42 protein-coding genes, 2 other RNA genes and 1 riboswitch (1 of these 45 running past the window's edge) are annotated in these 57,671 nt (G+C 64.7%); of the genes, 21 read left to right on the forward strand and 23 right to left on the reverse strand.

The window, feature by feature from the left end; translation table 11 throughout:
• From XdyCFBP7245_RS17045 to XdyCFBP7245_RS17060, 4 genes are all read right to left on the reverse strand, one after another.
• Window positions 1-1,215, reverse strand: a 1,215-nt coding sequence (locus tag XdyCFBP7245_RS17045; RefSeq protein ID WP_244907838.1) for an APC family permease, incomplete at its 3' end; no start/stop codon positions are given.
• On the reverse strand, window positions 1,209-3,134 hold the full coding sequence (locus tag XdyCFBP7245_RS17050; RefSeq protein ID WP_104616712.1) for a beta-galactosidase: 1,926 nt from the start codon (window positions 3,132-3,134) through the stop codon (window positions 1,209-1,211). The genes XdyCFBP7245_RS17050 and XdyCFBP7245_RS17045, both read right to left, overlap by 7 nt.
• Window positions 3,135-3,203: 69 nt before the next feature.
• Window positions 3,204-6,101 carry a TonB-dependent receptor gene (locus XdyCFBP7245_RS17055; RefSeq protein ID WP_244907839.1) on the reverse strand — a complete coding sequence of 966 codons (2,898 nt, stop codon included), beginning with the start codon at window positions 6,099-6,101 and terminating at the stop codon, window positions 3,204-3,206.
• Between the two features lie 684 nt (window positions 6,102-6,785).
• Complete coding sequence (locus XdyCFBP7245_RS17060) at window positions 6,786-9,446, reverse strand: glycoside hydrolase family 3 protein (protein ID WP_104616714.1); 2,661 nt, start codon at window positions 9,444-9,446, stop codon at window positions 6,786-6,788.
• 152 nt (window positions 9,447-9,598) lie between these two features.
• Here XdyCFBP7245_RS17060 and XdyCFBP7245_RS24060 point away from each other — a divergent pair, with 152 nt between their 5' ends.
• Complete coding sequence (locus tag XdyCFBP7245_RS24060; protein WP_158255520.1) at window positions 9,599-9,766, forward strand: hypothetical protein; 168 nt, start codon at window positions 9,599-9,601, stop codon at window positions 9,764-9,766.
• 89 nt (window positions 9,767-9,855) lie between these two features.
• On the opposite strand, the gene XdyCFBP7245_RS24210 is transcribed toward XdyCFBP7245_RS24060, so the two are convergent.
• The 5 genes from XdyCFBP7245_RS24210 to XdyCFBP7245_RS17085 form a co-directional block, all read right to left on the reverse strand.
• Window positions 9,856-12,549: a beta-mannosidase gene (locus XdyCFBP7245_RS24210; protein ID WP_104616715.1), complete on the reverse strand. Its 2,694-nt coding sequence runs from the start codon at window positions 12,547-12,549 to the stop codon at window positions 9,856-9,858.
• 21 nt (window positions 12,550-12,570) lie between these two features.
• Window positions 12,571-15,060 (reverse strand): family 20 glycosylhydrolase, encoded by a 2,490-nt coding sequence (locus XdyCFBP7245_RS17070; RefSeq protein WP_386261633.1) that lies wholly within the window; start codon window positions 15,058-15,060, stop codon window positions 12,571-12,573.
• A gap of 208 nt (window positions 15,061-15,268) precedes the next feature.
• On the reverse strand, window positions 15,269-16,336 hold the full coding sequence (locus XdyCFBP7245_RS17075) for a glycosyl hydrolase family 18 protein (protein ID WP_170068692.1): 1,068 nt from the start codon (window positions 16,334-16,336) through the stop codon (window positions 15,269-15,271).
• A 3-nt stretch (window positions 16,337-16,339) separates the two neighbouring features.
• Window positions 16,340-18,022, reverse strand: a complete 1,683-nt coding sequence (locus tag XdyCFBP7245_RS17080) for an alpha-L-fucosidase (RefSeq protein WP_104616716.1) — start codon at window positions 18,020-18,022, stop codon at window positions 16,340-16,342.
• A gap of 207 nt (window positions 18,023-18,229) precedes the next feature.
• Window positions 18,230-20,911 (reverse strand): TonB-dependent receptor, encoded by a 2,682-nt coding sequence (locus XdyCFBP7245_RS17085; RefSeq protein WP_104616717.1) that lies wholly within the window; start codon window positions 20,909-20,911, stop codon window positions 18,230-18,232.
• A 716-nt stretch (window positions 20,912-21,627) separates the two neighbouring features.
• Between XdyCFBP7245_RS17085 and XdyCFBP7245_RS17090 the strand changes: the two genes are divergently transcribed.
• A complete protein-coding gene (locus XdyCFBP7245_RS17090) occupies window positions 21,628-22,626 on the forward strand; it encodes a glucokinase family protein (RefSeq protein WP_211287728.1) in 999 nt (332 codons plus the stop codon).
• A gap of 338 nt (window positions 22,627-22,964) precedes the next feature.
• On the opposite strand, the gene XdyCFBP7245_RS17095 is transcribed toward XdyCFBP7245_RS17090, so the two are convergent.
• A complete protein-coding gene (locus XdyCFBP7245_RS17095) occupies window positions 22,965-23,699 on the reverse strand; it encodes a 16S rRNA (uracil(1498)-N(3))-methyltransferase (protein WP_104616719.1) in 735 nt (244 codons plus the stop codon).
• Window positions 23,690-25,108 carry an adenosylmethionine--8-amino-7-oxononanoate transaminase gene (gene bioA / locus XdyCFBP7245_RS17100; RefSeq protein WP_104616720.1) on the reverse strand — a complete coding sequence of 473 codons (1,419 nt, stop codon included), beginning with the start codon at window positions 25,106-25,108 and terminating at the stop codon, window positions 23,690-23,692. The genes XdyCFBP7245_RS17095 and bioA overlap by 10 nt, the downstream gene beginning before the upstream one ends.
• Window positions 25,109-25,149: 41 nt before the next feature.
• On the opposite strand from bioA, the gene nudE reads away from it, so the two are divergent.
• From nudE to gcvH, 8 genes are all read left to right on the forward strand, one after another.
• Window positions 25,150-25,698, forward strand: a complete 549-nt coding sequence (gene nudE / locus XdyCFBP7245_RS17105; protein ID WP_055849296.1) for an ADP compounds hydrolase NudE — start codon at window positions 25,150-25,152, stop codon at window positions 25,696-25,698.
• On the forward strand, window positions 25,695-26,495 hold the full coding sequence (gene cysQ, locus XdyCFBP7245_RS17110) for a 3'(2'),5'-bisphosphate nucleotidase CysQ (RefSeq protein WP_104616722.1): 801 nt from the start codon (window positions 25,695-25,697) through the stop codon (window positions 26,493-26,495). Before nudE ends, cysQ begins: the two co-directional genes overlap by 4 nt.
• A gap of 193 nt (window positions 26,496-26,688) precedes the next feature.
• Window positions 26,689-27,543, forward strand: a complete 855-nt coding sequence (mazG, locus tag XdyCFBP7245_RS17115) for a nucleoside triphosphate pyrophosphohydrolase (RefSeq protein ID WP_104616723.1) — start codon at window positions 26,689-26,691, stop codon at window positions 27,541-27,543.
• A complete protein-coding gene (locus XdyCFBP7245_RS17120) occupies window positions 27,540-27,875 on the forward strand; it encodes a YnfA family protein (RefSeq protein WP_104616724.1) in 336 nt (111 codons plus the stop codon). The genes mazG and XdyCFBP7245_RS17120 overlap by 4 nt, the downstream gene beginning before the upstream one ends.
• A gap of 157 nt (window positions 27,876-28,032) precedes the next feature.
• Window positions 28,033-28,998: an SPFH domain-containing protein gene (locus XdyCFBP7245_RS17125; RefSeq protein WP_104616749.1), complete on the forward strand. Its 966-nt coding sequence runs from the start codon at window positions 28,033-28,035 to the stop codon at window positions 28,996-28,998.
• Between the two features lie 3 nt (window positions 28,999-29,001).
• Window positions 29,002-29,436: an NfeD family protein gene (locus tag XdyCFBP7245_RS17130; RefSeq protein WP_104616725.1), complete on the forward strand. Its 435-nt coding sequence runs from the start codon at window positions 29,002-29,004 to the stop codon at window positions 29,434-29,436.
• Window positions 29,437-29,597: 161 nt separating this feature from the next.
• Complete coding sequence (gcvT, locus tag XdyCFBP7245_RS17135) at window positions 29,598-30,707, forward strand: glycine cleavage system aminomethyltransferase GcvT (protein ID WP_104616726.1); 1,110 nt, start codon at window positions 29,598-29,600, stop codon at window positions 30,705-30,707.
• Between the two features lie 137 nt (window positions 30,708-30,844).
• Entirely contained in the window at window positions 30,845-31,240 is a 396-nt protein-coding gene (gene gcvH, locus XdyCFBP7245_RS17140) for a glycine cleavage system protein GcvH (RefSeq protein ID WP_104616727.1), read from the forward strand.
• Window positions 31,241-31,767: 527 nt separating this feature from the next.
• On the opposite strand, the gene XdyCFBP7245_RS24065 is transcribed toward gcvH, so the two are convergent.
• A complete protein-coding gene (locus tag XdyCFBP7245_RS24065) occupies window positions 31,768-32,025 on the reverse strand; it encodes a hypothetical protein (protein ID WP_158255521.1) in 258 nt (85 codons plus the stop codon).
• Between the two features lie 223 nt (window positions 32,026-32,248).
• On the opposite strand from XdyCFBP7245_RS24065, the gene XdyCFBP7245_RS17150 reads away from it, so the two are divergent.
• Both XdyCFBP7245_RS17150 and XdyCFBP7245_RS17155 read left to right on the forward strand, forming a co-directional pair.
• A complete protein-coding gene (locus tag XdyCFBP7245_RS17150) occupies window positions 32,249-32,716 on the forward strand; it encodes a histidine biosynthesis protein HisIE (RefSeq protein WP_104616729.1) in 468 nt (155 codons plus the stop codon).
• Window positions 32,717-33,221: 505 nt separating this feature from the next.
• Window positions 33,222-33,298: non-coding RNA, sX9 sRNA (locus XdyCFBP7245_RS17155), on the forward strand.
• Window positions 33,299-33,625: 327 nt separating this feature from the next.
• Here the strand turns inward: XdyCFBP7245_RS17155 and XdyCFBP7245_RS17160 are convergent.
• Entirely contained in the window at window positions 33,626-35,005 is a 1,380-nt protein-coding gene (locus tag XdyCFBP7245_RS17160; RefSeq protein ID WP_104616730.1) for a serine hydrolase domain-containing protein, read from the reverse strand.
• 334 nt (window positions 35,006-35,339) lie between these two features.
• Here XdyCFBP7245_RS17160 and XdyCFBP7245_RS17165 point away from each other — a divergent pair, with 334 nt between their 5' ends.
• The gene (locus XdyCFBP7245_RS17165) at window positions 35,340-36,713 is read left to right on the forward strand and encodes an NTP/NDP exchange transporter (protein ID WP_104616731.1); all 1,374 of its coding nucleotides are present in this window, start codon (window positions 35,340-35,342) and stop codon (window positions 36,711-36,713) included.
• 320 nt (window positions 36,714-37,033) lie between these two features.
• Window positions 37,034-37,384 carry a DUF1304 domain-containing protein gene (locus tag XdyCFBP7245_RS17170; protein ID WP_104616750.1) on the forward strand — a complete coding sequence of 117 codons (351 nt, stop codon included), beginning with the start codon at window positions 37,034-37,036 and terminating at the stop codon, window positions 37,382-37,384.
• A gap of 234 nt (window positions 37,385-37,618) precedes the next feature.
• Here XdyCFBP7245_RS17170 and XdyCFBP7245_RS17175 read toward each other — a convergent pair whose 3' ends face one another.
• Window positions 37,619-40,093, reverse strand: a complete 2,475-nt coding sequence (locus XdyCFBP7245_RS17175; RefSeq protein ID WP_104616732.1) for an acyl-CoA dehydrogenase — start codon at window positions 40,091-40,093, stop codon at window positions 37,619-37,621.
• Window positions 40,090-41,013 (reverse strand): alpha/beta fold hydrolase, encoded by a 924-nt coding sequence (locus XdyCFBP7245_RS17180; RefSeq protein ID WP_170068693.1) that lies wholly within the window; start codon window positions 41,011-41,013, stop codon window positions 40,090-40,092. Before XdyCFBP7245_RS17180 ends, XdyCFBP7245_RS17175 begins: the two co-directional genes overlap by 4 nt.
• A gap of 136 nt (window positions 41,014-41,149) precedes the next feature.
• On the opposite strand from XdyCFBP7245_RS17180, the gene XdyCFBP7245_RS17185 reads away from it, so the two are divergent.
• Complete coding sequence (locus tag XdyCFBP7245_RS17185; protein ID WP_104616733.1) at window positions 41,150-41,758, forward strand: TetR/AcrR family transcriptional regulator; 609 nt, start codon at window positions 41,150-41,152, stop codon at window positions 41,756-41,758.
• Between the two features lie 104 nt (window positions 41,759-41,862).
• Here the strand turns inward: XdyCFBP7245_RS17185 and XdyCFBP7245_RS17190 are convergent, their stop codons facing one another.
• From XdyCFBP7245_RS17190 to hslO, 3 genes are all read right to left on the reverse strand, one after another.
• A complete protein-coding gene (locus XdyCFBP7245_RS17190) occupies window positions 41,863-44,715 on the reverse strand; it encodes a TonB-dependent receptor domain-containing protein (protein WP_104616734.1) in 2,853 nt (950 codons plus the stop codon).
• A 242-nt stretch (window positions 44,716-44,957) separates the two neighbouring features.
• On the reverse strand, window positions 44,958-45,794 hold the full coding sequence (locus XdyCFBP7245_RS17195) for an XOO1806 family protein (RefSeq protein ID WP_046964878.1): 837 nt from the start codon (window positions 45,792-45,794) through the stop codon (window positions 44,958-44,960).
• Window positions 45,795-45,946: 152 nt separating this feature from the next.
• Window positions 45,947-46,837, reverse strand: coding sequence for an Hsp33 family molecular chaperone HslO (hslO, locus tag XdyCFBP7245_RS17200; RefSeq protein ID WP_104616735.1), 891 nt, complete (start codon window positions 46,835-46,837; stop codon window positions 45,947-45,949).
• A 75-nt stretch (window positions 46,838-46,912) separates the two neighbouring features.
• Between hslO and mtgA the strand changes: the two genes are divergently transcribed.
• The 3 genes from mtgA to XdyCFBP7245_RS17215 are packed head-to-tail and all read left to right on the forward strand — an operon-like array spanning window position 46,913 to window position 49,086.
• Window positions 46,913-47,650, forward strand: coding sequence for a monofunctional biosynthetic peptidoglycan transglycosylase (gene mtgA, locus XdyCFBP7245_RS17205; protein WP_104616736.1), 738 nt, complete (start codon window positions 46,913-46,915; stop codon window positions 47,648-47,650).
• 1 nt (window position 47,651) lies between these two features.
• The gene (locus XdyCFBP7245_RS17210; RefSeq protein ID WP_104616737.1) at window positions 47,652-48,698 is read left to right on the forward strand and encodes a glycosyltransferase family 2 protein; all 1,047 of its coding nucleotides are present in this window, start codon (window positions 47,652-47,654) and stop codon (window positions 48,696-48,698) included.
• Window positions 48,658-49,086: a CBS domain-containing protein gene (locus XdyCFBP7245_RS17215; protein WP_104616738.1), complete on the forward strand. Its 429-nt coding sequence runs from the start codon at window positions 48,658-48,660 to the stop codon at window positions 49,084-49,086. Before XdyCFBP7245_RS17210 ends, XdyCFBP7245_RS17215 begins: the two co-directional genes overlap by 41 nt.
• 72 nt (window positions 49,087-49,158) lie before the next feature.
• Here the strand turns inward: XdyCFBP7245_RS17215 and XdyCFBP7245_RS17220 are convergent.
• From XdyCFBP7245_RS17220 to XdyCFBP7245_RS17240, 5 genes are all read right to left on the reverse strand, one after another.
• Window positions 49,159-49,235: non-coding RNA, sX9 sRNA (locus XdyCFBP7245_RS17220), on the reverse strand.
• An 86-nt stretch (window positions 49,236-49,321) separates the two neighbouring features.
• A complete protein-coding gene (locus XdyCFBP7245_RS17225) occupies window positions 49,322-51,286 on the reverse strand; it encodes an AsmA family protein (RefSeq protein WP_104616739.1) in 1,965 nt (654 codons plus the stop codon).
• 42 nt (window positions 51,287-51,328) lie between these two features.
• Complete coding sequence (trhA, locus tag XdyCFBP7245_RS17230; protein ID WP_104616740.1) at window positions 51,329-51,973, reverse strand: PAQR family membrane homeostasis protein TrhA; 645 nt, start codon at window positions 51,971-51,973, stop codon at window positions 51,329-51,331.
• A gap of 73 nt (window positions 51,974-52,046) precedes the next feature.
• A complete protein-coding gene (locus XdyCFBP7245_RS17235; protein WP_104616741.1) occupies window positions 52,047-53,651 on the reverse strand; it encodes a peptide chain release factor 3 in 1,605 nt (534 codons plus the stop codon).
• A 128-nt stretch (window positions 53,652-53,779) separates the two neighbouring features.
• On the reverse strand, window positions 53,780-54,691 hold the full coding sequence (locus tag XdyCFBP7245_RS17240; RefSeq protein ID WP_386261643.1) for a M23 family metallopeptidase: 912 nt from the start codon (window positions 54,689-54,691) through the stop codon (window positions 53,780-53,782).
• A gap of 129 nt (window positions 54,692-54,820) precedes the next feature.
• Window positions 54,821-54,940, forward strand: a riboswitch (SAM riboswitch).
• Window positions 54,941-55,011: 71 nt separating this feature from the next.
• Between XdyCFBP7245_RS17240 and metX the strand changes: the two genes are divergently transcribed.
• The 3 genes in view from metX to XdyCFBP7245_RS17255 are tightly spaced (each overlapping or abutting the next) and all read left to right on the forward strand, a layout consistent with a single transcriptional unit that may run on beyond the window.
• Window positions 55,012-56,043 carry a homoserine O-succinyltransferase MetX gene (gene metX, locus XdyCFBP7245_RS17245; RefSeq protein WP_104616743.1) on the forward strand — a complete coding sequence of 344 codons (1,032 nt, stop codon included), beginning with the start codon at window positions 55,012-55,014 and terminating at the stop codon, window positions 56,041-56,043.
• Window positions 56,040-57,257, forward strand: coding sequence for an O-succinylhomoserine (thiol)-lyase (locus XdyCFBP7245_RS17250; protein WP_104616744.1), 1,218 nt, complete (start codon window positions 56,040-56,042; stop codon window positions 57,255-57,257). Before metX ends, XdyCFBP7245_RS17250 begins: the two co-directional genes overlap by 4 nt.
• A protein-coding gene (locus tag XdyCFBP7245_RS17255) for a homoserine dehydrogenase family protein (RefSeq protein ID WP_104616745.1) crosses the window boundary here: on the forward strand, window positions 57,254-57,671 show its 5' end (the start). It continues 671 nt past the right edge of the window; 418 of the gene's 1,089 nt are visible here — the first part of the coding sequence; it begins with the start codon at window positions 57,254-57,256; the stop codon falls past the right edge of the window. The genes XdyCFBP7245_RS17250 and XdyCFBP7245_RS17255 overlap by 4 nt, the downstream gene beginning before the upstream one ends.

The following is a 57,671-nucleotide window of genomic DNA, read 5'->3' on the forward strand; positions in this document are numbered from 1 at the left end:
CCTTGAAGCGTGCACCATGCGCGCACCTTCTTCCACACCCTGGCCCAGCAAGCACTTGATCTCGCAGAAAAAAATGTGGGGAAACCTCAGGATCTGGATGATCATCAAGGTGGCGATCAGATCCTCCAGCGACAGCAGGCAGGCCAGTGTCGAGGTTGCGCCGACGAACAGCAGCGATACGGTGGGAAATCCACCACGCGGATGCAGCCGCGCGAACACCGCGAAGAACTGCCCGGCCGCAGCGGCCGCATACGGCACCCGCGAATAGCCCAATAGCACCACCAGCGCCGAGCCCCACGCGGCCAGCGCGATCAGTGCCACCGCCACCGTGGCGCCGATGGGGCCGTAGATGGTCTGCATGAAGTCGGCCATCACCGCCTTCGACTGCGCGGCCTGTTGCCACGGCAGCACGCCGAGCAGGGTGATGTTGAGGCCCAGATACAGCAGCGCCACGATCGGGATCGAGAGCAGCACCGCGCGCGGAATCGTGCGCCGCGGCCTGCGGATTTCGCCGCCGAGCATGCACACGTTGTTGTAGCCGCCATAGTCGTAGACCGCGATCAGCGCCACCGCGCCGAAGCCCAACCAGAACCCATGCGGCGAGGCCGGACGTGCGTGCAGAAACTCTGCCGCGATGCCGGCATCGAAATGCAGCACGCCGCTGCCGATGATCCACACGCAAGCGCCGATCACCACCGCGCTGACCAGCAGCGACAGCACCTGCACCGAGCGCACCTTGCGATACAGCAGCAGCGTGTTGAACGCGCACAGCGTCATCGCGATCGCGGTGAGCTGGGCATGGCCCAACCCCGGCATCAGGAAGGCCAGGTACTGCGCGCAGCCCACCGCTGCCGAGCCCACCGACAGCGGGGCGGTCAACAGCGTTTGCCACAGATACAGAAAGCCGAACAGCCGCCCCCAGCGTTCGCGCCCATAGGCCTCGCGCAAATAGTGATACGGCCCGCCCGAGCGCGGAATCGCCGCGCCCAGTTCGGCCCACACCAGTCCATCGCACAGGCACAGCAGCGCACCGGCGACCCAGCCCAGCAACACCGCCGGCCCAGCCAGCGCCGACAACGCCAGCGGAATGGTGATGAACGGGCCGATGCCGATCATGTTGAGCAGGTTGGCCGACAGCGCGCTCCACACGCCGAGCGTGCGCGGCGGTGCAGCGACGGGCGCGGCCGAAAGTGGCGCGATGGGGGCGGTCAACATGCGCAGCGCTCTGGGTGTGCGAGTGCCGCGACAGGGGGCGCGTTGTGTGCCGAGGTCAGCCCATCGGCGCAGTGAATGGCGGCGGGTTCCAGTTGATGCAGATCCAGCACCAGCACTGCGTTGTTGCCCGGCTGCAGCCACGCGCCAGGGCAGAACAGACCCTGCTGCGGGCCGATGTTCCAGTAACGCCCGAGCAGGCGGCCGTTGATCCACAGATAGCCTTTGCGCCACTGACCCATGTCCAGGTAGATGTCGCCGACCGTCTCCAACGCGATGTCGGCAGCGAAGAACAGGCCGGGCCGCGTGGGTGCTGCGTGCAGCGGGCGGAGCGTCGGCGCGTGGTCGCCGTCCAGCGGCAGGCCAAATGCCTGCCAATCGTGCAGCTCCTTGCCATCCAGCTGCACCGGGCCCAGCAAGCCTTTTGCATCGCCCAACGCCGGGCCGAAATTGATATGCCCGAAGCTGTCGACCAACACCTCCAAGGTGCGCTCGGTCGCGGTGGACGGCGGCAATGCCAGCTGCGGGTCGCTGTGCAGGCGTGCGTGCTGCATGCGCGACACATGCCCAAGTTCGGCACCGTCCAGCTGCGCCACCGCGTAGTCGTGCACGTGCCCCAGGTGCAGGTGCGCGCCGGCCGCGATGCGGCGCCGGTACACCACCAATCCAAGGTTCTGCTTGAGCAGGGTCTGGTTGTCGGTGGGCCGCTCGGTGTGTACGGGGTCGACACGCAAGTTGTCCCAGAGCGCGGCCACCGGGCGGGCAATGACTGATGCAAAACGCGCGCGCGGCGGCGCAGCCGGTATTGGCGGCAGCGATGTGCCGAGATGCGTTGCGATGATCCCGCGCAGCGTCATGTAAGCGGGTGTGGCACGTCCACCTTCGTCGATGGGAGCGCTGTAGTCGTAGCTGGTCAGCGCCGGCTGGAATTGCGAGCCGTCGTCTTCGGCATTGGCACCGGCGCTGAGGCCGAAGTTGCTGCCGCCGTGCACTACATACAGATTGAACGATTCGCCGGCGGCCATCAGTTGCCGCAGCATCGGCGCGTAATCGCGCCGCGCAACGTCGTCGTCGCCCCAATGCGTCAACCAGCCCGGATAGCCTTCGGCCACCCAGACCGGCGCGTTGCCTGCGAACTGCTTGGCGGCCTGCAGGTCTGCCATGTCCGCACCATCCAGGCCCAGCGCAGCACCAGGCAGATACGCCTTGCGGCGACGCAGATCCTTCAGACCCTCGGCCAGGGAGAATGGGCCGGCGATGCCGTGCGCGCGCCAGAGCGCTGCCAAGGCCTGCAGATAGCCCACATCGGCGCCGTGCATGTTGTATTCGTTTTCGATCTGCAGCATCAGCACCGGGCCGCCGGCGCTAGCCATCAGCGGTGCGATCCGTGGCGCCACTGTGTCGATGTAGCGCTGCACCGCCGCCATGTAGTGCGCGTCGGTGGCATCGCGCAGGCGCATGCCCGGCTCGCGCAGCAGATACGGCGGCAGCCCGCCCAGCGTCCACTCGGCGCAGACGTACGGGCCGGGCCGTAGATACACCCACATCCCTTCCTGCTGGCATAGCCGGATGAAGGCGACGAAGTCGCGCTCGCCGGTGTGCAGATCGAACTGCCCCGGTTCGCGTTCCAGCGCGTTCCACATCAGGTACAGCGCGATGGTGTTCAACCCCATCGCCTTGGCCATGCGGATGCGGTGTAGCCAATCGGCGCGCGCGATGCGCAGCGGATGCATTTCGCCGCTGCGCAGCTGCCAGGGCTGCCCGTCCAGGGTGAAGCGGCCGTGCGCGAATCCGAACGCATGCGGCTGCCCATCCGGTAGCGGCGCCGGCAGCGCGGTGCGCGCCGGCGATCGCAGCGCTGGTGTGGCCGCCAAGCCCAACGGGGCGAACAGGCCGAACGTGCACAAGGTCCTGCGCTTCATCGTCTCTCCAGCCGAAAGGGAAGGCGTCGCCACGCCGGCAGCGGCGACACGGCGTCATGCACCGCTGCGCTAGAACGCGTACTTCACCGTCAACAGCGCTGTGCTGCCGGCATCGACGATGTCGGAGATCGCCAGATTCCTGCGGCCCACATGCGCCCAGTAGCTGTATTCCTTGGTCAGGTTGGAGATCGATACGTCCATGCTCACGCCGTTGTCGAAACGGTAGCCGGTGTGCAGATCCACGCGCCGGGTCGGGCGTGCCCACAGGTCGTTCCACGGTGCGCCTTCATGCAGGAAGTCGTAGCCCAGCAGGTACGAGCTGCTGAAGTGATAGCTCAGGTTCAACGAAAAACCGCTGTGTTCGTAGAACAGTTCCAGGTTGGCCATCGCCGACGGCGCCGATTGCATGTGTTCGTTGTCGAAGCCGTCCAGCCCGAGGTCGGCGCGCGCGTGTTGGCGGGTGGCATTGGCACTTATGCCCAGGCCGTCGAACGGCGCCGGCAGGTCCTGGAACTTTTGCCGCGCACTGAGTTCCACCCCGTAGATTTTGCCGTCGCCGCCATTGGTGGGCATGTGGTACAGCACCGTGCCGCTGCCGGTGGTGCTGCTATTGGCCTGGGCCGAGCCGGCGTCGTAGATGTAGTTGCGCAGCTGCTTGTAGAAGCCGGCCAGCGAAAAGAACCCACCGCGTTCGGTAGACCATTCGCCGGATAGATCCAGGTTGGTCGATTCGATCGGCTTCAGATCCGGATTGCCTTGCGTGATGGTGGTGACGCCATTGGAGATGTCGATCTGGCTGCCGCCGCCCAATTGCACGAACGCCGGGCGCGTATAGCTGGTCCACAGCGACGCACGGTACGCGGTGCGCAGATTCGGCCGCCAGGTCAGGAACACGCTGGGCAGCGGTTCGTTGTAGGAGGTGCTGTTGTGGTCGAAGTAACCGACGATCTGGTTACCGTCCGCATCCACTGGGCTCACCCAGAACGTGTTGTCGATGCCGGTGTGTTCGAAGCGCACGCCCGGCACGATATCCAGGTTGCCCACAGTGAAGGTGGCGGTGGCATAGGCGGCGCTGACCGCCTCGGTGCCGCGCATGGTGTTGCAGTTGAAGTTGTTGACGTAGAACGCGCTGCCGCAGGTGTCCAGGTCGTCGTCGGTGAGGTGCTGGGCGATCACGCCGGCCACCGCCGCTTCGCTCACGCGCGGGGTATTCCAGGCGTATTTACCGGGAAAGATCGATGCATAGGTGCCGGTGAAGATGCCCAGATCGCCCAGCGTGGTGGTGCCGTCCACGCCGCCGGTATACCAGTCGCGATTGGTGTAGCGGCGGCTGCTCTTGCTGTACTTCACCCCGAGCTGCACCGACCGCAGCGCGCCATCTTCAAAGTCGTAGCGGGTATCGAAACGCGCGCCGCCTTTCTTCTGGCCGGAGTAGATCTTGGTCTGCTCGCCATAGCTGCTGGCAAACAACGCCGGGATATTGTTGACCTGCGCCAGCAGTGCGGGTGTGAGCTGCGGGTAGGGGAATGCACCGCCGCCGTAGCGCACGAACGTGTTGCCGGAATAGGCGTAGTTGTCCTGAGTGAACTTGTCTTGCCGCCCGTCGATTTCGACATGGTCGGGGCGGTCGTTGTCACCGAAGCTATAGAACAGGTTGGGCATGAAGGTCCAGCCGCCTGCCGTTTTTTTTGCGCCGATCTGGAAGGTCGCCAGGTCGGCGATTTCCGGATTGGTTTCGTACCAGAAGCGCGCCGCGATGCGGCCGATGTCGGGCGTGAAACCTCCCGGCGTGCCGCTCGGTACGTAGCGCACATCCTGCGGTAGCAACTGGACGAAGGTGGTGCCTTGCTCGGTCTTGGCGTAGGCGTAAGTCATGCGCGCGTACAGCGACAGACTGTCGTCCACATGCCAGTCGAACGAGGCATTGCCGCCGTAACGGCGCTCCCATCCCGCGGCGATACCGACATTCATGCCGGTGCTGGTGAGGTTGTGTTGCTGATCGAAACCGGCCGCGTTGCCGCCGCCGGCATCGGTGTTCAAGTACTCCCACGAGCCATCGTTGAGCGCGCTGGTGGCGGCGGCCACTTCGCTGTTGGTGGTGGTGCGGTAGTCGTAGTAGGCGCTGGCATACACGCCGAACTGCTGCGCGTCGCCGAACTTGTGCTGGAACTCGCCGCCCAATCCATCGCCGCCGTAATCGCGCGCACGGCTTTCCACCCGGCCGCTACCGGTAACGCTGCCGCTGCTCACATCCTTGAAGTCGTAGGCGGTGGGGGTGCGGAAATCCAGCGTTCCGCCGATCGCATCGCCGTCCATGTCGGCGGTGGAGGTCTTGTTGGCCACGATGGTCTGCAGGCCGGTGGGCGGCAACAAACTCAGTTGCACGCTGCGGCTATACGGCATGCCTTGCGCCACGGTGACGCCGTCGATCATGTTGACGTTGTATTCGGACGGCAGCCCGCGCACCGAGGCGAACATGCCCTCGCCGCGTGCGGCGCCATCGATGCCGCCGAAGTATCCCGAGCCGGTACTGGTGATGTTGATGCCGGCGATCAGGCCCAGCGCTTCGGCCACGTTGTGCACGGCGGTGCGCTGCAGATCGTTGGCGGACAGCACATCGACGGTATTGGCTGCATTGATCTTCAGATCGCTGGCGTCGTAGCGGTTGCTCACCACGCTGACCGCTTTGAGTTGCTTGACCTCGTCCAGTGCGATAGTGACTGCAGCGGTGCCGCTGTCGCCGACCTTGATGCTGGTCTCTACCGCGCTGAAACCGGGGTAGTCCAGATTCAGTGCGTACTGCCCGGCCGGTACGTCGTGGATGACAAAGTGCCCGCGTGCATCGGCTACCGCGCTGTACGCGGTGCCGGCGATGCGCACCTTCGCATTGGCGGCTGGCTTGCCGCTGCTGCGTTCCTTGAGGGTTCCCTCCACCGTGCCTGCCAACGCAGTTGCGGCCGAGGCCATGCCGGTCACGGCCAGGACCGCCACGATCAATTGCTTGCGGGTCAAACGCTCACGCTTGTGCACATGCCACCTCGCCAGATGCTGGGCCGCGTTACCAGGGGTAACGGCCTTGCGATGCCTTGTGTCAGGGCAGACGATCTGCACGGCGATACACGCGCACGGCAATAAACGCCACGCGCGATGCGTGTGCGAAAGGCCGAACGGAAAATACGCCGGAGCGTCTGCCAGCTAAAACAGCGTTGCAGGCGTCAGTGGCGTGGCGGCGAGTAGCCGGCGATGCATTTGGAACGCGAGCGCATGGCGCTCAATTTGTAGTGCTTGGTCATGCGCGCTGCACCCGCATGGCAGCGATCACGGCAACACGGATACGCGGGTGGATACGACGCTGCTGCATACAATCCTCTCCCAGTGTGCGTGCCGCGTGGAAACGCTGTTGCCGTCGAAGTGAGTCGTACCGATCGCCGATGGCGTGGATTGCCGACCGCAGCCAGTGATAGACCTCATGCTTGGGTCTGTCAAGCAGGTGTGAAGTCTGTGCGGACATCATCGCGTTGCTTGCCGATTGCACGCCAATTCGGCTGCGCACCGCCGCGATATGGCGGTCGTGCGATGCACCGCAACACGCGTGCATGACGCACCCGGCGACGGCTGTGGCCGCCGCCGGGTGCGTATCAGCCGTGCCGATTACTTCGGCAACGGCGAGCGCCCCGTAATCGACAATGCCGCCGTTTCGCCCGCGGCGCCGGTGCCGGGCTGGCCACCGCCGACAAACACGCGGTAATCGCCGGCCTCCACCGCGCGCTGGCCGCTGCGGTCCACATCGCTCAGTGCACGCGCATCCAGCGTAAAAGTGAGTTCGCGTTGTTCGCCGGGCGCGAGGTGGACGCGTTGAAAACCGACCAGGCTGCGCAGCGGCGATTGCGGGCGGTCCGGATACTGCAGATATACCTGCGCCACTTCATCGCCGGCGCGGCTGCCGGTATTGCGCACGGTGGTGGTCACCTGCAGCGTGCTGCCGGCTTGCAGCGTGCTGGTGGACAGGCGCGGTGCGTCGTAGGCAAAACTCGTATAGCTCAGCCCATAGCCGAACGGAAACAGCGGCTCGCCCTTGAAGTAGCGATAGGTGCGGCCCTTCATGTCGTAGCTGACATACGGCGGCAGGTCCTTGGTGGAGCGGTAGAACGTCACCGGCAGGCGTCCGCCGGGGTTGTCGTCGCCGGCGAGTGCGCGCGCGATGGCAGTGCCACCGGACTGGCCCGGATACCACGCCGCCACGATGGCGTCGGCGTTGGCCTTGGCCCAGTTCAGCGCCACCGCGCTGCCGCTCATCAACACCACCACCAGCGGCTTGCCGGAGGCTTTGGCGCGTTCCAGCAAGGCTTGCTGCGGGGCGGGCAGGGCGATGTCGTTGCGGTCGCCACCGTCGAAGCCGGGCACGTCGATGCGCAGTTCCTCGCCTTCCACATCCGGCGATAAACCGACGAAGGCCACGACCGCATCGGACTGCGCCACCGCCTGTTCGGCCTCGGCCAGTTGCGCGGCGGCCGGTGCCAGCCACTCCAGGCGCAGGCCCTGGTCCTGGCCGCGATGCTCCATTTCCAGACGGATCTTGCGCGGGCGGGTGTCGTCGAAATGCAGCACGGTCTCCACACTGCGGCCATCGGCGTTGTGCATGCCGGCCGGCACGTGCTTGTCTTCGGCGTTGCCGGCCACCACCAGCTTGTCGTCGATGTAGAGCCGCACCGGGTCATGCCCGGCGCAATCGAAGCAGCGCGCCACGCGCACCGCCAAGGTGTAATCGCCGGTGCCCGGCGGCAACAGCTCGCCGCTCCAGCGCACCGCGTAGCGATCGGCCGGCACGCCCTTGGCCGGGCTGACCTGATCCCAGTTGAAGCTGATGGTGCGGTCCTGCCGCACCACGCGCGGGCTACCGTCCAGATCGACATTGTCGAAGTATTCGCCGCGCAATCCCGGCTTGCCATCGCTGCGCAATGCGGTTTCCGGAATCATGCCCGGCACGCCGGCGGCCAGCGGCGCGCCTTGCGCGTAGCGCACCTGCTGCGCACCGAAGTGCTGGCGCAGGCCGAGCAGCGGGGTGATCGGTGTAGAGGAGGTGCCCTGATAGTTGGCTTCCAGTGCGGCCAGCGCATCGGCATTGGGGCCGATCACCGCCAGCCGCGTGCCTGCTTTCAACGGTAGGGTATTGGCGTTGTTTTTCAGCAGTACGATCGATTCGGCAGCGGCCTGCAAGGCCAGTGTGCGGTTGGCGGTGTTGTCGATGTCCTTGGCGCCCAGGCGCGCATACGGGTCCTTGCGCGGTGCCTCAAGCTCGCCCAGCCGATAGCGCGCGGCAAACAGGCGCACCAGCGATTGATCCAGCAGCGCTTCGTCGACTTCGCCACGTTCGATGGCAGTGCCGAGGTCGCGATAGGCATGCCCACAATTGAGGTCGTGGCCGGCCTTGAGCGCTGCGGCGGACGCGCCGGCATTGTCCGGGCGGAAGTAATGGAACTGGGTCATATCGTCCACCGCATCGCAGTCGGACACCACAAAGCCCTTGAAGCCCCAATCGCCACGCACGCGGCCATTGAGCAACCAGTCGGCCGCGCAGGCCGGTGTGCCATGCAGAGAGTTGTAGGCGCACATCACCGACCAGGCCTGTCCATCGACCAGTGCCGCGCGGAAGGCGGGGGTATAGGTCGCTTCGACATCGCGCGGCGACACGTCCACATCGAAACCATGCCGGCCCGGTTCCGGGCCGCTGTGCACGGCGATGTGCTTGGGCGTGGCGATGGTGCGCGGATGATTCAGATCATCGCCTTGCAGGCCGCGAATGAAGCCCACTGCCAGCTGTCCGGTGAGGAAGGGATCCTCGCCATAGGTTTCCATGCCGCGGCCCCAGCGCGGGTCGCGGAAGATGTTGATATTGGGCGACCAGATGGTCAGCCCGGCGTAGCGCGTGTGGTCCTTGCCGGGGCCGCCGGCCAGATTGAACTTGGCGCGCGCCTCGGTGGACACCACCGTGCCCACCTGCTGCATCAGCGTAGTGTTCCAGCTGGCGGCTAGGCCGATCGCCTGCGGAAATACCGTGGCATAGCCATTGCGCGCGATGCCGTGCAGTCCTTCGCTCCACCATTCGTAGGCGGGGATGCCCAGGCGCGGAATGGCTGGCGCATCGTTCATGGCCTGCGCCACTTTTTCGTCGCGGCTCATCTGCGCCACCAGTGCGGCGGCGCGTTGTTCGGGGCTGGCGCTGCGGTCGGCGGTGGCGGCGTGCGCGATGCACGGCAGCCCAAGGCTCAGGCCCAGGGCAATGGCAAGACGCGATACAAACACGGGTGACATCGATGCACTCCTGCGCAGTGGTGTTGCCGCCACCACGCGCTGTTTTGATGTTGTTGTTGATGAGGGACTAAAAAGGGGAATCATTTTTCTACGGACAGCGTTGCCCTCATCCGCCCCTACGGGGCACCTTCTCCCGCAGGCGGGAGAAGGAGATGCTCGCGGTCTCCCGCAGGCGGGAGAAGGAGATGCTCGCGGTCTCCCGCAGGCGGGAGAAGGAGATGCTCGCGGTCTCCCGCAGGTGGGAGAAGGAGATGCTTGCGGTGCTCGGGTGGCAAGGTGTTCGGGTGTCAATGGGAAACGTGATCCACTCGTTCTGTTAATCGTCCTGCAGTTGATCGCCCTGCAATCGCCAGAGATTCCTTCTCCCGCCCTGCGGGAGAAGGTGCCCGCAGGGCGGATGAGGGCCGCATCACTTCGCTTCGGCCGGCTCCGGCGGCGCACCGGCCAGCGTGCTGGCCAGGTCGCGCACCTGCAGCGCGGCCTGCACCTGCGCCAGCGGCAGCTTGCTGGAGACGTGCACCGTCAGCGGCTCGCCCGGCAACAGGTCGAAGGCGTTGTCGGCCACGTTCACTTCCAGATCGCCGAACGACAACCACACCTCGCGCGCCAGCGTGTCGCTGCGCACGGTCAGCGCGTAGCCATCGCCATCGGCGCGCCATTGGCTGTCGATCTTGGCGGTCGGCAACGCCAGCTGCTTGGCCGGCGCGAAGAACACCACTTCGCGCGACAACAGCTTCTCGCCATCGAACAACTCGAACACCGCATAGCTGCGCTTCGGGTCTGACTTGCCCAGCAATTGCGCATCGCTGAAGTTGCCCACCTGCAGGCTGCTCAGTGGTTTGACGCTGGCCTTTTGCTCGCGCTTGCTCAGCACCTTGCCGTCCATGCTCATCACCCGCATGCGCCAACGCGCATCAAGCGGCGTGGTGCGGTCCGACACCAGCGACACCTGGGTCTGGCCCTTGTCATTACGCAGCGCAGCGATCATCTCCGGCGCATAGAAGCGGCGCGCGTGGTATTGCAGCGCCTTCCAGCGGCCGTAGTAATCCACGCTGGACCACGACGCACCCGGCCACACATCGTTGAGCTGCCAATACAGCGAGCCCATCGATTGCGGACGCGAGGCACGCAGGTGCGAGGCAGCCAGATTGATGCCTTCGGCCTGCATCAACTGGCTCAGATACACGAAGCTTTCGAAGTCCTTGGGTTCGCCGAACTCGCGGCGGATGTACAGCATCAGCCGCTTGTTGCCATTGCCCTTGTCGAACTTCTGATGCGCGCGCATCACCGGCGATTCCGGGTCCATGTCGGCGGCATCGGCAAACACACGCACGGTGCGCATGTCCGGGAACGACTGCAGGCCGTATTCGGACATGAAACGCGGGGTGACGTTGAGGTATTCGGTCACCGGCAGGGCCGGGCCGCCCCACACTTTCCAGTAATGCATGTCGCCATCGTTGGCCTGGTCGGCGCCACCGTCGAAATCGGTGCCCGGCGAGGTGGCCCAATACGGCACATCGCGATCGTAGGTGGCCACCACTTCGCGGAACACGGTGCCGAACAGCGTGGTCATGCCACGCTCGATGCGGGTGCGTTCTTCCGGGTCCACCGACTGCTTGAACTTGACTCGATCGCCCCAGTTTTCCCAGCCGGTCTGCACTTCGTTGTTGCCGCACCACAACACGATGCTGGGGTGGTCGCGCAGGCGCTTGACCTGTTCGATCGCCTCCTGCCGCGTGTTCTCGCGGAACTCCACGTCGTACGGCGGCACTGCGCCACCGAACATGAAGTCCTGCCAGATCATGATGCCCAGCTCGTCGGCCACCTCGTAGAAGTGATCGTCCTGGTAATGCCCGCCGCCCCACATGCGCAGCATGTTCATGTTGGCATCGCGCGCATCCTGCAAGGTGCTGCGCATGCGCTCCTGGCTGACGCGCGAGGGAAACGCATCCAGCGGGATCAGGTTGGCGCCCTTGGCGAAGATCGGGATACCGTTGATCACGATCTCCATGCTCTTGCCCCACGTGTCCTTTTCGCGGCGCAGCTCCACCGAACGCAGGCCGGTGACGCGCTTGATCTGCTGGCTGTCGCCATCGGCATCGCGCACGCTGGCCACGAAGGTGTAGCGGTCCTGTGCGCCGTAGCCGGCCGGGAACCAACGCTTGGGCTTGGCAATCCGCACTGCGAGATCGATGCGGTTCTGGCCCGGGTCGACCACCGCGTCCTGGGTGAACTGGCCGACTTTTTGTCCATCCGGACCCAGCACATCCAGCGTCACCTGCACCGGGCCGCTGCGGCCGGCCTGCAGTTCCAGCTGCGCCTGCAATTGCGCGCTGTCGGCGTCCACGCGCTGCTGGTCGATATGCAAGCCGTCCACGCGCACGGCATCCCACGCTTCCACGCGCACGTCTTTCCAGATGCCGGCATTGACCATGCGCGGGCCCCAGTCCCAGCCGTAGCTATACGGCGCCTTGCGCACGTAGGTGGAACTGTGGCGTCCATCCGGCTCATCGCCGAACGCCGAATCGTAGGCGCCCGGCAGCGCATATGGCTGCTTGGCCAGCCACGGCTGGATCTTCTTGATCGGCGAGAAGAAGGTGATTTCCAGCACGTTGTCGCCGCGCTTGAGCAGCGATTTGGCGTCCACGCGCCACTGCCGGAACATGTTGTCGGCGCTGAGCAGCTTCTTGCCGTTGAGGGTGACCTCGGCCAGCGTGTCCAGGCCATCGAACACCAGTTCCACATGCGCGCGCTTGAGCGTGGCCGCATCCACGTTGAAGCGGGTCTGGTACTGCCAATCGCTTAAGCCCGCCCACTGGATCTTGCCCTCGTTGTCGCGCAGGAACGGGTCCGGCACCACCTTGGCGGCGATCAGGTCGGTCTGCACCACTCCCGGCACCTGCGCCGGCATCCAGCTGGCCGCCTTGGGGTAGCTCTTGGCCTGTTCCTGCCCCGGCACCAGGCGCACCTGCCAGCCGCTGTCCAGGGTCACTGCCGTGGGCGGTGCCGCCCAGGCCTGCGAAAGTGCAAAGGTCAGGGCAAGCCCGAGCCGGGCGGGAATGAGCGGGGACAGTGCGGGGGCAGTGCGGTGCGACAGGGGCATGGGTGAGTCTCCTTGGATGGATCAGCGCGTGGCGGCGGGGGGCGCCTGCGCGGTGGTTTCAATCAGTTGGACGGCGCCGATGGCATACAACGGGCCGCGAATCGGCGCAGTGAAGCGCAGGCACAGATCGTGGGTGCCGGTGCGTGCAGGCAGCGGCGTTTCCAGGGTGAACTGTTCGCCCAGGATGTCGCTCTTGGGCAGTTGCACGCTGGCGATCAGTTCGCCGTCGCAGCCCTGGCGCACTTCCAGCTCGCCGCCGCGGGTCTTGGCCGGGTACTGCACCACCTTGGATTGCTCGTGCGCCAGGCCGAAGTTGTTGGGCAGGCGCGCGGCCTCGATGCGGATCGCGCCGATGCCATCCAGGCGTGCCTGCGGATACAGCCGGCAGGCATGAAACAGATCGACGTTGTAAACCGGCGTATCGGCGCCGGTCATCTCCGGCAGCAACGGCAGGCGCAGGCCGAGCGCGCCGGTCTCCACGCAATCGCGCAGGCCTTGCGTGTCCACGCGCAACAGCGATGCACGGTCGAAGGTGCGGCTGCGCGTGGCCGCCAGCGGCGCGCCGTCGGCGGTGAAAGCGGTGGCCTTGACCGTGGTCGGCAGGTTGATCGTAAACGGCGCCTCATAGCGCGGCGATGCGGGGCTAGGGTCGCTGCCGTCCACGGTGTAGTGCAGTGCGCCTGCGCCAGTCTGCGTGCTCAGCGCTACCTTGGCCGGGCTGCCGGCGAGCACCGGGTTGGGGCCGTTTTCCAGCGCGATATCGGCAGCAAATGCGCCGTCGCTGTAGGCGATGTCCAGTGCCTTGTAGCGCTGCAATTGCGCCGGCAACCGCACCAGAAAGTTTTTCCACTCGCGTGCGTTCGGCGGCGACCAGGTCATCTCCGCTACCGCCGACAGACGCGGGAACAGCGCGTGATCCACGTGCCAGCGCGAGGGGAGGTATTCGGACCACAACGCGCCTTGCGCGCCCAACACATGCCTGGCCTGCTCGGCGGTGAGGTCGCTCGGGACCGGATCGAACGCGTACACCTTCGACAATGGCAACACCGTCAGACGGCCATTGGGCTCGTCGCTACGCGTGGTCTGCAGGTTATCCAGATACAGCCAGTTGCCGGGCGCAAGCACCACATCGTGTCCCTGTCTGGCGGCGGTGACCGCACCTTCGACGCCACGCCACGACATCACCGACGCACTGGCCGGCACGCCGCCTTCCAGAATCTCGTCCCAGCCGATCATGCGCCGGCCGTGCGCAGTTAAATATTGCGCCAGCTGTTCGTTGAACCAGCCTTGCATGGCATGGGCATCCTTGACGCCCAGCTTGCGCATCTGCGCGCGCACCGCCGGCGAGGCCTCCCATTGATCCTTGACCGCCTCATCGCCACCGATGTGGATGTAGCTGGACGGGAACAACGTCAGCACTTCATCCAGCACATTGGTGATGAAACTCAGGCTGCGTTCGCTGGTGTTGAACAGATACGGGTTGACGCCCCAGTCCACGCCCACCTGGGTGCGCACGCCGGGGACGCCCACCTCTTCCGGGTAGGCGGCAACCGCCGCCTGCGCATGGCCGGGCATGTCCAGCTCGGGCAGCACGGTGATGTGCAGGCGCGCCGCATACGCGACGATTTCGCTGATCTGCTCTTGCGTGTAAAAGCCGCCGGAACGCTCCGGTGTGCCGTGTCTGCCGGCACCCGGTGGCGTGCGCCAAGCACCGACCTCGGTGAGTTTGGGGTAACGCTTGATTTCGATGCGCCAGCCCTGGTCATCGGTGAGATGCCAATGCAGCACATTGAGCTTGTGCACCGCCATCGCATCGAGCACATGCTTGACGGTATCCACGTCGTGGAAGTGGCGCGCCACGTCCAGATGTTGACCACGCCAGCCAAAGCGCGGCCAGTCGCGGATACTGACGCCGGGCACCGCCACCGCGCCCTTGCGCGCATCCGGGGTCATCAATTGCCAGGCGCTGATTGCGCCATAAAACAGGCCGGCGCCATCGCGCGCGGCAATGCGGATACCGGTGGCGTCCACATCCAGGCGATAGCCTTCTTTCTGCGTCACCGCTGCCTGCGCATTGCGTTCCAGGCGGATGCTGGCCGGCGAGGGCGTGGCTTCTGCACGCACTTCCAGTGCAAGCCCACGTGTGCGCTTGAGCAGGCCGGCAAGATACTCGGCGCTGCGACGCGCATCGGCGTCGCCTGCAACGATCGAGATCACCGTGCCGGTGCCCACGCTGAAACTGCCGGCGTTGCGCTTGGCCTCCACCGGAGCGGGAATCAGCGGCAGCGGCGCAGTTGTGGAAGGTGATGCCGCATTAGCGCCTGCACTGACCGCTGCCGCTGCCGTGCCTAAGTCGCGTTTGCCGCAACCGGTGAGCGCCAGTGCGGCCAACGACAGTGCAAGCAACCGCGACGGCAACTGCATCGATAACGGCTTCTCGCCTGACGGCATGTCCAACAACAGCGCCCTCGACAACAACATGCGTGGCGTACGGCTGGTGTTGGACATCATGCAATCACATCCCGAAATAGCGGAGAGCGTGTCGCTGCGCGGTTGCATGCGCGCAGCCAAATGGAACACCACCATATCGCATCGACACCATCGCTCGGTCATACCGATGAGCGCGATGCGCGGCAGCCACGCACAGTAGCAAAGCCGCAGCGACTCACACAGGCACTGGCGCACGCTTCATCGGCGTGCGCCAGGCATGCAACAGGGATCAGCGCTGCGCGGTCGGCAGCTCGTCCCACACCTTCGGGTCTTCGGCGCCCAGCACCCAGCAGCTGAAGCCTTCCAGACCGTATTGCTTGGCCATCTCGTAGCGTGCCTTGAAGCTACGCGCGTCCGGGCGGAACACCCACTCGCGCATATCGTCGCGGTAGAAGTAGAACCACGATTCCTGTTCGACCGGATCCCATTGCACGGTGGCGTTCTGTTCGATCGCCAGCGGGAAGGATTCGTCGGCATCGATATAGGTCGCGGAAATGTTCGACGCCTCGGTGCCGTCTTCCTTCACCGGGTTGCCGGTGAACCAGCGGTAGCCATAGGTGGCGATGCCCAGCGAGAGCTTTTCTTTCGGTACCTGGGTGGTTGCGTAATCCAGATGCTTCTTCATCCACACCATGCCATCGACCGGGCCGGGCGTGGTCCAGCGGGTGTGCTGGTCGTAGGTCATGATGCTGATCAGATCCGCCGCCTGGCCCAGCGCCTTCAGGTCATACGCACCGCGCCAGTATTCCCACATCCACTTGGAAAACTGGCCGCCTTCGGCGTGGCCCGGTGCATTGGGCACCACCGCCACCGACATTTTGAAACCGGCCTTGTGCAGCGCATCGGCGGTCTGCTTCACCATCAAGGTGTAGGCGTCGCGATCGGTCCAGGCGATGTTCTCGAAATCGAACTGGAAGCCGTAGTACTTGTGCTGCTTGCCGTGGATCAGCAGCGATTCGATCATGCGCTTCTTGGCCGCCTCGTCGTGCATCAGCTTGTGGAAGCCGTCGCGGCCGGTGGTCATCGACAGGATCGGCATCACCCGCAGCTTGTTCTGCTTGGCGATGTCGTACAGGTACATATTGGGCGTGCCGTTGACCAGGCCATTCTGATCCACGCCATACCAGGTCGGCACCACCACATCGATTTTGTCGACGTTGGCAATGAACGAGTTGGTCGATTTCTGCGTGTTCATCAGATAGAACAACGCCGTGGGGTTCTTGGCCAGGGCCGGGGCGCAGGCCAGTGCCAGCGAAAGCAACATCCAGGTCAATCGTTTGCTCATGGAGGACAACATCCGTCAGGGAGTAGGGGAAGAAAGGTCGATGCGGAACACGTACGCGCTCTCGCCAACCGGCTTTACGGGGAGACGCAGATGCAGGCCATCGGCGCGTTGTTCGAACGGGATCTTCTTGCCGTTGGCCAGCAAAGTGACCCCGCGCACGCCATCGGCCGGCGTGAGCGAGCGGATCACCGCCTCGCCATCGGTCGGCCAACCCAGCTCGATCGCATACAGCGCGCCAGCGCGGGTGGTGAAGCGGAAATCGTCGGACGTATACGGCTTGGTCTTGACGTCCTGGAAGGTGCCGCCCACCACTTCGGTCGGGCCTTCGCCATATACGCGCCACGGCTTGCTGTCGTAGATCGCGCCGCCGTTGGTCTTGAGCCACTTGCCGATCGCCAGCAGGATGCCGCGCTCGGTGTCGGGGATCGAGCCATCGGCACGCGGGCCGATGTTGAGCATCAGGTTGCCGTTCTTGGCCACCACATCGGCCAGCATGTGGATGATGAAAGTGGGCGATTTATAGGTGTCGTTTTCGATGTAGCCCCACGATGCATTGCTGACCGAGGTATCGGTCTGCCAATGGGTGGGGTGGATGCCGGTGAGCTGGCCGCGTTCGATATCCAGCGTGCCGGCGCCTTCGGGGAAGGCGCCCAGCTTGTAGTTGACCACCACGCCACGATCGGCCTCGGTGCGTGCCGCGCCCTGGTTGTAGTAGTACGCCAGCATCGTTGGCAGGCTGCGCCGGAACGTTGGGTGGGCAATCCACCAATCGAAATAGATCAGGTCCGGTTGATAGGTATCGATTAACTCGGTGGTGCGCGCCAGCCAGTCGTCCAGCCAGGCCTGCGACACCGGCGTCCAGTCGTTGGCGACATCGCCGTCGTCCTTGCCCGGCAGGCGCACCTGCGCCGGGCCGTACAGCGCCGCATAACGCGGGTCGTTGACGTCGGAATCGAAGGTGCGCCCGCCATCGAAGAACCAGTTGTGTTCGGCGCGGTGCGACGACAAACCGAAGTGCAGGCCTTGCGCACGGATTGCGGTGGACAGCTCGCCCAGCAGGTCGCGCTTGGGCCCCATCTTCATCGCGGTCCAGTCCGACAACTTGGAGTCGTACAGCGCAAAGCCGTCGTGGTGTTCGGCCACCGGCACCACGTAGCGCGCGCCGGATTGCCGGAACAGCTTGGCCCAGCCAGTGGGGTCGAACTTGGGTGCGGTGAACTTGGGAATCAGATCCTTGTAGCCGCTGGTCGCTTGCGGGCCGTAGGTCGCCACGTGATGGGCGAATTCCTTCGAGCCTTGCAGATACATGTTGCGCGAATACCACTCGCTGCCGAACGCCGGCACCGAGAACACGCCCCAATGGATGAAGATGCCGAACTTGGCATTGTCGTACCACGCAGGCGATTGATACGCCTTCAGCGCAGCCCAATCGGGGCGGAACGGGCCCTTGCGCGCGCCGGCTTCGGCTTCGCGCACCAGCCGCTCGCGTTCGGGCGCGTACTTGGCGGTGGCATCGAGCCACTGCTGGTCGATGACCTCGGGGCTGAGTGTGGTGGCCGTGGCCGCAGTGGGCGATTGCGCGCTGAGCGTGGCAGCAGGCAACGCCAGCAGCAGACCGAGCGCGAGCAGTCGCGTTCTGGGTGCAGCTCCGGTGTGGCGGCGGGATGGAGCCGCATGGATGCGGCTATCGGTCGTCATGGGAACTGCACTCCTTCAAGCGAGACATGCCGGTTGCAGCGCAGCCGGCACGTGGATGGCAAAAGCGGGCCTGGCCATGCTCCCTCAACCGCGAAGGGGCGTGGCCAGTACCACTCCCTGGTACAACATCGAGCTGTGTATTGCATGCAACGCACAGGTCAAAAAAAGCGCGCCACCGTGGAGGGTCGGTGGCGCGCCGGTGCTACATCAGAACTTGAAGTTGAGCTGGGCCTGATAGCCGCGGCCGTTCTTGTAGAACGCCGTTGGGGTATCGCGGGTGTTGCTGAAGACCCGGTAGGTGGAATCCAGCAGGTTGGTCGCGCCGAAAGTGATGCCCATGTAGTCGGTGATCTGGTACGAGGCGTTCAAATCCAGCTGCTTGTAGGCATCTGCAAAGTCACGCGACTCCAGCCGACCGATCTGGGTGAAGTACTTCGAGCGGTAGCTGTAGTTCACACGCACCGTCCAGTCGCCGTGTTCCCAGTACGGGATCACGTTGTAGGTATCGCGCGACAGATACGGCAGATTCAGACCGGAGCTGGAATCGGACTCGGCAAACGTGTAGTTGGCCTGCAAACCGAAGCCCAGCCCGAAGCTCTGCTGGTAATTGACCGACACACCCTTGACCTTGGCATCGGACACATTGACCGGTGTGGTCACCTGGTACAGGCCAGCGATGGCCGGCGGTGCCGGATTCAGCTGCTGGGTGACCGTGGTGTTGACGATGTAGGAACTGATGTCGCGGTAGAACACTTCCCCGGACAGCATGCTGGACGGCGCGAAGTACCATTCGGCCGCCAGATCGTAGTTGGTGGACTCGTACGGCTTCAGATCCGGGTTGCCGCCGTTGGCGGTCAGGTTGCCGTTACCGCTGTTGACAGTGAACGTACCTGCCAGATCGGCGTAACGCGGACGGGCGATGACCTTGGCGGCCGAGAAGCGCAGCACGGTGTCGTCGGTGATGTCGTAGGCTAGGTTGAAGCTCGGCAGCGCCTTGCGGTAGTCATTGGTTTCGGCCACGCGCTGGAAGCTGGTGCCGCCGTCATTGCTCTGCCAGAACTGCGACTTGTCGGTGGTGTCGACCAAGCGCACGCCGACGTTACCGCGCCACTTGCCGGTCTCGTAGTTCAACTGCGTGTAGACGTTCTGAGTGATTTCCTTGACGTCGAACGACGCGCCAAAATCGGTGCGGTACGGGCCCTGCGGCTGCGACAGCAAGTAGCTGCGCACGGCGCCCAGGTTGGCGGTTGGCCAGGTGGTCAAGTCGCCGCTGGCACCCAGGCCGTCGTACAGGCTGCTGGGTGTGGTGCCTGGGTTGAACTGCGTCAGCGACACCGGGTCGGTGGTGTTGATGCGGTTACCGCGCGCGTCGACGCCGTTGTTGTGGTTGATGTACTTGTAGCCGAACTGCAGCTTGGTGAACGGGCCCCATTCCAGGTCGCGCGCGGCATCCCACTGGAAGTACTTTTCGTCGTCCTTGCTCTTCTGGTAAGCGATACCGCCGGCCTGCATGATGCCGGTGGTGGTGCCCGGGATATTGCCTTCCTGGCCCGGCGCCAGACCGGCGGGGTTGCCCGGCAGTGCCCAGTTGGAGGCGCCGCCGTTGTCGTAGTTGACCGACGTATTGCGGCCGTCGAACGCGTAGTTGTAGCCACCGTCCTGCATCAGGTACTTCATCAGGTATTCGGGGTTCTTGCCGCCGGTGGCCTCGGTGTAGCCGGCCTGGGTGGTGAACACCCACTTCTCGCCGGACCAGTCGTGACGCAGGTTCAGGCTCTTGGTGGTAACGGTGCTCTCGCGGTAGTTGGCATCCAGCTGCGCGTACGGCTGACCGGCTGCGCCATCGCTGACCGTGGCCGAGGTCACCACGCCGTTCTGCACATTGGCCTGGGTGATCTTCTGGCGGTCGTCGTTACAGGCCGGGCACACATAACGCGCCTGGCTGAAGTTGTTGTACTTGCCCTTGATGTACAGACCGGTCAGGTTGAACTCGTTCTGCTCGTTGGGCTTCCACTGCAACGCACCCTGCAGGCCGCTGCGCTCGCGGGTCTGCTGGAAGAACGCGCTGCTGATACCGGCCGGCACACGTGCGGTGGCCACATCGCTGCCGTCGCCGGTGATGGTGGCCGTCGGCGGAATGCCGGCGCCGGTGGTGTAGCCGAAGTACTCGATACCGGCACGTGCCAGGTCCTGCTTGTCGTGCGTGGCGGAGATCAACGCGCCGAAGGTTTCGTCGTCGTTCTTCCAGCTCCACAGCGCCGAACCGCGCGGATTGCCTTCTTCGGACCGGTCGTTGTAGTTGTAGCCGACCGAACCGCGAATGGTGTTCTTGGGCAGGTCCAGTGGCTTGCGGGTGTGCACGATCACGGTGCCGCCGATCGAGCCTTCGTCGATGCGCGCTTCAGGGGTCTTGTAGACCTCCATCAGGCCGATGATTTCCGGCGACAGCAGGGTGTAGTTGAAGGTACGGCCGCTGGTGTCGGTGGGGTTGCCGCCCCAGTCGCCCGACGCGATGGTCTGGCCGTTGAGCAGCACGCGGTTCAACGCCGGGTCGGTGCCGTTGATGCTGACCTTTTCGCCTTCGCCGAACTGGCGGTCGACGCTGATGCCCGGCAGGTGCGACAGCGATTCGGCCGCATTGATGTCCGGGAACTTGCCGATGTCTTCGGCGCTGATCGCATCGACGATGGAGTTGGCCGAGCGCTTGACCGCCTGGCTCTTTTCCAGCGAGGCGCGGTAACCGGTGACGGTGATCGTATCCAACTCGGTGGTGGCCGACGGCGTGCTGCCAGCCGGGGCTTGTTGTTCTTGTCCGGCAGCCATTGCAGAGCCGGAGCAGTACAGAGCGGCGGTGATACAGAGTGCTAACGTCGTGGTGCGGCTGTGCATGGCTAAACCTCATTGGTTAGTGCTGTGAGCGCGCCGCCATCAATGGCGTCACGCGCTCGGCGTGGCCGGCAAAACAACACGCCCTGACCGATCGCGGTGATCGCACTCCGTCGCTCCGCAATGGCAGCAGGTGGCGTCGATTCGCGTGGTAGAGGAGGTGTCCCCCGTGTGGTGAAGCGGTGAAGCGAATGCGACATCGGCGAGTCGAACGTCTGGCGACGGACGACTCGCGAATCTGGGCCGACAGGCGAGGGAAGCGCCGTTCTTCAGTACCGAACAGTTGCTGGCCCCTCCTGCCAGAACCTCGATTTGGATCGAGTCTCGCGTAGCGCTGACAGCGTTGTCAACACATCGTCACAGATCTCTGATGTGGCTGCGATTGCGTTGCAATGCAGCATTTCTGCGACGTGGTTGCGGAAGTAATTGCGAGCATGCGCACACATGGGGGTGTGCTACGCATCCGCAATTGGCGCCCTCAATGGCTGAGCGGCGTTTCGCCAGCGGGCGCTCGGATTTTGTGCGGAAATCTCCGTGATGCGTGCGGATTTTTCGTGGATGATGGGTAGTGCGGGAGAATGCCCTGAGCGTCGTCGCCACGGTTGCGTTACAGGGCGATTACTGACAACGTTGTCTACCCGCTGCCGTTCGTCGGACAACGGGACATGACGCCAGCCCGCTGCCACTTATCAGGAGAATGCGTGAGCGCAAGCAGCCCAATGGAAGCGGTGGCCTTTCCGCGCCCCGACACCTTCGTTGCCGCAGACGTGGGAGGGACGCATGTGCGCCTGGCGCTGGTCTGCGCAAGCACCGATACGCGCAAGCCGGTCACGGTGCTGGACTATCGCAAGTACCGCTGCGCCGATTACCCGGGCCTGGCCGAGATCATGTCCGCGTTCTTTGCCGAGATGGGATGCGCGCCAGTGCGGCGCGGCGTGATCGCCAGTGCCGGTTATGCGCTGGAAGACGGTAGCGTGATCACCGCGAACCTGCCGTGGGTGCTGGCGCCGGAACAGATTCGCCGCCAGCTCGGCATGCAGGCGCTGCATCTGGTCAACGATTTCGAAGCGGTCGCTTACGCGGCCAATTACATGACCGGCAATCAGGTCATGCAGCTGTCCGGCCCCGCTCAGGGCGCGCCCGGCCCGGCCTTGGTCCTCGGTCCGGGAACCGGGCTGGGTGCGGCGGTGTGGATTCCCAACGGCGCCCACCCGATGGTGCTGCCGACCGAAGCCGGCCACGCCGCGCTTGCCGCCGCCAGCGATCTGGAAGTGGCCTTGCTGCAGGAACTGCGTCGCACGCGCACGCATGTGGGCACCGAAACCTTGTTGTCCGGTCCGGGGCTGTTGAACCTCTACACCGCGTTGGCCGCGCTGCGTGGCGAGCCGGCTGTGCATCACGGCCCGGCCGATGTCACCGCCGCCGCATTGGCCGGCAACGACGTGCTCGCGCGCGACGCGTTGCGGGCGTTCTGCGGGTTCATGGGCAGCGTGGTCGGCGACATGATGCTGCTCTACGGCATCCGTAGCGGTGTCTATCTGGCTGGCGGATTCCTGCCGCAGATTGCCGAATTCGTTGCCGCCAGCGACTTCACCGCCCGCCTGCTCGACAAGGGCACGCTGCGTCCTGCCTTGGAGCAGGTGCCGGTCAGCATCGTCGAACACGGCCAGCTTGGCGTCATCGGCGCAGCCAGCTGGTTTCTGCAACACGGTCGCTGACGCACGACACACCGTAGGAGCGCACCTGGGCGCGACAGGGCTTTACCGGTAAGGCACCCTCGCGCCCGGGTGCGCTCCTACGCCTTGGTCGGGCGTCGTGCGTTTTTGCAGTAACTCCAATCGTGCTGTCTCGGGCCTCTATCGGCAATCGCATCGCCGCAAACCGTAGGAGCGCACCTGGGCGCGACAGGGCGTTACCGGTAACGCTTCTCGCGCCCGGGTGCGCTCCTACGTGGGTTGCCCGCCATCGTGCGGAGTCGCCAATCGTTCGGTCACACGAGGCGCGACACTACCTGCACTGCGCATCAGCGACCGCGATGTCCTGCAAGTCCTCGAGCCTATAGGTCCCCGAACCGCGCCTGCAATGCCGCGATGGCGGCCAGGCCGGCGGTCTCGGTGCGCAGGATGCGTGGGCCTAATTGCAGGCCGGTGAAACCGGCAGCGGCCAGCGTGGCGCGGTCGCGTGGCGACCAGCCGCCTTCCGGCCCGATCGCCACGATGAGCCCCTGCTCGATATCGGCACTCAGGGTGGACAGGCGATGCTCGCCCTGCGGGTCCAGGGTCAGCCGTCGCGCCTGCGGGTCGCTGGCCTGCGCGGCCTCTTGCAAGCCCTGCGGCGCGGCGACGGTCGGCACGCGTGCGCGGCCGGATTGTTCGCAGGCCGACACCACCACACTGCGCCAATGCGCGATGCGTTTTTCCGTGCGCGCTGCATCGAGCTTGACCTCGGTGCGCTCGGCATTGACCGGTACGATGGCGGTCACGCCCAACTCGGTGGCTTTCTGCAGGATCAAGTCCATTTTTTCGCCGCGTGCGATGCCCTGGAGCAGCGTGATGCGTAAGGGCGATTCGTTGGACAGCGCTTCCGCACGCTCGACCAGCGCACGCGCTTCGCGCTTGCCAGCCACGGTGATCCGCGCGTGGTAGTCGCTGCCATCGCCGTTGAACAGGATGCAGGCATCGCCCTCGCGCAGGCGCAACACGCGCAGTAGATGATTGGCGGACTCTTCGGGCAGGGTCACTTCCTGGTCGCACTGCAGCGGCAACGCAACATGGGACCGGGTCAGGCGCATGCGACGGCCTCGTCGATGGCGTGACGGGTGGTCGCGGCAAGCAAGGCCAGTTGCGCCTCATCCACACAATACGGCGGCATCCAGTACAGCACGTCGCCCAGCGGGCGTAGCACCACGCCGCGTTCCAGCGCCGCGCGATACGCCTTCAATCCAACCCGTGCCGCAGCAGGGAAGGGAGTGCGTTTGTCGCCGCCCTGGGTCAGCTCGAAGGCCACGATCATGCCGGCCTGGCGCACGTCCGCCACCGCGCTGTGCTCGCCGATCTGCGCAGCGAGGGTGTTCATGCGCGCGGCGGTGTGCTGGTTGCGCGCAATCACGTCGTCGTCCGCGAAGATCTGCAACGTCGCCAATGCCGCCGCGCACGCCAGCGGGTTGCCGGTATAGCTGTGCGAATGCAGAAACGCACGCTCGCGCGAATCGTCCAGAAACGCGTCGTACAACTGCTGCGTGGCCAGCACCGCCGACAGCGGCAGGAAGCCGCCAGTCAGTCCCTTGGACAGGCACAGTAGATCGGGCATCACGCCAGCTTGTTCGCACGCAAACAACGTGCCGGTGCGTCCGAAGCCGGTGGCGATCTCGTCGGCGATCAGAAACGCGCCATGCGCATCGCACAATGCGCGTGCGCGGCGCAGATACGCCGGGTGATACATGCGCATGCCGCCGGCGCATTGCACACGTGGCTCCAGAATCAAGGCGCAGATTTCGCCGGGCGATTGTTCGAACAATGCCTGCAGCGCGTCGGCCGCCTGCAGTGCGTAGTCCTCCGCACTTTGGCCCGGCTCGGCCAGGTAGGCGTCGGGCGACGGTGCAAACAGCGATTGCAACAACAGCGGTGCATACACGCGCCGATACAACGGAATGTCGCCCACCGACAGCGCGCCGATGGTTTCGCCGTGATACCCGTTTTCCAATGCGATGAAGCGCGTGCGGCGATGCTCGCCACGGTTGTGGAAATAATGGAAGGCCATCTTCAAGGCCACTTCGACGCCGGCCGAGCCGTTGTCGGCATAGAACACCTTGGACAGCGGTGCGCGGTCGGGCTGGCGCGGCGCAATGGCCAGCAGGCGCTCGGCCAGTTGCACCGCCGGCGCGTGGGTGAAGCCGGCCAGCATCACCTGCTCCAGGGTGCCGGCCTGTTGCGCGATGGCCGCGCCGATGCGCGGCTCGGCATGGCCGAACAGGTTGGTCCACCAACTGCTGACCGCGTCCAGATAGCGACGGCCATCGTGACCGATCAGCCACGCACCCTGGCCACCGGCGATGGGGACCAGCGGAAGCGTGTGCGGATGCTCGCGCATCTGCGTGCACGGGTGCCACAGCACCGCAAGATCGCGTTGCCGCCAATGTTCGGCAGCTTCGGAGGCTGCAGGGTCTGCTAGGATTTCGGGCTCATGAACATGTCGATGCATCTGCCTATTCTATCGGTCCGCTCCGCGGCTGCGTGCTACGCATGAGCCCGCGTCTGCCGACCATCCACAAGATCACCGATCTGGGCGACGGGCCGTTCCGTCGCCAGCAACTGGATCTGGAGTTTTCCAACGGGCAGCGCCGTCTCTACGAACGGCAACTCAGCCAGGGCCACGGTGCCGTGGTCGTGGTGCCGATGCTCGACGCGACCACCGTTCTGCTGGTGCGCGAGTACGCAGCCGGCGTGCACCGCTACGAGCTGGGTCTGGTCAAGGGGCGCATCGATGCCGGCGAGACGCCGGAGCAGGCGGCCGACCGCGAGCTCAAGGAAGAAGCCGGCTACGGCGCGCGCCAGGTTCAGGTGCTGCGCGCGATGACGCTCGCTCCTACTTATATGAGTCACCAATCCTGGTTGGTGCTGGCGCGCGACCTCTACCCCGAGCGCCTGGTCGGCGATGAGCCGGAAGAGATGGAAGTGGTGCCCTGGCCAATCGCCCGTCTGGACGAATTGATGTTGCGCGACGATTTCTCCGAAGGCCGCTCGCTGGCCGCCTTGTTCATTGCGCGCGAGTGGCTGGAGCGCAACCCATGATCCGTATCCCGATGGAACTGCGCGAAACCGTGATCGCTATTGCTCGCGAAGCGGGTGAGGCCATCATGCAGGTGTACGCGCAGGACTTCGCGGTGGAGATCAAGGACGACGCCAGTCCGTTGACCCAGGCCGACCTTGCCGCCAATCGCGTCATCGTCGACGGCCTGCGCCGGGTCACGCCCGACGTGCCGGTGCTGTCGGAAGAATCTGCGCACGTGGCCTGGGAGGAGCGGCAATACTGGACCAGCTACTGGCTGGTCGATCCGCTGGACGGCACCCGCGAGTTCGTCAAACGCAACGGCGAGTTCAGCGTCAACATCGCCCTCATCCACATGGGCGCGCCGGTGCTGGGCGTGGTGCAGGCGCCGGTCGATGGCCGGGTCTGGTACGCCGCACGCGGCGAGAACGCATTCCGCCGCGACGGCGACCGCGACGAGATGCTGCACACCCGCACACCGGCCGCCACACCCTTGCGGGTCGCTGCCAGCCGCTCGCATCGCGACGCGCGCACGGCGGCCGCGCTGGAGCGCATGGGGGAGATCGACGTGGTGGCGCAAGGCTCGTCGTTGAAGTTCTGCCGCATCGCCGAAGGCGACCTGGATGTCTATCCGCGCTTCGGCCCCACCTCCGAATGGGACACCGCGGCCGGCCAGTGCGTGCTGCACGCCGCCGGCGGTGTGCTGCTGGCCGGCGGTTCCGGCAAGCCGTTCCGCTACAACCGCCGCGACACCTTGCTCAATGGCGATTTCATCGCGCTGGGCGATCCCAGCCTGCCTTGGCGCGATTGGCTGGCCTGAGCATGCCCGCCTGCCGTGTGCTGCCTGCCGTTTGCGTGTCGCACGCCGGGCAACGCGGATGCGCAAGGTCGTGATTGGCTGACCGGTACACTGCAGCGGCATCGCGTGCGTTGTCTGCTGCCATGCGCAATGCCGCCATGCGTCAGCGCTCTCGCCGGGGATGCGCCTTCCAACATCGCTCCAGGAACACACCATGCTCCAGACTCCGCCCACCGGCGATATCCACCGCCTGCTGCAGTTGATGGCGCGCCTGCGCGACCGTGAGCACGGTTGCCCCTGGGATGTGGAGCAGAGCTTCGCCACCATCGCGCCGTACACCATCGAAGAAGCCTACGAGGTCGCCGACGCGATCGATCGCAATGACCTGCCCGGGCTGCGCGACGAGTTGGGCGACCTGCTGCTGCAGGTGGTCTTCCATGCGCAGATGGCGTCCGAACAGGGTGCGTTCGACTTCGCCGACGTGGTCGCCACACTCAGCGACAAGCTGGTGCGTCGGCACCCGCATGTGTTCGCGGCGCAAACCGCGGACGATGCGCAGGCGGTGAGCGCCAACTGGGACCAGATCAAACGCGAAGAACGCCGCGCCGCGGGACACCAGGACGACTCTGCACTGGCCGGCATCGCGCGCGGGCTGCCCGAGTGGCAGCGCTCCACCAAGTTGCAGTCGCGCGCGGCGCGGGTGGGCTTCGATTGGCCTGGTCCGGCGCCGGTGCTGGAAAAATTGCAGGAAGAAATCGAAGAGCTGCGGGCGGAATTCGCCCGCGGCCCGGTAGCCGACAATCAGGCGCGCCTCGAAGACGAACTGGGCGATGTACTGTTCGTCTGCGCCAATCTCGCCCGACACGCCAAGGTCGATGTGGGCGCCGCGCTCCGGCATGCCAATCTGAAATTCGAACGGCGCTTCCGTGCGATGGAAGCCCATGCGCACGCGCAGGGCACCACCCTGGATGCGTTGTCGCTGAGCGCCCAGGAAGCGCTGTGGCAACAGGTCAAGCGCGACGAATCCGCCGCCGCGGTGCCGGATGCCGGCGCCGTGCCCGGCGCATGAGCGCCGCGCTGACCACACTGTTGCTGTTCGTCGCCACCGCCGTGGCCGAACTGGTCGGCTGCTACCTTCCTTATCTATGGCTACGCAAAGGGGGCAGCGCGTGGCTGCTGCTGCCCAGCGCACTGAGCCTTGCGATCTTCGTGTGGCTGTTGAGTCTGCATCCGGCTGCCAGCGGACGCGTGTATGCCGCCTATGGCGGGGTCTATATCGCCAGCGCCTTACTGTGGTTGTGGTGGGTGGACCGCATCACTCCGACGCGATGGGATCTGCTCGGCGCCGCCTGCTGTCTGCTCGGCATGGCCGTCATCATGTTCGCGCCGCGCAACGTCTGAGCCTGGCGGTCGTGTGATCCGAGCGCGTCGAGGCGCTTGCTGCCCGACGCGGTAATGGGCGCGAGCGCATTCCTGCACAGCATCCCCAAGCCGGTGACGGGCAGCGCGGGTGCATACTGCTGCAAGGATCGACTCGTCATATGCAAGGGGGATGCACGTGTTTCCGACTTCGTTTTTGGCCATGGCCGTTCTGGTCGCTGGCGTCATCGTGTTGTTCAAGACCGTGCGCATGGTGCCGCAGGGATTTCAGTGGACGGTGGAGCGCTTCGGCCGCTACACCCACACCCTGAGTCCGGGTCTGCACTTTCTGGTGCCGGTGGTCTACGGCGTGGGCCGCAAGATCAACATGATGGAACAGGTACTGGACGTGCCCAGCCAGGACGTCATCACCAAGGACAACGCGGTGGTACGCGTGGACGGTGTGGTGTTCTTCCAGGTGCTGGATGCCGCCAAGGCCGCCTATGAAGTCTCCAATCTAGAGATCGCCAGCATCGCGCTGGTGCAAACCAATATCCGTACCGTGATCGGTTCGATGGATCTGGACGAATCACTGAGCCAGCGCGAAACCATCAATGCGCAGTTGCTGAGCGTGGTGGACCAGGCCACCAACCCATGGGGCATCAAGGTCACGCGAATCGAAATTCGCGACATCCAGCCGCCACGCGATCTGATCGACTCGATGGCGCGGCAGATGAAGGCCGAGCGCGAAAAGCGCGCGCAGATCCTGGAAGCCGAAGGCTCGCGTCAATCGGAGATCCTGCGTGCCGAGGGCGAAAAGCAGGCGGCCGTGCTCGAAGCCGAAGGCCGCAAGGAAGCCGCCTTCCGCGACGCCGAGGCGCGCGAGCGTCTGGCCGAGGCCGAAGCCCGCGCCACCCAGGTGGTGTCCGATGCGATCGCCAACGGCAGCGTGCAGGCAATCAATTACTTCGTCGCACAAAAGTATGTGGAGGCGTTCAAGGCACTGGCCACCGCGCCCAACCAGAAGTTCGTGCTGATGCCGATGGAGTCCAGCGGCATCATCGGCTCGCTCGCCGGCATCGCCGAACTGGCCAAGGAAGCGATGGGCAAGCCCGACGCGCCAGCCGTACGCGTGCCGCCGATGCCGCCGCGCGCGGGGGGCTGAGCCATGCGCTGGGACGTTGTGATCTGGGCGGTGCTCGCGCTGCTATTGATCGCCGCAGAGACGCTGGCGCCCGGTGCGTTCCTGCTGTGGATGGGGATTGCCGCCGCCGCCGTCTGCGTGCTCGTGCTGGCGTTGCCGGGCATGTCGCTGCTGGTACAGATCGTGGCGTTCGTCGTGCTCAGCTTTGTGTCGGTGCAGGTCTATCGCACCTGGTTCCGCGGCAAGGGGCGGCAGAGCGATCGCCCCTTGCTCAACAGACGTGCCGAGCAATTGATCGGCCGTCGCGTGCTGCTCGATCAAGCCATCCATGACGGCCGAGGTCGTGCCAAGGTCGACGATGCGTTCTGGGTGGTCAGCGGTCCGGATCTGCCCGCCGGTGCACCGGTGCGCATCGTCGGCGTCGATGGCATGACCTTGCTGGTGCAAGCCAGCAGCTGATCGGCAGGGCAGGGCGTGTGATTCGGTCGCTCATTGCTGCAGCGCGGCGTGCGTTGGCCGGTGCGCGTCGTTCGGTCAGCGCTGTGTCTGCGCAGCGATGCGGTTACCCGCAACGACGGCCGGGCAGCGATAATGGGCATCTTTCCATTGGACCGGCGCCCATGACCCAGAAGACCATCCTCAACGACACCCATCGTGCGCTCGGCGCCAAGATGGTCGACTTCGGCGGTTGGGACATGCCGATCCACTATGGCTCGCAGCTGGACGAACACCATCAGGTGCGTCGCGACGCCGGCATGTTCGACGTCAGCCACATGACCGTGGTCGACCTGCACGGCGCGCGCGTGCGCGAGTTCCTGCGCTACCTGCTCGCCAACTCGGTGGACAAGCTCAAGGTGTCCGGCAAGGCGCTGTACACCTGCATGCTCAATCCGCAGGGCGGGGTGATCGACGACCTCATCGTCTATTTCATGACTGAAGACTTCTTCCGTCTGGTGGTCAACGCCGCCACCCGCGAAAAGGATCTGCAGTGGATCGGCGAACAGGCCGCACGCTTCGAGGTGCGCGTGGAAGAGCGCGCCGACTTCGCGATGATCGCCGTGCAGGGCCCCAACGCGCGCGCCAAGGTCATCGAACTGCTGGATCCGGCCGACGTCACGGCAGCGAGCAAGCTCGGCCGTTTCGCCGCGCTGCAGACGCGCTCGCGCGATGGCATCGACCTGTTTGTTGCGCGCACCGGTTACACCGGCGAAGACGGTTTCGAAATCGTGTTGCCGCAGGACGCGGCGGTCGCGTTCTGGAGTGCGTTGCTCGCGCAGGGCGTCAAGCCAGCCGGTCTGGGCGCGCGCGACACGCTGCGTCTGGAAGCGGGCATGAATCTCTATGGGCAGGACATGGACGACGCGGTCACTCCTTATGAAGCGGCGTTGGCGTGGACGATCACCCTGGACGAAGGCCGCGACTTCATCGGCCGTGCCGTGCTCGAAGCGCAAAAGGCGCAGGGCGCGCCGCGTCAACTGATCGGCGTGGTGATGGACGAGAAGGGCGTGCTGCGCCACGGCCAGCGCGTGTTCACCGCCAGCGGCGAAGGCGAGATTCTGTCCGGCACCTTCTCGCCGACGCTGGGCAAGGCGATCGCATTCGCACGCGTGCCGGCCGGCAGCATCGACGACCTGCGCGTGGATATTCGCGGCAAGCAGGTGCCGTTGCGCGCGGTGAAGTTTCCGTTCGTGCGCGACGGCCAGGCGCAGCCCGGCGTCCTTGGCGAATGAATCGCAGTATGCCGGTCGTAGTGGCCGGCATCCTGTCACCGCGTGCAACCCAGCCATACCGACACGCGTGCACCTGTCTTGTCGCGCGGTCTAAACTAACCACCTGTCCCCAACCCCAGTTTCCCCGGAGCACACCCATGAGCGAGATTCCTGGCGACCTCAAGTTCCTCAAATCCCACGAGTGGGCCCGCGTCGAAAGCAGCGGCCGCGTGACTGTCGGTATTTCCGACCACGCGCAGGGCTTGCTGGGCGACCTGGTCTACGTCGAGCTGCCGAGCGTCGGCGACACCGTGCAGGTCGGCAACGGCGCGGCGGTGGTCGAGTCGGTCAAGGCCGCGTCCGATGTCTATAGCCCGGTCAGCGGCACCGTGGTCGAGGTCAACAGCGCGTTGAGCGACAAGCCGGAGACCATCAACGAAGACGCCTACGGCGAGGGCTGGATCTTCGTTGTCGAACTCGACGACAAGGAACAGCTCAACGATCTACTGTCGCCCGACGACTACGCCGAGCTGCTGGAAGACGACGACCACTGAGTCCGTCGTCCCTGCTGCGCACCGATGGCCGCTCTCAGAGCGGCCATTTTTTTGCTGCGCTGCCGGCGACGCGGTTTGGTGTGCGCAGGAGATTGTGATCGGATGGGCGAGGGCAGTCGCTTGCACCTGCTGACGATCTCACGCCTGCAAGGTGGTTGGCGGTGACGTGATGCGATGCGCGCGGTGGCGTCCGTGTCCGGCTGATCGCCACGCGACACCACCTGCATGCCGGTGCGTCGGATTTCTGACGTGAGTCGCTCGTGAGGGTCTGGCGCGTGCTCGGTGAGAAAAATCGACGCGCGCAACGTGCGCCGACGACCGATCGACGTCGTGCGACATGCGCTCGGCGATGCGCAAGCGCACGTGCATGGCGATCAAAGAGCGCAATAAGTTTGCGCATTTCTGCTTGTGCGACGCCGGAAGTGGAGTTGCCGGATAAAAAATTTTCAGCTGGCGGACAGGCGGCAGACGATGCCGCAACGCGTAGCGCCTCGTCTCAGCGTGATCGCAATCGTCGGCTTGCGGATCTAGAGTGTTTTAAAAAAACAGCGGAAAAGAAGTGCTTTTTCGAAAACGCTGTTGCGCGCGCGTGCGTGACGAGCCCGCGCAACTGCCCTCGCGCGGTGTGCTTGCCGGACCTCGACGGCGAACATGGCGATGGTCGACTGAAAAAAAATTGCAAAAGAGTGTTGACAGTAAAAAAAAGCGTGATTAGGTTTCGCCCAGCAGACATCGCTGCGAAAGAGAGTGAGCAGAATCGACATCGAGCCGACACGCTTGTTCAAGACGTCCACCGAAGTACGCTCAATGGTGGAGTCGGGTTCGCTTCTCTCCAGAAAAGCAGTTGTCGTTTCGACTACGCACCCGTGTCGCCGTTCGATGCGGGTGTTTCTGTATCCGTCCCGTCGCGCATTACCTGCGGACGGTACCCGACGACGGCATGCCGGCGCGGGGTTTGGTTCAACTGGGCGTTTCACCTCCATAGTTCACTGACGAGGAGCCAATTACATGGCCACTAAAAAAGCTGCGAAAAAGAAACCCACCGCCAAAAAGGCAGTGAAGAAGACCGCCGCCAAGAAGGCGACCAAGAAGGTCGCTAAGAAGGCAACGGCCAAGAAGGCAGTGAAGAAGACTGCTGCCAAGAAGGCCGTCAAGAAGACCGCAAAGAAGGCAACCGCCAAGAAAGCAGTGAAGAAGACTGCCAAGAAGGCAACCAAGAAGACTGCCGCCAAGAAGGCAGTGAAGAAGACCGCAAAGAAGGCGACCAAGAAGACTGCCGCCAAAAAGGCCGTCAAGAAGGCCGCCAAGAAAGTTGCCAAAAAGGCAGTAGCCAAGAAGGCGACCAAAAAGTCGGCCACCAAGAAGTCCGCTACCAAGAAGACTGCTGTGAAGAAGGTCGCCAAGAAGAAGCCGGCCGCTCGCAAGAAGAAGGCCGCTCCGGTCGCGCTGCCCGCAACTCCGGCACCGCTGATCTGATCTGCAACACCCGATCGCCGTAAACATCGAGCTCTCTCCCCGACGCCCAGCGGGGAGGGAGCTTTTTTATTGCGCGACACCGCGACCACGTCCGATGCAGTGCGCGGATACCGGCCGCCATCGAGGCGACGCGGTTCGCGAGGTGGCACGGTCTGGAGCTGTAGCCTTGCCGATAACGCCAGCGCCAATGGCGAGAGCTTCTCAAGAAGGCAGTCTTGCACGACGCATTGACGCGTCCGATGCATCACCCAAGGCTGCACTTTCGTCGAGGCGGCGATGCTTCCAATCCGTACCGATATCGGTATCCGCGTTCCCGAAGGATTGTTCGGCCACCACTTGTCCAGTCCGATTCCCTGCGCCGTCGGTGTGCCGGATGCAACGACAGTTCGCCGCCGTCGCAGTGCCCGGCTCCGGTCTCTCGACCACGCGATAGCCAGATGATTTAGAGCAGCGAACAAAACGATTGTGCTCATCGCATGGCGAACGCGGCCGGTACTGATGCGGCATGGGCCACGCTTACACTGCGGTTCTGAGTGCGCCGTCCACACCCACCCGACGACGGTTCGCTGCGTGTTGTCAGCCGCTCTTGGTCCGACACGTTGTGGTGCAGGGTGCCGCGGATCCAGCAATGACGCCTGCAGCAGCCTGACGGCGGCTGCACCTCTCGCGCCGATCCGCTGTCCAGCCACCGCATCCGCCCGTCACCTGCAACGACGACGGATGCAGCCCAACAGTGCTGCCCAGATGCAGTAGCCCGCTGCAGCGTTGGTGCCATGCACGCTGCCAAGCACACGCCTGGCGCCAGGGCGTTCAAACCAGCCACAGACCTCCGCGTTCAGAAACGACACAGGCGGCCAAGGCCGCCTGTGTTGATGCATGCACCGAGGAGTCGGTACCGGCGCGCCGAACTCAGCGCGGCGATGCCACCGACTTGCCGGACGACGCACCCTTGCCAGCCGGGTCGGCCTTCTCTGCCAGCATGTTCTCGCTGCCGAAATCGCCGTCCACATCGACATCCAGCCAACGCTTGGCCGGCAAACCGAGTGCGCGGTCCAGGATGGTCGGCAGCATGCCCGACGGCAGGCCGCTTTCGCCATTCCACAGGATGGCGATGCCGACATCGCGCTCGGGCAGCAACGCAACCAGGCCGCGGTAGCCCTGCACCGCACCTGCATGGAAGATCACCTGATGACCCGCGTAGTCGAATACGCGCCAGCCCAGCGCATAGCTGGCCGCGTCCACGCGCTCATGGCGCCAGCCCGAACGCATTTCGCCCGGCGTGGAGATCAGCGGTGCATGCAGTGTCGCCAGCAGTGGCGCAGGCAACACGTCGGTGCGATGGCCGGTGTGTGCGAGCAGCCACTGCGCCATGTCGCTTGCGCTGGCATTGACGCCGGCAGCAGGCGCAAGCCGGTAGTAAGTGGGCTTGGGCGTCAGCGACACCCAACCGTTGCGGCTGCGCACGTGCGGGCGCGCCCAATGCGGGCTGGCCTGGATGCCGGCCAGCCCCATGCTGGCATCGTTCATGCCGAGCGGCTTGAAGATGCGGCGTTCTACCGATTGCTCGTAGAAACTGCCTGAGGCGGCGAAGACCACGTCGCCGACCAGACTGAAGGCGACGTTCTGATACGCATAGCAATCGCCCGGCGCGCAGCGCAGCGGCGCGGCAGCCAGCTTGTGGCTCAGCGAGTAGTAGTCGACGTTGGATTCGATATCGCGGTCGTAGGCATTGCGGGTCAGGCCGACGCGATGACTGAGCACCTCGGCGACGGTGAGCTGCCGTGTGGCGACGTTGTCGCTCAGCTGGAAGCCGGGCACGTAGTCGACCACCTTGCTGTCCCAACGCAACACGCCATCATTGACCAGCAGGCCAGCCATGGTGCCGGCGAAGGCCTTGGACAGCGACGCCAGGCGGAACACGGTATGCGCATCGACCGGTTGCGGGTGATTGACGTCGGTGACGCCATAACCGCGCGCGCTGAGCACCTTGCCGCCCTGCACGATGGCCATCGCCATGCCGGGCACGCGGTTGCCGTAGGTCAACTGGTCGGCCATCGATTCGAATGCCGCCACGTCGAAGCCGGCGGCCGGCGCCAACACGCTGCTGGCCGGCAACGCGGTGCGATACGGAAGCGGGGCGGTGGGCGACTGCGCGACGGTCGCCGGCTGCAGCGCGTAAGCGGTGGGCGCGGGCGTCTGTGCCGTGGAAGAGAGGGCCAGAGGCAATAACGCCCCGAGCAGCCCGATGGCCAACGGACGGAACCGTCGGCGCCTGCGCATTACTGTCATGGTTGTCCCGCCTGTTCCACTGCTGCTTGGAGCGATTCTAGCCCCGCGCTTCGCAATAGCACAAACTGCCGGAAGATGAATGGGCATCATATTGATCCTATTGACGATTTGGGTTCAGAAATCGGGCTGATCAGGGCCGTGGCGACGCCACGCAGGGTGCATGCGAAGAGGGTTGCAAGCGCCGTGCCGGGGCAGCTCACGCGCGCGCCGCAGCGTCCTGCCTCCGCCGCTGGTGGTGCTGCGCCGCATCGGCTAACTTGCGCGCTACTTCGTCAGGTGCTGCCGCCGCCATGTTCTTGCTGTCGGGCTCGTTCGCACGGGCGATGTTGACGCCATGACCCGTCCCTCTGCGCCGCGCTCGGCGGCTGGCCGTCTGGGCGCTGCGCTGCGCAGTTCGCCACCCCTGGCGTGGTCGTTCCTGTATTTCTTCTGCCTGCTCAGCGGTTACTACGTGCTGCGTCCGGTGCGCGAGGCGATGGGTGCATCCTCCGATGTGGCCGCGTTGTTTCCGGCCAGCATGATCGGCTTCTTCGCCACGCACGGCATGCCGCTCAAGGACTTCACCTTGCAGGTGTTGTTTACCTGCACCTTCCTGATCATGCTGCTACTGCAGCCGGTGTACGGCGCGGTGGTCAGCCGCTATCCGCGACGCGTGTTCCTGCCGCTGGTCTACGGTTTCTTCATTGCGACCCTGCTGCTGTTCTACGTGCTGTTCGACAGCGGTGTGCCAGGGCGCGGGATGGCGTTCTTTTTGTGGCTCACGGTCTTCAACCTGTTTGCCGTGGCGGTGTTCTGGAGCTTCATGGCCGATGTCTTCAGCAACGCCGAAGCGCGCAACTACTACGGCTATATCGGCGCGGCCGGCACCCTGGGCGCGTTTCTCGGGCCGATCCTCACCCGCACCTTGGTCGAGCGCATCGGCATTGCGCACCTGATGCTGGTGTCGGCCGGGTTCCTGACGGTCTGCGTGGTCTGCGTATTGCGGCTGCGGCTGTGGGCGGTGGCGCGCGAACAGGAGCGCCAACTGGACTCCGGCGAGGTGCCGATGGGCGGCGACGTGCTAGGCGGCCTCAAGCTGATCGTGCGCGAGCCGTTGCTGCGCTGGCTGGCGTTGATGACGTTATTCGGCGTGGGCGTGGGCACCTTGCTCTATAACGAGCAGGCGGCGTTGGTACGGCGGCTCTACACCGATGCGGCGACCAGCACGGCGTACTACGCCAGTATCGACCTGGCGGTCAACGCGCTCGCCTTGGTGCTGCAATTGCTGGTGACGCGCGCGCTGTTGTCGCGCTTCGGCATCGCACCGGCGCTGCTGATTCCGGGCGTGGCCATCACCTTGGGGTACGCGGTGCTGGCAGCCTCCCCGCTGCCGCTGATGATCGCCATCGTGCAGGTGATCACGCGCTCCAGCGAGTTTGCACTGGCCAAGCCGGCGCGCGAAACCTTGTACACGCGGGTCAGCCGCGAATGGCGCTACAAGGCCGGTGCGGCGATCGACACGGTGGTCTATCGCGGCGGCGACCTGAGCTTTGTGTGGATCCACAAGCTGGTGTCGGGCTTGGGGTCCACCGCGGTGTTCGGGGTTGGTCTATTGGCGGCAGTGGGCATGACGCTGGGCACGCTCGGCCTGCTGCGCGAAGCACGTAAGTTGCCTGCAGAGCGCGATGGTGTGGCGGACGGGCGCGCAGCGGAGTCGCAGGGCGAGTAACGCCTTTGCTTGCGGATGCGTTGTGGCTGCGCTTGGCGACCTTGCCTGGATATCCATGGAGCGATAACGCACACGGCGCGTGCGATCAAGCGCTGACGCGTGGTGTCGCTTGCAGGCGATGCGTCCATCCCGCGCGATGCGCGACATCGGCGGCTACCTGATGAGGTCCCGCATGCGCCGCCGATCACCATGCAGCGACCATTGCTGCCTCGGTGACGCCATCTCGTCGCGAGGCACCGGTCACGCGCTGCGCGTATTGCCGGACAGCCGGCGCGGCATCGCGGCTATGCTTGCGGCCACGTCCCTACGACTTTTTCGCCATGTCCCTGTTCGCGATCATCGCCGGCACCCTCGTCGGCCTGCTGCATGTCTACATCCTGGTGCTGGAGATGGCGCTGTGGACGCACCCCTTGGGCCTGAAGACCTTCCGCAACACACCGGAAAAGGCACAGGCCACACGCGTGCTGGCGGCCAACCAGGGCCTCTACAACGGCTTTCTCGCCGCAGGCCTGCTCTGGGGCGCGCTGGCAGCACGGGTCGATGTGCTGAGCTTCTTCTTAGGGTGCGTGGTGGTGGCGGGGTGCTACGGCGCCTATAGCGTCAATCGCCGCATCTTCTTCGTGCAGGCCTTGCCGGCGTTGATCGCACTCGGGTTGGTGTGGCTGCCGTAGTGAGGCAGCGTCGGCAGCGTGTTCGCCACACGTAACAAAGGGATTACCCGCGATGTGGCATCGCCGGTAACCCCCGCATCGCGTGCAGGCCCACGCTTGCGAAAGAGCTACTTGAAGTTGACTGGTCGGCAGCTCAACGCCGCACATGGCGTCGCTGGGCGATGGGCGAGACCCGCAAACAACGACGGCGGGCTTGAAAGCCCGCCGTCGTGGCGAATCACCTTGACCTGACTCTTATGCCGCTTCGCGCGGCTGCTGTGCCTGCGGCTTGTCGTAGAAGCTCGCCGCACGCAGCTCGTGCGGATCGAAGTCGTCCACGGTGATGGTATCCATCATGATCTCGCGCAGCTCTTCCAGCAGCTTGCGCTCGTCCAGGGTGAGCACGCCCTCGGCCACGGCTTCGTCCAGCTGCGCCGGGAAATCCAGCGCTTCGATGCCCTTGGTCTTGAGCGCCTTGAGGAACTTGCGCTCCACCGGCTCGGCCATCACCGCCTTGGTCAGGTAGCTGGCGATACGGCCACCCGGGTTGTTGGCGCACGGGGTCAGGAACACCCCCTGGGCCAGGCGATCGCGCGCTTCGTTCGGAGCCATCAGGATCGATGCCACGCGATGGCCCAGGCGGTCGCCCGGCGCTTCGGCACGACGGCCCAGCGGGAAGATCAGCACCCACATCAGCCAACCCACCGGGCGGATCGGGAAGTTACGCAGCGCTGCCGACAGCGCGGTTTCGATCTTGTGCACGCTGTCGTGGAACGCCCAGGCCAGCAGCGGCTGGTCGGCCGCCGGCGCACCTTCGTCGTGGTAGCGCTTGAGTATCGCGCTGGTCATGTAGATATGGCTCAGCACATCGCCCAAACGACCGGACAACGACTCCTTGAACTTCAACTTGCCGCCCAGCATCAGCATCGACACGTCGGCCATCAGGGCCAGGTTGGCCGAGTAACGATCCAGCTTGCGGAAAAAGCGACGCGTGTATGCATCGCCCGGCGCCGCACCGATGCGCGCACCGGTCAGGCCGAACCAGAACGAACGCACGGCGTTGGAAATACCGAAGCGGATGTGACCGAACAGGCTCTGGTCGAACTCTTCCAGACCGCGGCGCGTATCCGGATCCTGCGCCGCCTTCATTTCCTTCATCACCCACGGATGGCACAGGATGGCGCCCTGGCCGAAGATCAGCAGGCTGCGGGTCATGATGTTGGCGCCTTCCACGGTCACGCCGATCGGCGCGGCCTGCCAGGCGCGGCCGGCGAAGTTGCGCGGCCCCAGGATGATGCCCTTGCCGCCGATCACATCCATCATGTCGCTGACCACTTCGCGGCCCATGGTGGTGCAGTGGTACTTGGCAATCGCCGACGGCACCGACGGCACGTCGCCGCGGTCTACCGCAGCGGCAGTGGCCTGCGCCAGCGCGCTGATCGCATAGGCCTTGCCGCCGATCCGCGCGAGCGCTTCTTCCACGCCCTCGAAGCGACCGACCGACAGGCCGAACTGCTTGCGAATGCGTGCATACGCACCGGTCACCACCGCGGCGTACTTGCCGCCGCCGCTGGCGGTGGAGGGCAGGGTGATCGAACGACCCACTGCCAGACACTCGTTGAGCATGTTCCAGCCCTTGCCCACCATCTCCACGCCGCCGATCAGCTGGCTGAGCGGAATGAACACCTCGGTGCCACGGATCGGGCCGTTCTGGAAGGTGGAATTCAGCGGGAAATGACGGCGGCCGATTTCCACTCCCGGGGTCTCGCGCGGCAGCAGCGCCAGGGTGATGCCGATGTCCTTCTTGTCGCCGATCAAGCCGTCCGGGTCGTAGGCGCGGAACGCCAGACCAATCAACGACGCCACCGGCGCCAGGGTGATGTAACGCTTGTCGAAGGTGAGCTTGACGCCGAGCACGTTGGCGCCATTCCACTCGCCCTTGCAGACGATGCCGTAGTCGGGGATCGAGGTCGCATCCGAGCCCGCAAACGGACCGGTCAGACCGAAACACGGCACTTCCGCACCGACGGCCAGACGCGGCAGGTAATAGTCTTTTTGTTCCGGGGTGCCGTAATGCAGCAGCAGCTCACCCGGCCCGAGCGAGTTCGGCACACCGACGGTGGAGCTGACCACGCTGGAGATCGACGACAGCTTCTGGATCACCTTGTGGTGCGCCAGCGCGCTGAAACCCAGGCCACCGTATTGCTTGGGGATGATCATGCCGAAGAACTTGTTCTTCTTGATGTAGTCCCACAACTCCGGCGGCAGGTCGGCATGGACGTGGGTGATTTCCCAGTCGTTGACCATCTTGCATAGCTCTTCCACCGGGCCATCCAGGAACGCCTGCTCTTCGGCGGTCAACTGCGGCTTTGGGTAGCTGAGCAGCTTCTGCCAATCCGGGTCGCCGGTGAATAGCTCGCCCTCGAAACCGACCGAGCCGGTTTCCAGCGCGATGCGCTCGGTCTGCGACAGCGGCGGCAGCACCTTGCGGAAAAACGCCATCAACGGCGTGGTCAGCAACGGCTTGCGCAGGAACGGCAACAGCACCGGAGCGGATACCAGCACCACCAGTGCGGCGGCGACGATGGTGGCGGTGAGATTGGCACCCAACAGCCAGCATGCCACCAGCACGCAGGCGCTGATCGCAACCCAGGTGGCAAGGCGCATGCGGTGATAGGCAGCGATACCCGCCGCCAGGATGACGAGGAGGAACGGTGCAACGATGCTCATGGTCTTGCTCCAGTGACATGCTCGGTGATGTTGGACGCTGCAATGGTGCCAACCGAGGGCAGTGCGTCCAGATAATGCAACACGGTGGCGGTAAAGGTGGTGTTGTCGTCGCCGGCCAGCATGTGCGTGGCGTCGGCCAGCTGCACGTGCTGCGCGTGCGGGGCGATCGACAGGAATTCGGTGATGTTGTCCGGTGTGACCAGATCGCTGCGCTCGCCGCTGATCAACAGCATCGGGCAGTGCACCTGCGCTGCGGCTTCCAGCAAGGCATGCTGCTGCAACTGCGCGTCCTGGCCGGCCAGTTCGTCGACCAGGCGCGGGTCCCAGTGCCAGTGCCAACGGCCATCTGCGCGCTGACGCAGCAATGCGTGTAACTGGCGCCCAGTCTTGCGCGGGCGATGCGGCAGATACGCGGCAATCGCATCGGCCGCGGCATCCAGCGAAGCGAATCCATCCGGATGCGCGGTCATGAAGCGCAGGATGCGCTCCACGCCCGTGGTGTCCCAGCGCGGCGTGATGTCGACCAGCACGATCGCGCGGAACAGCCCCGGCCAACGCGCCTCGGCGAGCAGCCCGAACAGGCCGCCCATCGAGGCAGCCACCAGGACCGGCGGCTCGGGCTGCTCGCCTGCCAGCACGATCAGGTCGTCGGTGAACTGCGTGGGCGAATAGGGCAGTTCGACCGCATTGAAGCTCGAATCGCCATGGCCGCGCGCATCGTAGGAAAGTGCACGGTAGCCAGCCTGCGCCAAGGCGGTTGCCGTCGCTTCCCAGGCATGCCGCGTCTGCCCAAACCCATGCGCCAGCAGCACCGTTGGTGCGTGCTGCGCACCCCGTACCGACACGGCCAGCTCCACGTCGCCAGCGCTAACGCGCGACATGGTCGCAATGGGGGCAAGCGTAGAGGGAGAAGTAACCATACCTAATGGTATGGATGCAGAACACCTGCTGTCAATACTCTCTCGTATGGAGCGTTAAGCCCTTGAATCATGGCGGTTGTCTGTCATTTTTGTGATGCATACTGCAACTGACTCAGGCGTATGGTTAAATCGCGCCATGAACGACACCACCGAATCCAGCCCCACCCCACCCCGTGCCAGTTCCGGTCGCGGCAACCGCCTCAGCGCGGACGACTGGGCACAGGCCGCGCTGGACCTGATCGCCGAACAAGGCGTCGGAGCCGTCGCTGTCGAGCCATTGGCGCGCCGCCTCGGCGTCACCAAGGGCAGCTTCTACTGGCATTTCCCCTCGCGCGACGCGCTGTTGCAAGCCGCCCTGGAGCGCTGGGAAATCTTCGAACAGAAGGAAGTGTTCGGCAGCCTGGAAGACGTGCCCGACCCCAGCGCCCGCCTGCGCGCGCTGTTTCAGCTGGTCGCCCACGAAGTCACGCCGCACGTGATCTATAGCGAACTGCTCAAGGCACTCGACCACCCCGCCGTGCGCCCGGTCATCGACCGTGTCTCGCAACGCCGCCTCGACTACCTGATCGCCTCGTTCCGCCAGGCCGGCCTGTCCCGCACCGACGCCCAGCATCGCGCCCGCCTCGCCTACGCGGCTTACGTCGGCTTCCTGCAGTTATCGCTGCAACTGCAGCAACCCAAGCAGGCCCGCGAAGAATTCGAATCCTACGTCGAGCATGTGATTCAGACGTTGATTCCTGGGTAGAGCCATGCCGAACTGCCGCTAGATGTACCGAAGCGACAGCCAATAAAAAAGCCGCGATTCTTTCGAATCGCGGCTTTTTGTTTACGGTCTACGCAAACTGCCTATCAGAACTTCTGGGTGTAGCGCATGTAATAGAAACGACCCGGAATTTCGTACTGCGAGTCGAAGCTATTGGCAAACGCGGTCGCAGCTTGCGGCGGATCGCGGTCGAAAGCGTTGTTCACGCCAACGGTCACGCGCGCATTCCACGGAGCCTTCCAGTAAGCGGCCAGATCGGTGTAGGTCACGCTCGGAACATGGTTACGCGGAGCAGCGCCAGCGCTGGTCCTGCGATTCGGATCCGAGCACAGCAGTGCCACGTTGGCCGGGGTCGCGACATTGGCGCCGGTGCAGTTTTCAACCTGCGAGCTGTAGTAACGCATCGAGGCCGAGCCGCCGATATCGCCCAGTTCCCAGTTCAGCATCAGGTTGGAGCGGATACGCCAGTTGTTGTCACGTGCCGAACCGCCGCGGTACAGACCAACGCGGTTTTCCGGATCCTGCAGCGGTTTTTCGACCACGAACTTGCTCATGTAGGTCGAATCCCACACCACATTGAAGCTGCCCCAAGCGGTGTCCGGCAGGCGGTAGCCCACGGTCAGGTCGTAGCCTTCGGCTTCGATCCTGGCGATGTTGTTGGGTACGGCCAACAGGTTGGAGACTTCGCCGGTCGGCTCGCGCTGAATCAGCGAGCAGGCATTGGCGATACCGCCCACGTAGCAGCTGTCCAGGGTTTCCTGCACGGTCTGCGTGTCGATCGCGTCTTCGATCTCGATGTTCCACCAGTCGAGCGAGACATCCAGGCCGGTGACCCAGCCCGGGCTGTAGACGAAGCCCAACGTCTTGGACGTCGAGGTTTCCGGCTGCAGGTTCGGGTTGCCGCCGGTCGCGGTGCGCACCTGCGGGTTGGCCTGTGCATAAGCCGGCACCGCGCCGCACGAGCCCGGGCGGGTTGCGTTGACCGAACCATCGCTGAAAGTGCCTGCGCACGGATCGCGTACGTCTTCGAAGGTGTCGCTCACGCCCTGGAACAGTTCGTTGATCGACGGGGCGCGGAAGCCCTGCGACCAGTTACCACGAATCATCAGGTCGGTGATCGGCTTCCAGCGGAAACCGAACTTGCTGTTGGTGGTATCGCCGAAGTTGCTGTAATCCGAATAACGCGTCGCCAGGCTGAAGTCGAGCAACTGGGCGCCAGGCAGGTCGGCCAGCAGCGGCACGGCGAGTTCGAGGTAGGCTTCGTCCAGCTTGTAGCCGCCGTTGGTGGCGGTACGCGCATTGCCGGTGGTGTCGCCGGAGTTGATCAGCGCGTCCGGATCATCAAAGCCCGACTCTTCGCGGTGTTCAGCGCCCAAGGAGAAGGCAAACGCGCCTCCCTGCAGATCGAACAGTTCGCCGCCGATGTTGCCGAAGTAAGTCTTCTGCTCATATCCGTACAGGTCATGCGCATTGAAACCGGCATAGCTCAGCATTTCCGGGGTCAACGAACCCGGGCCGCTCAGCATGTTCATCGGGACGCAGCCGTCGATGGTGCTGGCAGCGGTGCCGCAACGTGCGACGCCACCTGCGTCAACAAACGACGGGCCAAGTGCATTGCGCAGCGCGGAGATGTTGAACAGGCCAGTGGTGCGATCGGTCTGGTCGTTCTTGCCGTAGAACATACCGGCTTCCCAGCTGAAGAAGCGCTGACCAACTTCGAAGTCACCTTCGAATGCACCGCTGAAACCGAACGTCTTGACGTTCTGGCTGAAAATGCGACCGCCGGTTTCTTCAGCACGGTACTGGATGTAATCGATATCGCGGCCAGTGTTGTTGTAGATGTTGTTGGCAGAGATGACGATGTCTGCACCATTGGTGCCAGGTGCGGAGCGACCCAGCACGATCGGCATCGGCGCGAGGATCTGGCTCGACTCACGCTCGTTGTAGGTCACCGTGGTCTTGAAGCGCACGTTGTCGGTGATCGACAGGCCAGCGTCGGCAAACACCGACTTACGCTCCTGCGGGGTCACCAGATAGTTGGCCGGCGCGAAGTTGTAGCTGTCGGCAGCCGTGTAATTGCGCGAGGTCGTACCACCGTTGTTGGTGATGGAGAACCCCGGCGTTCCATTGAAACGGGTTGCGCCGAATGTCGGAGCGCCGGTGGTGGGATCAGGGCCGGTCGGTCCGAAGATGCCGAAACGTCCACCCGGAATCGTGGTGCTATTTCCCGTGCCCCGAACCGCGCCGAAGACCGGCACTGCGGAAATCTCGCGATCGCCCGCCCACACTTGCTCTTCCTTGACGTAGCCGACACCCAGCGTGGCGTGCCAACGATCGCCGGTCGAGCCGATGGTGAAGTCGTAGGACTCGCGGCTGCCATCGCCCTTGTCGTACTGACCGAAATACGCATTCGCTTCGGCGCCATCGAAGTTCTGACGCAGGATGATGTTGACAACGCCGGAGATAGCGTCGGAGCCGTAAATCGTGGAGGCGCCGTCCTTCAGCACTTCGATGCGCTCGACGGCAGCAGTCGGAATCGTGTTGAGGTCGACTGCGCCGCCCAGGCCTGTACCGCCGACCCAACGACGACCATTGACCAGCACCAGGGTGCGGTTGGAGCCGAGATTGCGGAGGTTGACGCGTGTTTCGCCGTTGCCGCCATTGTTGACGTTGCTGTTGAGCGCCGAACCGCCCGAGCTGATGTTCTGGATCACGTCACCGATCGAGGTCAGACCCTGCGATTCGATCTGCTGACGGCTCATGCTGAAGACCGGCTGCGATGTTTCGACGTCGGCGCGCTTGATGCGCGAACCGGTGACTTCGATCTTGTCAAGGTTGGTGGTGCCGGCTTCCTGAGCGATGGCGGTACCAGTACCGCCCACACCCACGACAAGCGCGAGGACAACTGCATCGCGCAGCTTGTTGGACTTGCAATTCATTAGCTCTCTCTCCAAGTGATCTTGGGTACTGCCAAGGGTTGTTTGCCTGTCGGGGGTTCCGAAGAAGCGGATCCAAAACGTCAGGGTGAACCGATGGTATATGCGTTGCGCCAGGAATTAAAGTCCCGTTAACGAAAAAGAAGGAAGTTGTGAAAAAGTGCCGTTTCAGGTATTCCTGAACGAAAAACGCCACCGATTTTGTGATCGGTGGCGCTCTTGGAATTTCGTTTCAGGTCAGTGGCTTACAGGTCTTGCTCATACCTGACATAAGGAATCGTGCCGTCGCTGTTGCTCTCGTTGTTCGGAGCAAACGGGTTCTTGCCGCGGGAGATGACGTTCTCTGCGCCGACCGTCAACTGGCCGCTCCAGGGGGTGCGCCAGGTCAAGCCAAGGCCCAGGCCTTCCCATTTTTCCGGCTGGCCGGGGACGTCGACAACGCGGCCGATGACATTGGCGCTGAAGGCGCCATAGCCACCGCCGACGCTGAGGGTCTTGCTGTCCCACTGGTCGGCGATGGCCGGGGAGACGTCAGCCAGCGGGACCAGGCGCGCACGGGCGTAGGTGCCGCCGATCGAGACAAAGCCTTCGCGGCCGATGTTTTTCTGGCCGAAGACAGTCAGGTCGTTCTGCTCGACGCGGGTCAGCGGTGCCTTGCCGGCGCCGATCAGCCAGGCGGGCAGGGTGTCGCGACCGGCACCTGCGGTGACGCCGACGCGGCCACTGCCACGGTTGAAGCCCAGCGTGCCGGAGACACGGCGCGATGCGGCGGCGCTGTCTTCTTCATCGTCGCCGATGCCGGCGAGCAGGCAGTGACTGGCAAGACCGCTGATGTTGGTGCCACGGCTGCTGTTACAGAGCAGACCCAGCGAATCGCCCGAGGTCAGGCCGAACGCGGCATCCAGCGAATTACGGCCGAAATGCCAGCGCGCGCCGGCCTTCTGCTCGCCAGTGGGTTCCAGGTACAGAAAGGCTTCCACCTTGCCGCTCCCCTTGTTCCACACCGGCAGGATGGTGCTTTCGCGCAGCTGCTGGGACGCCGACTGCGCATGCACACCCGTCGCTGCCGCAAGGGCAACCAGCAAAGCAAGCGGAAGGCGCAGAAGGTGTCGCATACCAGAGTTCAGACCCAGGGGCAGTTGTTAAGTTCCCGAGAGCGGGCAATGAGAATGCTAGGGTGTTTATGATTATTTAACAAGTGGTCGCGTTCCCCAGAACGCACCGCCGATGCTATCTATTGCAACCGTTCCGGCGCCTGCTGAGAGGGCTGCGCCGTGCTGAAAAGTACGGCCAACTCGGTCAACGGAAAGTGATACTCGCGGCCACAGAACTCGCACCGCACTTCCACCTCGCCGGTCTCTTCAGCGGCTGCGCGCGCCTCTTCTTCACCCAGCGATTCCAGCATCGACGCGACCCGCTCGCGCGAGCAGGAGCAACCGAAGCTGAGCGGTTTGCCGCCCAGCAGCTGCGGGTCTTCTTCGTGGAACAGGCGGTGCAGCAGATCTTCGCTGGCCACCGACAACAGCTCAGGCGCGCCGAGGGTGTCGAACAGGGCACCGATGCGGGTCCAGCCATCGTTGTCGCCTTCGTCGCCGGGCAGTTTCTGCAGCAGCAGTCCAGCGGCCTGATCCGGGCCGGCGGCCAGCAGCAGGCGGGTCGGCAACTGCTCGGACTGCTGGAAATAGGTTTCGAAGGCTTCGGCCAGATCCGGAGCCTGCATGCCGACCAGGCTCTGGTAGCGCTGCGGTTCGCGCGGGTCCAGGCCGGGATTTTCGATGGTGATCGCCAGCAGCGCGGCCTCGCCCAGCTCGCGCAAGTCGGTGGGCGCGTCGGCACCCTCGGCCAGTTGCACGATGCCGCGCAAAGTGCCTGCGGCGGTGCATTCGGCAAACAGGGTGCGCATTGTGTCGTTGCCGCGCAACTGCACCGACAGACGTCCGTCGACCTTGGTATGGCCGGTGAACAGGGCGGCCGCCACCGCCGCTTCGCCCAGCAGCTGGCGCGCGGCCGGCGGGTACTCGGCTGCGCCCTGGACGTCGTGCCAGGCCTTGGTCAGACGCACATGGACACCGCGCACGCCGGCGGCAGGCAGCAGGAAACGGGAAAGCTGATCGTGATCGGTCATGGAGACATCGGACGTAAGGGACGCTGGTTGCCGGATAATGCGGCAGGCGTCGGGATTGAAGGTCGAAGCGAACTAATGGGGACGGATGCATTGGATGGCAAGCAGGTGACACCGCCACGGCGCAGGCGCTGGCTGCGCTGGATTCTGGCCGCGCCGCTGCTGTTCGCCGCGGCCAGCGTGCTGCAGGTGTTAGTGCTGCGGGTGGTCGACCCGCCGATCAGCAGCATGATGGTCGGGCGCTACCTGGAGGCCTGGGGCGAGGGGGACGTGAGTTTTTCGCTGCACCAGCAGTGGCGCGATTACGATCAGATCGCCGCCAGCCTGCCGATTTCGGTGGTCGCTGCCGAGGATCAGCAGTTTCCGATGCATCACGGGTTCGATCTGCAGGCCATCGAGAAGGCGCGCGATCACAATGCACGCGGCGGGCGCGTGCGTGGCGCCAGCACGATCAGTCAGCAGGTCGCCAAGAATGTCTTTCTGTGGCAAGGCCGCAGTTGGGTGCGCAAAGGCCTGGAAGCCTGGTACACCGTGCTGATCGAGCTGCTCTGGCCCAAGCAGCGCATTCTGGAGATGTACCTCAACGTGGCCGAATTTGGCGACGGGGTGTACGGCGCGCAGGCGGCTGCGCGGCAGTTCTGGGGGAAGGATGCGGCGGGCTTGTCGCCGACCGAGTCGGCGCGTCTGGCCGCGGTATTGCCATCGCCAAGACGCTACGACGCACGTCGGCCGGGTGCATATGTGCAGCGGCGCACCGCCTGGATTCAACGGCAGGCACGCCAGTTGGGCGGCGCTGCTTATCTGCAGGCGCCGTGAGGTGAATACGATCGATACCGCCCAATTGCCTGCCGCCACCGAGCGCCTCACGGTGGTCATCGCCGCCTTCAATGAAGAAACCAGCATTGCGCTGTTGCATCCGCGCCTGTGTGCGGTGCTGGCGGACCTGCAGGGTTTGCAGACGCGTGTGCTGTATGTCGACGACGGTAGCACCGACGGCACCTGGAACGTCCTGCAGGCACTTGCACAGGACGATGCGCAGGTCAGCGCGCTGCGGTTGTCGCGCAATTTCGGCAAGGAGGTGGCCATTTCTGCAGGGCTGGATCATGTGCTGCCGGGCGCGGTGGTGCTGCTCGATGCCGATGGCCAGGATCCGCCGGAGTTGATTCCCGAATTCGTCGCGCTCTGGCGCGGCGGCTACGACAATATCTTTGGGACCCGGGTCTTTCGCGAGGGCGAGAGCTGGCTCAAGCGCGGCGCCGCACATGCGTTTTATCGGGTGATTCGGCGTTTGTCGCGCACCCCGATTCCAGCCGATACCGGCGATTTTCGACTGCTCTCGCCCCGCGTCGTGGAGGCCTTGCAGCAGCTGCGCGAGCGCCACCGGTTCATGAAAGGCCTGTTCGGCTGGGTGGGGTTTCGACAGGTGGCATTGCCGTATCGGCGCGCGCCGCGTCTGTCCGGGCGTAGCAAGTTCACCGTATGGCGGTTGTGGAATTTCGCGCTCGACGGTATCACCAGTTTTTCCACGGTTCCGCTGCGTGCAGCGACCTACCTAGGCCTGATGACCGCGCTTGCTGCCTTCCTGTTCGGCGCCTGGGTGGTGGTCAAGGCGGCGCTGATCGGCGACCCGGTGGCCGGCTGGCCGACCATGATGTCGGTGATCCTGTTTCTGGGTGGCATCCAGTTGATTGCATTGGGGTTGATCGGCGAATACCTGGGTCGGTTGTATGACGAGGCCAAGCAGCGCCCGCTGTATCTGGTCGATACCCACCGCGGCGCGGTGGGAGTAGTCTGCGACGACCAGACCAAGCGCGGAGCGGGCCATGCAGACCGTACGACAGCTGTTGGGGACCAAACAGGTTGAGGTATTTGCGGTTGCGGCCGATGCCGCAGTGATCGAGGCGATCCGGCTGATGGCCGACAAGGGCATCGGTGCGGTGTTGGTGATGGACGGGGAGCGACTCGTCGGCATCGTGTCCGAGCGCGATTACGCGCGCAAGGTGGTGCTGCGCGATCGCTCTTCAGCGACCACCAGCGTGGCGGAGATCATGAGTTCGCAGGTGGTGACGGTGTCGCCATCGGAGAGCGTGGAGCGCTGCATGCAATTGATGACCGACGGCCGCTTCCGGCATCTTCCAGTGGTCGAAAACGGCCGCGTGCACGGCGTGATCTCGATCGGCGATCTGGTCAAGGCGGTGATCGAAGCGCAGCAGCAGGATATCGACCAGTTGCAGCGCTACATCGCCAGTTGAGCGTGTTCCCGGCTGGCGGTTGATGGCGGGTGTTGATCTGCCAGCCGGCTGATCGTGCCACCGTCTAAGAGCGGCTAATCAAACGTAGCGAGCAGTCGTCAATCGGGTGTGGGCGGCGTACTCAGAACTGGAGTGTACGAGTTGTATGTGCCCCACCCGGCACCGGCTGCCCCCGCCTGGCGGTTAATACAGTCGCCTGGTTAACCGCTCTGAGCGTCATTCAATGCCGGCGCGGTCACTGCGCGTACTTGCCACCGCAATCGCTGTCCTTGCCCGGGCCAGGTTCGAAGGTGGCAAGCAGCGCTGCGGGCGGCGCGATGGTGCCGAGTGCAACGGCAATCGCGCCGCGCAGTCCGAGTGCCTTGAAATCCGGGTGGAAGCTCGGGTCCTTGAAGGTTCCGCCAATCCGCAATGGCGAACGCAGGCTCAGAATGCTGCGATCTTTCGGGCGTGGGCGCAGCAGCAGATCGAGCGTTTCGTTCTTGAGGCTGATGTTGCCTTCGCCAACGATGATGGTGTCGGTGCTGTCGAAGGCCAGGGCGCGCGACTGCATCAGGCCGTCCTGCACGCCGAAGTCGCCGAACATGCAGCGCACCGGGATCTGACGGTCCTTGGTGAACAGATATTTCAGCGATTCGGCGATGTCCAGGCCGGCCAGCTCCATGATCAGGTTGCCGACATGACCGCGGCCCATGCCGACGCCAATCGAGCCATCCGCACTACCGAGCATTGCGGCAATCGAGTTGCCGCGGCCACGCAGATCCAGCTCGCCGCCGATTGCGCCTGAGGCCTGCTTGGCGAGCGTTGCGTCGGGAAATAGCCGATCCAACCGAATGCCGCGAATGCCGGCTTTCAGCTGCGTGACGATGACGGGGTTGCGCGCATCCATGCGGATGGTCGAGCGGATGTCTCCGCCGGCCACACCGAAGTTCAGCGGGTCCAATTGCAGCAGGCCGTCCTTCAACTTCAGCGACGCATCCATGTCGTCCAGCGGCCAGGACGGTGCATTGATGCGCTGCGCGCGCCAACGCACCTGTGCATCCATCGCGCGCAGCTTGGACAGGTCGTAGGGCGTGGTCGGCAGGACGCGCGCGCTGGCGGCAAGCTGTGCTGCCTGCTTTTTCTGCTCCGCGTTGGCCGACTCGTCGGCACCGGTCTTTGGCGGCGCACCGACAAAGCCGGCCAGATCGTCGAAGTCCAGCCGCTTGGATGCCAGATCGGCACGTAGGAATGGGCGTTTATTGCGCAGGTCCACCTCGGCCGTGCCGGACAGATCGCTGTCGCCGGCACGGCCGGTGAACGTCTCGTAGCGCCACACGTCGCCATCGCGGCGCAGCCGGCCGTCGAGTGTGTACGGCGGCGTGGATGGCATGGCGACGCCGGTCAGCGGGTATAGGTCTTCCATGTCCTGGCCGCTGAGCGCCATCTGCAGATCGAAGACGCGGAACTGAAACGGATTGGTCAGCGTGCCGCGCACGTGCGTACGGGTGGCGCCGGCACTGCCGCGCAGATCGATGCGGAAGGGATGTTCGCTCTGGCTCAACTCGAGCGGCGAAGCGGTGTTGCCTTTCAGCGTAAACGGGTAGCCCTTCCAGCGGCCCTTGCCGTCGATGCCCATCGGCGCTGCACGCTGGTCGCTGCGCGGAGGCGCCAGACTGTTGATGGCCACATCGATATTGGAGCGCATGGCGTCGTCGATGTATTGCAGCCGTCCCTTGGTCACCAGCAGCCGGCCAAGCCGCGGCATGCTGCCATCGCCATTCTGAGGATCGAACACCCAGTTGCCCGGATGCGTGTCGTTGCCGGCTTCCAGCACAACGGTGGGCTGATCGAGGCGGATTTCCGGCAGCCGCACCTTGCCGCGCAGCAGGGGCCATAGCTCGACATCGATCTCGGCAGCGTTCAGTTCTGCCATCGCGCCGCGCTTGGACCACGCGGCATTGCCCAGCTGCAAGCGCTCGCCGCGAACGGTGGTGGTGCGGCCCAGGTCCACGTCCAGGTGCCCCAGGTGGAAATCGCGGCCGGTCTTGGCGCTGACGATGCGTTCGACCGGGCCGCGTAGCCAGTTCCAGTCGAACAGCAGCACAAAGATCACCAGGACAGCTGCAACACTGCCGAGCCCGATCAGCCAGCGTCTACGACGCGGTGTGCGGGCGGAAGGGGCAGCAGCAGTCTGGGGCGCGTTGTTCACGCGGCCCATGGTTGGCGATGGCTCGTGACCGGCGCGCGAACGCGACGACGATCACACCACTTGTTCGATCACCGCAACGAAGTGGCAGGCGCTACCGGCGAGCACGAACAGGTGCCAGATCGCATGGAAGTAGCGTTGCGTGTCGCGTTGATAGAAGTAGGTGCCCAACGTGTAGAACAGCCCGCCAGCGAGCAGCCAGCACAGCGACCAGGTGTCCACCGAGCGGAGTAGCGGCTGGATCGCCACGATGATCAACCATCCCATGGCCAGATAGAGGACCGTGGACAGCAAGCGAAAGCGGCCGGTGAAGAACAGTTTGAAGATGACCCCGGCGGCGGCGATCGTCCAGATGGCGGCGAACAATCCCCAACCCCATGTGCCACGCAGATTGATCAGCGTAAATGGCGTGTAGGTGCCGGCGATCAACAGATAGATTGCGCAATGATCCAGCACCTGCAGGCGCGCCTTGGCGCCCGGATGCGGGATGGCGTGGAACAGCGTGGAGGCGACGTAGAGCAACACCAGCGTGGCACTGAACACGATGGAGGTAGCCAACTGCCAGCCATCGCCATAGATGGCGGCCAGCGTAATCAGCACCGAACCACCGGCCAGGGCGGCAATGGCACCCAGGCCGTGGGTCACGGCGCTGGCGATTTCGTCGCGCAGGTCGGTCGAGGCGGAGGCGTCTGCGTTCATTCCAAAAAGGTACCGCAACTGCACGAAAATCGCATCGCCAGCCGTTGCGCTGCCTTGTCGATCCTGGTCGTTCTCAGTCGATGGCCTTGGCGTGCGCATGCTCGCGCGTTGCCGAGAAACGCACATCCGGCGCACGTTCCTGCGCCAGCTGCAGGTTGACGCGCGTGGGTGCGAGATAGACCAGCTGGCCGGCCGCATCGATGCCCAGATTGCCGGCGTTTTTCTCGCGGAATTCCTCCAGCTTCTTGGCGTTGTCGCAATGCACCCAGCGCGCGGTGGTGACGCTCACCGGCTCGAAGATCGCATCCACGCCGTATTCGTCTTTGAGCCGGTAGGCCACCACGTCGAACTGCAGCACGCCCACCGCGCCCAGGATCAGATCGTTGCTCATCAACGGGCGGAAGAACTGCGTGGCGCCTTCTTCGGACAGCTGCGCCAGGCCCTTTTGCAACTGCTTGAGCTTGAGCGGGTCGCGCAGGCGCGCGCGGCGGAACAGTTCCGGCGCGAAGTTGGGGATGCCGGTGAACGACAGCGATTCGCCTTCGGTGAAGGTGTCGCCGATGGAAATGGTGCCGTGGTTGTGGATGCCGATGACATCGCCCGGCCAGGCTTCGGCGGCGATCTCGCGGTCGCTGGCCATGAAGGTCAGTGCGTTGGCGAGTTTGAGGTCCTTGCCGCTGCGCACATGCAACGCTTTCATGCCGGCGGTGAACTTGCCCGAGCACACGCGCATGAACGCCACGCGGTCGCGATGCTGCGGGTCCATGTTGGCCTGGATCTTGAACACGAAGCCGCTGAGCTTGGCCTCGGTGGCCGCGACGCGGCGGCCGGTGGTGTCGCGCGCCTGCGGCGGCGGGGCGTGTTCGATGAAGAAGTCCAGCAGCGGCTGCACGCCGAAGTTGTTGACGCCGGAGCCAAAGAACACCGGCGTCTGCTGGCCGGCGCGGTAGGCATCCACATCGAACGCGTTGCTGGCGCCTTGCACCAGTTCCAGCTCGTCGCGCAGTTCGGCCAGCATCTGCTCGCCGATCTTGGCGGCAAGGCCCGGCGCGTCCAGCGACGGGAAGATGGTCGAATCCTGGCGGGTGAAGTTGCGGCCTTGTTCGTACAGATGCACCTCGCCGGTGATCAGATGCACCACGCCCTTCAGGCGCTGGCCCATGCCGATCGGCCAGGTTACCGGCGCGCACTGGATGCCGAGCACGGTTTCCACTTCATCCAGCAGGTCGATCGGGTTCTTGCCCTCGCGATCGAGCTTGTTGATGAAGGTCATGATGGGCGTGTCGCGCAGGCGGCAGACTTCCATCAACTTGATGGTGCGTTCTTCCACGCCCTTGGCCACGTCGATCACCATCAGCGCAGAGTCCACCGCAGTGAGCACGCGATAGGTGTCCTCGCCGAAGTCGGCATGGCCGGGGGTGTCGAGTAGGTTGATCACCTTGCCCTCGTACGGGAACTGCATCACCGAGGAGGTCACCGAGATGCCGCGCTCCTTTTCCAGCGCCATCCAGTCCGAGGTGGCATGGCGCGCGGCCTTGCGGCCCTTCACCGAGCCGGCCATCTGAATCGCTCCGCCGAACAACAGCAGCTTTTCGGTCAGCGTGGTCTTGCCGGCGTCGGGGTGGGAAATGATCGCGAAGGTGCGGCGGCGCGCGGCTTCGTTGGAGACTTCGGACATGGGCGGGGCGCGCCCGGTCGGACGCCTGCGGAAACTGAGGAAGCCGATGATTATAACGGCTTCGGCGCAGTGGGCTTTTACGGACCCGCAGCCAGGCGGCATCGGGCCGCTGTGCCGGCGGCGGCCCGCTACGGGGCCGGCGAGGGGAAGTGCAGCTCGCCGTGCGGGCCCAGCATGCGGAACGGCACCGACACCAGCTGCAGATCGGCGTTGCGTTGCACCGAAAAATGCAGGTGCGCGGCAGTGCCGTAGCCGGTATTTCCGGAGGCACCCAGCGGCTCGCCGGTGCCGACGCGCTGGCCGGGGCGGACCGCTACCCCGTTCGGGGCCAGATGGGCATACAGCGCCATGCTGCCGTCGGCGTGCAGCACCCGCACCAGATTGCCGCCGCCGGCGCTGGGGTCGTGGGCGCTGCCTTCGGCAACATCCTGGCGTATTTCCATGACCACGCCCTCGCGCGCCGCCAGCACCGGCGTGCCCTGCGGCAGGGCGAAGTCCACTGCATACCAATTGGGCAGGTCGGCATGGCTGAACTGGCCGCCGAAGCCCTGATCCACCTGCACCGGTGCGTCGCGGAACGGCAACTGGTAGCGCACCGGCTGCGACTGCGCCAGCGGATCGCCGGGCACCACGTCGAGTTTGAGTCCCAGCCCGCCCAACGTGCGCTGGTTGCTGGCCGGGTACAGCCGCGCCAGCAGGCGCCGCTCGTGCGCCGCCAGCAACATCGTCAGCGGCAACTGCGGCACGGCGCGGTAATCCTCGCTGGGCGGCGCACTCAGCCGGACCTGGGCGGGCCCGGCCAGCGGGTTGGTCACCCACGCCAGATAGACCGGCGCCTGCCATTCCAGTTGCAGGGCCGGCCCGGTGCCGGTTGCGGCAATAGCGGTTTGCGCTGGCGTGGTGGCAGGTGAGGCGGGTGCCGCGGCGCCGTTCCAATGCCAGCGTTGTTGCGCAGCGGCGGGCGGCGCACCTGCCAGCAGGGCGGCGACCAGCACCGAAACACGTGCGGGCGAAAGAGGGCGAAAGACGCGGTAGTGCACGCGATTGGCTTGAGCGAGCGGGGGCGCAAGTATGCGGCCCATCACGGTACCCGGTGGTATCGAATGAAAATATATCTTTCCATCCGCATGAAGCGATTGACATCGCAAAAGTACGGTGGCATCTTAGCCTCACCATCGAGACCGGCGGAGGGACAGGCCCTTTGATGCCGGGGCAGCCAGCGGAGCGCGCAAGCGCCCGCGTTTGGTGCCAAATCCTGCGGGGACTCCGCGTCCGCCGAAAGATGGTTCGAATCGTGCCTTGCGCACGTCGAACGCGAGCTCCCGCGAAGCTCGATGGCCGATCCACCCTGGATATCGCCATGAGCCTCGTGACCACAGCATCGCCAACTATCACTGATTATCTGGATCCACCTGCTGCCGACATCGACGGTGCCATCGCGTTGCGCGGCGACATTGCCGTGTCGTTGCCGATGCGCCATGCCGGTATGCGCGAGGTGCGCCTGCGCTACGAGTTGATCGGCGCTGCCAATGCGCCGGTGGTGTTCGTTGCCGGCGGCATCTCTGCCCATCGGCATCTTGCGGTCAGCGATGTGTTCACCGAAAAAGGCTGGGTGGATGGCCTGGTCGGTGCGGGCCGCGCGCTGGATCCTGCATCGCGCCGTTTGTTGGCATTCGACTTTCTCGGTGCCGATGGCACGCTGGATGCGCCGATCGATACCGCCGACCAGGCCGATGCGATTGCAGCGCTGCTGGACGCGCTGGGAATCGCCCGTCTGCACGGTTTTGTCGGTTACTCGTATGGCGCGCTGGTCGGGCTGCAGTTCGCCACCCGTCATGCCGGCCGCGTGGGCACCTTGATTGCGGTGAGCGGGGCGCATCGCGCGCATCCGTATGCCGCAGCATGGCGCGCACTGCAGCGCCGTGCGGTGGCGCTGGGCCAGCTGCAATGCGCGGAAAATCACGGGCTGGCGCTGGCGCGGCAGTTCGCGATGCTCAGCTATCGCACGCCGGAAGAATTCAGCGAGCGCTTCGATGCGCCGCCGGAAGTGATCAATGGCCGCGTGCGTGTGGCCGCCGAAGACTATCTGGATGCCGCCGGTGCGCAGTACGTGGCGCGTACCCCGGTCACCGCATACCTGCGCCTGTCCGAATCCATCGACCTGCACCGTATCGACCCGGCGCAGGTGAGCGTGCCCACCGTCGTGGTGGCGGTGGAAGGCGATCGCCTGGTGCCGTTGGCCGACATGGTCAGCTTGGTCGAAGGTCTTGGCCCGCGCGGCAGCCTGCGTGTGTTGCGCTCGCCATATGGCCACGACGCCTTTCTGAAAGAAATCGATCGCATCGACGCGATCCTCACTACTGCCCTTCGCATCACCGGAGAAACCGCATGAGCTATCGTGACCCCGCCGACGCCCCTTGTACCGCCGCCACTGCCGCCGTGCGCGCAGGCATCGACCGCGATACCGCCTACGGTGCGGTGACCCCGCCGATCGTGCTGTCGTCGAACTTCTCCTTCGACGGGTTCGGCAACAAGCGCCAGTACGACTACACCCGCAGCGGCAACCCCACCCGCGATCTGCTCGGCGAGGCGTTGGCCGAGCTGGAAGGCGGCGCAGGCGGCGTCATCACCTCCACCGGCATGGGCGCGATCAACCTGGTGCTCAACGCCGTGTTGCAACCCGGCGATACGCTGGTGGTGCCGCACGACGCCTACGGCGGCAGCTGGCGGCTGTTCAATGCGCTGGCCAAGAAGGGCCATTTCGCGCTGATCACTGCAGACCTCACCGACCCGCGCTCGCTGGCCGATGCCTTGGCGCAGTCGCCCAAGCTGGTGTTGATCGAAACCCCGTCCAACCCGCTGCTGCGCATCACCGATCTGCGCTTTGTCATCGAAGCGGCGAAGAAAGTAGGTGCGTTGACCGTGGTCGACAACACCTTCCTGTCGCCAGCGCTGCAAAAACCGCTGGAATTCGGCGCCGATCTGGTGCTGCACTCCACCACCAAGTACATCAACGGCCATAGCGATGTGGTGGGCGGTGCGGTGGTGGCGCGCGATGCCGAGCTGCATCAGCAACTGGTGTGGTGGGCCAATGCGCTGGGCCTGACCGGCTCGCCGTTCGATGCTTTCCTCACCTTGCGTGGCTTGCGCACGCTGGATGCGCGTCTGCGCGTGCATCAGGAAAATGCCGATGCGATCGCAGCGTTGCTGGACGGGCACGCGGTGGTCAACCAGGTGTATTTCCCGGGACTGGCATCGCATCCGGGCCATGCGCTGGCGGCGCGTCAGCAGAAGGGCTTCGGCGCGATGATGAGTTTTGAATTGAATGGTGGCGAAGCGGCGGTGCGCGCCTTCGTCGATGGGCTGCGCTACTTCACGCTGGCCGAGTCGCTGGGCGGCGTGGAAAGCCTGATTGCGCATCCGGCTTCGATGACGCATGCGGCGATGACCGCCGAGGCACGTGCGGCGGCCGGCATTTCCGATGGGTTGCTGCGGTTGTCGATCGGGATCGAATCGGCCGAAGACTTGCTGATCGACCTGCGCGCCGGGCTGGCGGGTGCCGAGGCGACCCTGACCACCACCAACCGCAAACAGGTCGACGCGTGAGCAGCGTGCTGCCTGTGTCGCGACGTGCATCCGCGGCGACGGTCGCACCCACGCCACGTCTGGCATTGCTGGGCACCGGCACCGTGGGCCGCGCTTTCGTGACGCGCTACACCGCGTTGCAACAGCGTCAGCTGCGCTTGCCGCGCTTCGATTGGCTGGCCAACTCGCGGATCGCCCAGGATTGTGGCGTGAGCGCGGAGCAGGCATTGCTGCAGGCCAACGCCGCGCCGCGTGGCCAGGCCGTATTGCAGCCGTGGGCCGAGACCGTGGCGCTGCGTGCCGGCGATGTGCTGGTGGACGCCACGGCCAGCGATGTGGTGGCCGATTGGCATGTGGAGTGGTTGGGGCGCGGCGTGCATGTGGTGACCGCCAACAAGCTGGGCCAGGGCACGGCGTTGTCGCGTGCGCACGCGC

It is taken from the genome of Xanthomonas dyei (assembly GCF_002939865.1).
Classification (GTDB): Bacteria; Pseudomonadota; Gammaproteobacteria; order Xanthomonadales; family Xanthomonadaceae; genus Xanthomonas; species Xanthomonas dyei.

Excerpts from the sequence above, each read along its gene's own strand:
- XdyCFBP7245_RS17050 (WP_104616712.1), bottom strand. The coding sequence starts at position 3,134 with ATGAAGCGCAGGACCTTGTGCACGTTCGGCCTGTTCGCCCCGTTGGGC.
- XdyCFBP7245_RS17055 (WP_244907839.1), bottom strand. The coding sequence starts at position 6,101 with ATGGCCTCGGCCGCAACTGCGTTGGCAGGCACGGTGGAGGGAACCCTC.
- XdyCFBP7245_RS17060 (WP_104616714.1), bottom strand. The coding sequence starts at position 9,446 with ATGTCACCCGTGTTTGTATCGCGTCTTGCCATTGCCCTGGGCCTGAGC.
- XdyCFBP7245_RS24060 (WP_158255520.1), top strand. The coding sequence starts at position 9,599 with ATGCTCGCGGTCTCCCGCAGGCGGGAGAAGGAGATGCTCGCGGTCTCC.
- XdyCFBP7245_RS24210 (WP_104616715.1), bottom strand. The coding sequence starts at position 12,549 with ATGCCCCTGTCGCACCGCACTGCCCCCGCACTGTCCCCGCTCATTCCC.
- XdyCFBP7245_RS17070 (WP_386261633.1), bottom strand. The coding sequence starts at position 15,060 with ATGATGTCCAACACCAGCCGTACGCCACGCATGTTGTTGTCGAGGGCG.
- XdyCFBP7245_RS17075 (WP_170068692.1), bottom strand. The coding sequence starts at position 16,336 with ATGTTGTCCTCCATGAGCAAACGATTGACCTGGATGTTGCTTTCGCTG.
- XdyCFBP7245_RS17080 (WP_104616716.1), bottom strand. The coding sequence starts at position 18,022 with ATGACGACCGATAGCCGCATCCATGCGGCTCCATCCCGCCGCCACACC.
- XdyCFBP7245_RS17085 (WP_104616717.1), bottom strand. The coding sequence starts at position 20,911 with ATGCACAGCCGCACCACGACGTTAGCACTCTGTATCACCGCCGCTCTG.
- XdyCFBP7245_RS17090 (WP_211287728.1), top strand. The coding sequence starts at position 21,628 with ATGGAAGCGGTGGCCTTTCCGCGCCCCGACACCTTCGTTGCCGCAGAC.
- XdyCFBP7245_RS17095 (WP_104616719.1), bottom strand. The coding sequence starts at position 23,699 with ATGCGCCTGACCCGGTCCCATGTTGCGTTGCCGCTGCAGTGCGACCAG.
- bioA (WP_104616720.1), bottom strand. The coding sequence starts at position 25,108 with ATGCATCGACATGTTCATGAGCCCGAAATCCTAGCAGACCCTGCAGCC.
- nudE (WP_055849296.1), top strand. The coding sequence starts at position 25,150 with ATGAGCCCGCGTCTGCCGACCATCCACAAGATCACCGATCTGGGCGAC.
- cysQ (WP_104616722.1), top strand. The coding sequence starts at position 25,695 with ATGATCCGTATCCCGATGGAACTGCGCGAAACCGTGATCGCTATTGCT.
- mazG (WP_104616723.1), top strand. The coding sequence starts at position 26,689 with ATGCTCCAGACTCCGCCCACCGGCGATATCCACCGCCTGCTGCAGTTG.
- XdyCFBP7245_RS17120 (WP_104616724.1), top strand. The coding sequence starts at position 27,540 with ATGAGCGCCGCGCTGACCACACTGTTGCTGTTCGTCGCCACCGCCGTG.
- XdyCFBP7245_RS17130 (WP_104616725.1), top strand. The coding sequence starts at position 29,002 with ATGCGCTGGGACGTTGTGATCTGGGCGGTGCTCGCGCTGCTATTGATC.
- gcvT (WP_104616726.1), top strand. The coding sequence starts at position 29,598 with ATGACCCAGAAGACCATCCTCAACGACACCCATCGTGCGCTCGGCGCC.
- gcvH (WP_104616727.1), top strand. The coding sequence starts at position 30,845 with ATGAGCGAGATTCCTGGCGACCTCAAGTTCCTCAAATCCCACGAGTGG.
- XdyCFBP7245_RS17150 (WP_104616729.1), top strand. The coding sequence starts at position 32,249 with ATGGCCACTAAAAAAGCTGCGAAAAAGAAACCCACCGCCAAAAAGGCA.
- XdyCFBP7245_RS17160 (WP_104616730.1), bottom strand. The coding sequence starts at position 35,005 with ATGACAGTAATGCGCAGGCGCCGACGGTTCCGTCCGTTGGCCATCGGG.
- XdyCFBP7245_RS17165 (WP_104616731.1), top strand. The coding sequence starts at position 35,340 with ATGACCCGTCCCTCTGCGCCGCGCTCGGCGGCTGGCCGTCTGGGCGCT.
- XdyCFBP7245_RS17170 (WP_104616750.1), top strand. The coding sequence starts at position 37,034 with ATGTCCCTGTTCGCGATCATCGCCGGCACCCTCGTCGGCCTGCTGCAT.
- XdyCFBP7245_RS17175 (WP_104616732.1), bottom strand. The coding sequence starts at position 40,093 with ATGAGCATCGTTGCACCGTTCCTCCTCGTCATCCTGGCGGCGGGTATC.
- XdyCFBP7245_RS17180 (WP_170068693.1), bottom strand. The coding sequence starts at position 41,013 with ATGGTTACTTCTCCCTCTACGCTTGCCCCCATTGCGACCATGTCGCGC.
- XdyCFBP7245_RS17185 (WP_104616733.1), top strand. The coding sequence starts at position 41,150 with ATGAACGACACCACCGAATCCAGCCCCACCCCACCCCGTGCCAGTTCC.
- XdyCFBP7245_RS17190 (WP_104616734.1), bottom strand. The coding sequence starts at position 44,715 with ATGAATTGCAAGTCCAACAAGCTGCGCGATGCAGTTGTCCTCGCGCTT.
- hslO (WP_104616735.1), bottom strand. The coding sequence starts at position 46,837 with ATGACCGATCACGATCAGCTTTCCCGTTTCCTGCTGCCTGCCGCCGGC.
- mtgA (WP_104616736.1), top strand. The coding sequence starts at position 46,913 with ATGGGGACGGATGCATTGGATGGCAAGCAGGTGACACCGCCACGGCGC.
- XdyCFBP7245_RS17215 (WP_104616738.1), top strand. The coding sequence starts at position 48,658 with ATGCAGACCGTACGACAGCTGTTGGGGACCAAACAGGTTGAGGTATTT.
- XdyCFBP7245_RS17225 (WP_104616739.1), bottom strand. The coding sequence starts at position 51,286 with ATGGGCCGCGTGAACAACGCGCCCCAGACTGCTGCTGCCCCTTCCGCC.
- trhA (WP_104616740.1), bottom strand. The coding sequence starts at position 51,973 with ATGAACGCAGACGCCTCCGCCTCGACCGACCTGCGCGACGAAATCGCC.
- XdyCFBP7245_RS17235 (WP_104616741.1), bottom strand. The coding sequence starts at position 53,651 with ATGTCCGAAGTCTCCAACGAAGCCGCGCGCCGCCGCACCTTCGCGATC.
- metX (WP_104616743.1), top strand. The coding sequence starts at position 55,012 with ATGAGCCTCGTGACCACAGCATCGCCAACTATCACTGATTATCTGGAT.
- XdyCFBP7245_RS17250 (WP_104616744.1), top strand. The coding sequence starts at position 56,040 with ATGAGCTATCGTGACCCCGCCGACGCCCCTTGTACCGCCGCCACTGCC.